Source organism: Citrobacter sp. Igbk 17 (assembly GCF_028069775.1).
GTDB lineage: Bacteria > Pseudomonadota > Gammaproteobacteria > Enterobacterales > Enterobacteriaceae > Citrobacter.
In genome coordinates this window covers 115,343-173,013 of sequence record NZ_JANEWI010000003.1, presented here as the reverse complement: position 1 = coordinate 173,013, position 57,671 = coordinate 115,343, and the positions used below count along the sequence as shown (strand labels likewise).

54 protein-coding genes, 1 tRNA gene and 1 pseudogene (1 of these 56 cut by a window edge) are annotated in these 57,671 nt (G+C 51.4%); 37 read left to right on the top strand and 19 right to left on the bottom strand.

The window, feature by feature from the left end; translation table 11 throughout:
* Positions 1 to 23 precede the first annotated feature (23 nt).
* The 5 genes from ubiI (at position 24) to NNO08_RS03040 (ending at position 7,015) form a co-directional block, all read left to right on the top strand.
* Entirely contained in the window at positions 24 to 1,235 is a 1,212-nt protein-coding gene (gene ubiI / locus NNO08_RS03060) for an FAD-dependent 2-octaprenylphenol hydroxylase (RefSeq protein WP_271456166.1), read from the top strand.
* Between the two features lie 443 nt (positions 1,236 to 1,678).
* Complete coding sequence (gene gcvT, locus NNO08_RS03055) at positions 1,679 to 2,773, top strand: glycine cleavage system aminomethyltransferase GcvT (protein WP_271456165.1); 1,095 nt, start codon at positions 1,679 to 1,681, stop codon at positions 2,771 to 2,773.
* A 25-nt stretch (positions 2,774 to 2,798) separates the two neighbouring features.
* Positions 2,799 to 3,188 (top strand): glycine cleavage system protein GcvH, encoded by a 390-nt coding sequence (gcvH, locus tag NNO08_RS03050; protein WP_137382650.1) that lies wholly within the window; start codon positions 2,799 to 2,801, stop codon positions 3,186 to 3,188.
* Between the two features lie 131 nt (positions 3,189 to 3,319).
* Positions 3,320 to 6,193 (top strand): aminomethyl-transferring glycine dehydrogenase, encoded by a 2,874-nt coding sequence (gene gcvP / locus NNO08_RS03045; RefSeq protein WP_271456164.1) that lies wholly within the window; start codon positions 3,320 to 3,322, stop codon positions 6,191 to 6,193.
* A gap of 78 nt (positions 6,194 to 6,271) precedes the next feature.
* A complete protein-coding gene (locus NNO08_RS03040; RefSeq protein WP_271456163.1) occupies positions 6,272 to 7,015 on the top strand; it encodes an SDR family oxidoreductase in 744 nt (247 codons plus the stop codon).
* Between the two features lie 93 nt (positions 7,016 to 7,108).
* Here the strand turns inward: NNO08_RS03040 and bglA are convergent, their stop codons facing one another.
* A complete protein-coding gene (gene bglA, locus NNO08_RS03035; RefSeq protein WP_271456162.1) occupies positions 7,109 to 8,542 on the bottom strand; it encodes a 6-phospho-beta-glucosidase BglA in 1,434 nt (477 codons plus the stop codon).
* Positions 8,543 to 8,662: 120 nt separating this feature from the next.
* Positions 8,663 to 9,391, bottom strand: a complete 729-nt coding sequence (locus NNO08_RS03030; protein ID WP_271449909.1) for a MurR/RpiR family transcriptional regulator — start codon at positions 9,389 to 9,391, stop codon at positions 8,663 to 8,665.
* 52 nt (positions 9,392 to 9,443) lie between these two features.
* Between NNO08_RS03030 and yqfB the strand changes: the two genes are divergently transcribed.
* Together yqfB and trhA are read left to right on the top strand one after the other, a co-directional pair.
* Positions 9,444 to 9,755, top strand: coding sequence for a N(4)-acetylcytidine aminohydrolase (gene yqfB / locus NNO08_RS03025; protein ID WP_202037821.1), 312 nt, complete (start codon positions 9,444 to 9,446; stop codon positions 9,753 to 9,755).
* Positions 9,756 to 9,918: 163 nt separating this feature from the next.
* On the top strand, positions 9,919 to 10,572 hold the full coding sequence (gene trhA, locus NNO08_RS03020) for a PAQR family membrane homeostasis protein TrhA (RefSeq protein WP_271442484.1): 654 nt from the start codon (positions 9,919 to 9,921) through the stop codon (positions 10,570 to 10,572).
* A gap of 140 nt (positions 10,573 to 10,712) precedes the next feature.
* Here the strand turns inward: trhA and ygfZ are convergent, their stop codons facing one another.
* Positions 10,713 to 11,696: a tRNA-modifying protein YgfZ gene (gene ygfZ, locus NNO08_RS03015; protein WP_271456161.1), complete on the bottom strand. Its 984-nt coding sequence runs from the start codon at positions 11,694 to 11,696 to the stop codon at positions 10,713 to 10,715.
* A gap of 256 nt (positions 11,697 to 11,952) precedes the next feature.
* Here ygfZ and sdhE point away from each other — a divergent pair, with 256 nt between their 5' ends.
* The gene (sdhE, locus tag NNO08_RS03010; RefSeq protein WP_005123351.1) at positions 11,953 to 12,219 is read left to right on the top strand and encodes an FAD assembly factor SdhE; all 267 of its coding nucleotides are present in this window, start codon (positions 11,953 to 11,955) and stop codon (positions 12,217 to 12,219) included.
* On the top strand, positions 12,200 to 12,607 hold the full coding sequence (locus NNO08_RS03005; RefSeq protein WP_137382657.1) for a protein YgfX: 408 nt from the start codon (positions 12,200 to 12,202) through the stop codon (positions 12,605 to 12,607). Before sdhE ends, NNO08_RS03005 begins: the two co-directional genes overlap by 20 nt.
* Positions 12,608 to 12,698: 91 nt before the next feature.
* Here the strand turns inward: NNO08_RS03005 and fldB are convergent, their stop codons facing one another.
* Positions 12,699 to 13,220: a flavodoxin FldB gene (gene fldB, locus NNO08_RS03000; protein WP_271442487.1), complete on the bottom strand. Its 522-nt coding sequence runs from the start codon at positions 13,218 to 13,220 to the stop codon at positions 12,699 to 12,701.
* 113 nt (positions 13,221 to 13,333) lie between these two features.
* Between fldB and xerD the strand changes: the two genes are divergently transcribed.
* The 5 genes from xerD to lysS all read left to right on the top strand — a co-directional run bounded on the left by xerD (position 13,334) and on the right by lysS (position 19,422).
* Complete coding sequence (xerD, locus tag NNO08_RS02995; protein ID WP_005123354.1) at positions 13,334 to 14,230, top strand: site-specific tyrosine recombinase XerD; 897 nt, start codon at positions 13,334 to 13,336, stop codon at positions 14,228 to 14,230.
* A 23-nt stretch (positions 14,231 to 14,253) separates the two neighbouring features.
* Positions 14,254 to 14,967 (top strand): bifunctional protein-disulfide isomerase/oxidoreductase DsbC, encoded by a 714-nt coding sequence (gene dsbC / locus NNO08_RS02990; RefSeq protein WP_271456160.1) that lies wholly within the window; start codon positions 14,254 to 14,256, stop codon positions 14,965 to 14,967.
* Between the two features lie 5 nt (positions 14,968 to 14,972).
* Positions 14,973 to 16,706: a single-stranded-DNA-specific exonuclease RecJ gene (gene recJ / locus NNO08_RS02985; protein ID WP_271454683.1), complete on the top strand. Its 1,734-nt coding sequence runs from the start codon at positions 14,973 to 14,975 to the stop codon at positions 16,704 to 16,706.
* A 90-nt stretch (positions 16,707 to 16,796) separates the two neighbouring features.
* A protein-coding gene (prfB, locus tag NNO08_RS02980; RefSeq protein ID WP_096878465.1) for a peptide chain release factor 2 occupies positions 16,797 to 17,895 on the top strand; the annotation gives its coding sequence in 2 pieces (ribosomal slippage) (positions 16,797 to 16,871 and positions 16,873 to 17,895; 1,098 coding nt in all).
* A 9-nt stretch (positions 17,896 to 17,904) separates the two neighbouring features.
* Entirely contained in the window at positions 17,905 to 19,422 is a 1,518-nt protein-coding gene (gene lysS / locus NNO08_RS02975; protein ID WP_137382661.1) for a lysine--tRNA ligase, read from the top strand.
* Between the two features lie 95 nt (positions 19,423 to 19,517).
* Here lysS and idi read toward each other — a convergent pair whose 3' ends face one another.
* From idi to NNO08_RS02955, 4 genes are read right to left on the bottom strand one after another with little or no spacing between them, the layout of a single operon-like run.
* Positions 19,518 to 20,066 (bottom strand): isopentenyl-diphosphate Delta-isomerase, encoded by a 549-nt coding sequence (idi, locus tag NNO08_RS02970; protein WP_271456159.1) that lies wholly within the window; start codon positions 20,064 to 20,066, stop codon positions 19,518 to 19,520.
* A gap of 53 nt (positions 20,067 to 20,119) precedes the next feature.
* Positions 20,120 to 20,836: a DUF554 domain-containing protein gene (locus NNO08_RS02965; RefSeq protein ID WP_271456158.1), complete on the bottom strand. Its 717-nt coding sequence runs from the start codon at positions 20,834 to 20,836 to the stop codon at positions 20,120 to 20,122.
* A 14-nt stretch (positions 20,837 to 20,850) separates the two neighbouring features.
* Entirely contained in the window at positions 20,851 to 21,429 is a 579-nt protein-coding gene (locus tag NNO08_RS02960) for a UbiX family flavin prenyltransferase (protein ID WP_271449890.1), read from the bottom strand.
* Between the two features lie 11 nt (positions 21,430 to 21,440).
* On the bottom strand, positions 21,441 to 22,934 hold the full coding sequence (locus NNO08_RS02955; RefSeq protein ID WP_271449891.1) for a UbiD family decarboxylase: 1,494 nt from the start codon (positions 22,932 to 22,934) through the stop codon (positions 21,441 to 21,443).
* Positions 22,935 to 23,149: 215 nt separating this feature from the next.
* Between NNO08_RS02955 and NNO08_RS02950 the strand changes: the two genes are divergently transcribed.
* The 3 genes from NNO08_RS02950 to NNO08_RS02940 all read left to right on the top strand — a co-directional run bounded on the left by NNO08_RS02950 (position 23,150) and on the right by NNO08_RS02940 (position 25,012).
* Positions 23,150 to 24,046, top strand: a complete 897-nt coding sequence (locus NNO08_RS02950) for a LysR family transcriptional regulator (RefSeq protein WP_271456192.1) — start codon at positions 23,150 to 23,152, stop codon at positions 24,044 to 24,046.
* 89 nt (positions 24,047 to 24,135) lie between these two features.
* On the top strand, positions 24,136 to 24,858 hold the full coding sequence (gene actS, locus NNO08_RS02945; protein ID WP_271442494.1) for an amidase activator ActS: 723 nt from the start codon (positions 24,136 to 24,138) through the stop codon (positions 24,856 to 24,858).
* Positions 24,859 to 24,938: 80 nt separating this feature from the next.
* Positions 24,939 to 25,012, top strand: a tRNA-Gly gene (locus NNO08_RS02940).
* A gap of 812 nt (positions 25,013 to 25,824) precedes the next feature.
* Here NNO08_RS02940 and NNO08_RS02935 read toward each other — a convergent pair.
* The 5 genes from NNO08_RS02935 to NNO08_RS02915 all read right to left on the bottom strand — a co-directional run bounded on the left by NNO08_RS02935 (position 25,825) and on the right by NNO08_RS02915 (position 29,651).
* Complete coding sequence (locus NNO08_RS02935) at positions 25,825 to 26,952, bottom strand: PAAR domain-containing protein (protein WP_271456157.1); 1,128 nt, start codon at positions 26,950 to 26,952, stop codon at positions 25,825 to 25,827.
* Positions 26,953 to 26,964: 12 nt separating this feature from the next.
* Positions 26,965 to 27,426, bottom strand: coding sequence for a hypothetical protein (locus NNO08_RS02930; RefSeq protein ID WP_271456156.1), 462 nt, complete (start codon positions 27,424 to 27,426; stop codon positions 26,965 to 26,967).
* A gap of 210 nt (positions 27,427 to 27,636) precedes the next feature.
* Positions 27,637 to 27,768, bottom strand: a complete 132-nt coding sequence (locus NNO08_RS02925; protein ID WP_271456155.1) for a hypothetical protein — start codon at positions 27,766 to 27,768, stop codon at positions 27,637 to 27,639.
* 100 nt (positions 27,769 to 27,868) lie between these two features.
* Positions 27,869 to 29,071 carry a lactate oxidase gene (locus tag NNO08_RS02920; protein ID WP_271449895.1) on the bottom strand — a complete coding sequence of 401 codons (1,203 nt, stop codon included), beginning with the start codon at positions 29,069 to 29,071 and terminating at the stop codon, positions 27,869 to 27,871.
* 13 nt (positions 29,072 to 29,084) lie between these two features.
* On the bottom strand, positions 29,085 to 29,651 hold the full coding sequence (locus tag NNO08_RS02915; protein ID WP_271456154.1) for a YceI family protein: 567 nt from the start codon (positions 29,649 to 29,651) through the stop codon (positions 29,085 to 29,087).
* Between the two features lie 295 nt (positions 29,652 to 29,946).
* Between NNO08_RS02915 and NNO08_RS02910 the strand changes: the two are divergent.
* Positions 29,947 to 30,009, top strand: a pseudogene (locus tag NNO08_RS02910) (arsenate reductase); the annotation flags it as partial.
* Positions 30,010 to 30,076: 67 nt separating this feature from the next.
* Here NNO08_RS02910 and NNO08_RS02905 read toward each other — a convergent pair.
* Positions 30,077 to 30,613, bottom strand: a complete 537-nt coding sequence (locus tag NNO08_RS02905) for a GNAT family N-acetyltransferase (RefSeq protein ID WP_271456153.1) — start codon at positions 30,611 to 30,613, stop codon at positions 30,077 to 30,079.
* A gap of 841 nt (positions 30,614 to 31,454) precedes the next feature.
* On the opposite strand from NNO08_RS02905, the gene pgaA reads away from it, so the two are divergent.
* From pgaA to NNO08_RS02875, 6 genes are all read left to right on the top strand, one after another.
* A complete protein-coding gene (pgaA, locus tag NNO08_RS02900) occupies positions 31,455 to 33,917 on the top strand; it encodes a poly-beta-1,6 N-acetyl-D-glucosamine export porin PgaA (protein WP_271456152.1) in 2,463 nt (820 codons plus the stop codon).
* A 9-nt stretch (positions 33,918 to 33,926) separates the two neighbouring features.
* Positions 33,927 to 35,948 carry a poly-beta-1,6-N-acetyl-D-glucosamine N-deacetylase PgaB gene (gene pgaB / locus NNO08_RS02895; protein WP_137382670.1) on the top strand — a complete coding sequence of 674 codons (2,022 nt, stop codon included), beginning with the start codon at positions 33,927 to 33,929 and terminating at the stop codon, positions 35,946 to 35,948.
* Entirely contained in the window at positions 35,945 to 37,279 is a 1,335-nt protein-coding gene (pgaC, locus tag NNO08_RS02890; RefSeq protein ID WP_040232145.1) for a poly-beta-1,6-N-acetyl-D-glucosamine synthase, read from the top strand. The genes pgaB and pgaC overlap by 4 nt, the downstream gene beginning before the upstream one ends.
* The gene (gene pgaD / locus NNO08_RS02885; RefSeq protein WP_271456151.1) at positions 37,276 to 37,782 is read left to right on the top strand and encodes a poly-beta-1,6-N-acetyl-D-glucosamine biosynthesis protein PgaD; all 507 of its coding nucleotides are present in this window, start codon (positions 37,276 to 37,278) and stop codon (positions 37,780 to 37,782) included. Before pgaC ends, pgaD begins: the two co-directional genes overlap by 4 nt.
* Before the next feature lie 82 nt (positions 37,783 to 37,864).
* On the top strand, positions 37,865 to 38,095 hold the full coding sequence (gene yjdI, locus NNO08_RS02880) for a 4Fe-4S mono-cluster protein YjdI (protein WP_005123368.1): 231 nt from the start codon (positions 37,865 to 37,867) through the stop codon (positions 38,093 to 38,095).
* An 11-nt stretch (positions 38,096 to 38,106) separates the two neighbouring features.
* On the top strand, positions 38,107 to 38,379 hold the full coding sequence (locus NNO08_RS02875) for a GNAT family N-acetyltransferase (RefSeq protein ID WP_271456150.1): 273 nt from the start codon (positions 38,107 to 38,109) through the stop codon (positions 38,377 to 38,379).
* Positions 38,380 to 38,414: 35 nt separating this feature from the next.
* On the opposite strand, the gene NNO08_RS02870 is transcribed toward NNO08_RS02875, so the two are convergent.
* Entirely contained in the window at positions 38,415 to 39,344 is a 930-nt protein-coding gene (locus NNO08_RS02870; protein ID WP_005123372.1) for a LysR substrate-binding domain-containing protein, read from the bottom strand.
* Between the two features lie 392 nt (positions 39,345 to 39,736).
* On the opposite strand from NNO08_RS02870, the gene NNO08_RS02865 reads away from it, so the two are divergent.
* The 7 genes from NNO08_RS02865 to NNO08_RS02835 all read left to right on the top strand — a co-directional run bounded on the left by NNO08_RS02865 (position 39,737) and on the right by NNO08_RS02835 (position 48,240).
* Positions 39,737 to 40,342, top strand: coding sequence for an ankyrin repeat domain-containing protein (locus NNO08_RS02865; protein WP_005123373.1), 606 nt, complete (start codon positions 39,737 to 39,739; stop codon positions 40,340 to 40,342).
* A 117-nt stretch (positions 40,343 to 40,459) separates the two neighbouring features.
* Entirely contained in the window at positions 40,460 to 41,257 is a 798-nt protein-coding gene (locus tag NNO08_RS02860) for a DUF2877 domain-containing protein (protein WP_271456149.1), read from the top strand.
* A complete protein-coding gene (gene fdrA / locus NNO08_RS02855) occupies positions 41,235 to 42,782 on the top strand; it encodes an acyl-CoA synthetase FdrA (RefSeq protein ID WP_271456148.1) in 1,548 nt (515 codons plus the stop codon). Before NNO08_RS02860 ends, fdrA begins: the two co-directional genes overlap by 23 nt.
* Positions 42,782 to 44,200, top strand: a complete 1,419-nt coding sequence (locus NNO08_RS02850; protein ID WP_137382676.1) for a DUF1116 domain-containing protein — start codon at positions 42,782 to 42,784, stop codon at positions 44,198 to 44,200. The genes fdrA and NNO08_RS02850 overlap by 1 nt, the downstream gene beginning before the upstream one ends.
* A 117-nt stretch (positions 44,201 to 44,317) precedes the next feature.
* Entirely contained in the window at positions 44,318 to 45,868 is a 1,551-nt protein-coding gene (locus NNO08_RS02845) for a xanthine permease (protein WP_137382677.1), read from the top strand.
* A 26-nt stretch (positions 45,869 to 45,894) separates the two neighbouring features.
* Positions 45,895 to 46,845 carry a carbamate kinase family protein gene (locus NNO08_RS02840; protein WP_271456147.1) on the top strand — a complete coding sequence of 317 codons (951 nt, stop codon included), beginning with the start codon at positions 45,895 to 45,897 and terminating at the stop codon, positions 46,843 to 46,845.
* Positions 46,846 to 46,857: 12 nt separating this feature from the next.
* Positions 46,858 to 48,240: an amidohydrolase family protein gene (locus NNO08_RS02835; RefSeq protein ID WP_271456146.1), complete on the top strand. Its 1,383-nt coding sequence runs from the start codon at positions 46,858 to 46,860 to the stop codon at positions 48,238 to 48,240.
* A gap of 53 nt (positions 48,241 to 48,293) precedes the next feature.
* Here NNO08_RS02835 and NNO08_RS02830 read toward each other — a convergent pair whose 3' ends face one another.
* On the bottom strand, positions 48,294 to 49,190 hold the full coding sequence (locus NNO08_RS02830) for a nickel/cobalt efflux protein RcnA (protein ID WP_271456145.1): 897 nt from the start codon (positions 49,188 to 49,190) through the stop codon (positions 48,294 to 48,296).
* 121 nt (positions 49,191 to 49,311) lie between these two features.
* Between NNO08_RS02830 and rcnR the strand changes: the two genes are divergently transcribed.
* Positions 49,312 to 49,584, top strand: a complete 273-nt coding sequence (gene rcnR / locus NNO08_RS02825) for a Ni(II)/Co(II)-binding transcriptional repressor RcnR (protein WP_005123385.1) — start codon at positions 49,312 to 49,314, stop codon at positions 49,582 to 49,584.
* Positions 49,585 to 49,636: 52 nt separating this feature from the next.
* Here rcnR and NNO08_RS02820 read toward each other — a convergent pair whose 3' ends face one another.
* Together NNO08_RS02820 and NNO08_RS02815 are read right to left on the bottom strand one after the other, a co-directional pair.
* Entirely contained in the window at positions 49,637 to 50,866 is a 1,230-nt protein-coding gene (locus tag NNO08_RS02820; protein ID WP_137382681.1) for an amino acid permease, read from the bottom strand.
* A gap of 142 nt (positions 50,867 to 51,008) precedes the next feature.
* Complete coding sequence (locus NNO08_RS02815) at positions 51,009 to 51,464, bottom strand: multidrug/biocide efflux PACE transporter (protein ID WP_271449907.1); 456 nt, start codon at positions 51,462 to 51,464, stop codon at positions 51,009 to 51,011.
* A gap of 102 nt (positions 51,465 to 51,566) precedes the next feature.
* Here NNO08_RS02815 and NNO08_RS02810 point away from each other — a divergent pair, with 102 nt between their 5' ends.
* From NNO08_RS02810 to araE, 5 genes are all read left to right on the top strand, one after another.
* A complete protein-coding gene (locus tag NNO08_RS02810) occupies positions 51,567 to 52,451 on the top strand; it encodes a LysR family transcriptional regulator (RefSeq protein WP_271456144.1) in 885 nt (294 codons plus the stop codon).
* Between the two features lie 102 nt (positions 52,452 to 52,553).
* Entirely contained in the window at positions 52,554 to 53,732 is a 1,179-nt protein-coding gene (locus tag NNO08_RS02805; protein WP_271442356.1) for an acetyl-CoA C-acetyltransferase, read from the top strand.
* Between the two features lie 491 nt (positions 53,733 to 54,223).
* A complete protein-coding gene (gene kduI, locus NNO08_RS02800) occupies positions 54,224 to 55,060 on the top strand; it encodes a 5-dehydro-4-deoxy-D-glucuronate isomerase (protein WP_005123391.1) in 837 nt (278 codons plus the stop codon).
* Between the two features lie 57 nt (positions 55,061 to 55,117).
* Positions 55,118 to 55,879: a 2-dehydro-3-deoxy-D-gluconate 5-dehydrogenase KduD gene (gene kduD, locus NNO08_RS02795; RefSeq protein ID WP_005123393.1), complete on the top strand. Its 762-nt coding sequence runs from the start codon at positions 55,118 to 55,120 to the stop codon at positions 55,877 to 55,879.
* 316 nt (positions 55,880 to 56,195) lie between these two features.
* Entirely contained in the window at positions 56,196 to 57,614 is a 1,419-nt protein-coding gene (gene araE / locus NNO08_RS02790) for an arabinose-proton symporter AraE (RefSeq protein WP_202037846.1), read from the top strand.
* Between the two features lie 55 nt (positions 57,615 to 57,669).
* Here the strand turns inward: araE and NNO08_RS02785 are convergent, their stop codons facing one another.
* A protein-coding gene (locus tag NNO08_RS02785) for an Rpn family recombination-promoting nuclease/putative transposase (protein WP_271456143.1) crosses the window boundary here: on the bottom strand, positions 57,670 to 57,671 show a 2-nt sliver of it. It continues 886 nt past the right edge of the window; only 2 of the gene's 888 nt are visible here; its start codon lies beyond the right edge, outside the window; the stop codon is cut by the window's right edge — 2 of its three bases fall inside, at positions 57,670 to 57,671.

Below are 57,671 nucleotides of genomic sequence, written 5' to 3'. Positions count from 1 at the left end.
TGTCCTATTTTCAGGAGCAAACAGTGCAAAGTGTTGATGTAGCAATTGTTGGTGGCGGCATGGTGGGACTGGCGGTTGCCTGCGGCCTGCAGGGCAGCGGATTACGCGTTGCTGTGTTAGAACAACATGTTCCACAGCCTTTGGCGGCGGATGCACCCCCTCAGCTTCGCGTGTCGGCAATTAACGCGGCCAGTGAAAAACTGCTGACGCGCCTTGGCGTATGGTCGGATATTGTTGCCCGTCGCGCTTGCTGCTACCACGGCATGGAAGTCTGGGATAAAGACAGCTTTGGACGCATTGAATTTGATGACCAGAGTATGGGTTACAGCCATTTGGGGCATATCGTTGAAAACTCGGTGATTCACTACGCACTGTGGCAAAAAGCACAGCGTTCAGCAGATATCTCGCTGATGGCACCGGCTGAGTTACAGCAGGTGGCCTGGGGAGAAAACGAGGCGTTCCTGACGCTGAAAGATGGCTCCATGCTGACCGCCCGTCTGGTGATTGGTGCTGACGGTGCAAACTCGTGGCTGCGCAACAAAGCGGATATTCCGCTGACGTTCTGGGATTACCGTCATCATGCGCTGGTGGCGACGATCCGCACGCAAGAAGCCCATGGTGCGGTTGCGCGTCAGGCGTTTCATGGCGAAGGTATCCTGGCGTTCCTGCCGCTTAGCGACCCACATTTGTGCTCTATTGTCTGGTCTCTCTCGCCGCAGGACGCTGAACGTATGCAGCAGGCAAGCGCAGAGGATTTCAATCAGGCTCTGAATATCGCTTTCGATAATCGTCTGGGGTTATGCCAGCTTGAAAGCGAACGCCAGACGTTTCCGCTGACGGGACGCTATGCCCGCCAGTTTGCCGCCCATCGTATGGCCCTGGTAGGGGATGCGGCGCATACCATCCATCCGCTGGCAGGGCAGGGGGTGAACCTCGGTTTTATGGATGCAGCGGAGTTGATTGATGAACTTAAGCGCCTGCAACGTCAGGGGAAAGACATCGGCCAGTACCTCTATCTGCGCCGTTATGAGCGTAGCCGCAAGCACAGTGCTGCGCTGATGCTGGCTGGAATGCAGGGGTTCCGTGAACTGTTTGCCGGGGAAAATCCGGCGAAGAAATTACTGCGTGATATTGGTCTGAAACTGGCCGATACCCTCCCAGGCGTAAAACCACAACTCATCCGCCAGGCGATGGGTCTGAACGATCTTCCTGAGTGGCTACGCGAGTGTCCGTAAGGACAATCTTAAGAGTTTGAAACCCGTCACACTTTCCTCTCCCGGCGTACGCGCCGGGATGACTCTCTCATTTGAAATAATCTAATTCCACGCCTTTTTTCGCATTAGTTTTTTTAATATTACGTTTTTTTCATAACGCCATTTTTGACATTTTTTCCACATTTAATATGGATTGATGCGGCTCAACTTCACTTATCTTCGCCTGTTGTTCTGACATAATGGCATTTAACTGGTTTTTTATGCTGTCGGCGATCTGACTATTTTTAGTCATAAGCTAATGTGATGGTTAATTTTGCCTTATGGTTTAGCGCCTGTTTCGGTGGTAAGTTCAGGACAAAGAGAACGTTTGCGTCGCAGCCCCTGGAGCGGCTGTGGTGCTGGGTTTCGTGGCGAAGATTTCACCACGAAAGAGTTGATAGCCCCGCTTATTCAACGAGGAAAAGATGGCTCAACAGACTCCTTTGTACGAACAACACACGCTATGTGGCGCGCGCATGGTTGATTTCCATGGCTGGATGATGCCACTGCATTACGGTTCTCAGCTCGATGAGCACCATGCTGTCCGCACCGATGCCGGTATGTTTGATGTGTCGCACATGACCATCGTCGACCTGCGCGGCAGCCGCACCCGGGAGTTCTTGCGCTATCTGCTGGCAAACGACGTCGCGAAGCTAACGAAGACAGGTAAAGCCCTTTACTCCGGTATGCTCAATGCTTCGGGCGGCGTGATAGATGACCTGATTGTCTACTACTTCACTGAAGATTTCTTCCGCCTCGTTGTAAACTCCGCCACCCGCGAAAAAGACCTCTCCTGGATTACCCAACACGCTGAACCTTACGCCATCGACATCACTGTTCGCGATGACCTGTCGCTGATCGCGGTGCAGGGACCAAACGCGCAGGCAAAAGCTGCCACGTTGTTTACTGACGAACAACGCCATGCTGTTGAAGGTATGAAACCGTTCTTCGGCGCGCAGGCGGGTGATTTGTTTATCGCGACCACGGGTTATACCGGTGAAGCGGGATATGAAATTGCCATGCCGAATGAAAAGGCTGCGGATTTCTGGCGTGCGCTGGTCGAAGCCGGTGTTCAGCCTTGCGGTCTGGGCGCGCGTGATACGCTTCGTTTAGAAGCCGGTATGAACCTGTATGGTCAGGAGATGGATGAAGGTATCTCCCCGCTGGCAGCCAATATGGGCTGGACTATCGCGTGGGAACCGACCGATCGCGACTTTATTGGTCGTGAAGCGCTGGAAATGCAGCGCGAAAAAGGCCACGAGCAACTGGTCGGCCTGGTCATGACGGACAAAGGTGTGCTGCGCAATGAACTGCCAGTGCGTTTTACTGATGCGTCGGGCAACCAGCATGAAGGCATCATCACCAGCGGAACCTTCTCCCCAACGTTGGGCTACAGCATCGCGCTGGCACGCGTTCCGGCGGGTATCGGCGAAACGGCGATTGTGCAAATTCGTAACCGCGAAATGCCAGTTAAAGTCACTAAACCTATTTTTGTGCGTAACGGCAAAGCCGTCGCGTAATTCATCCTTTTTTGGAGATTGATTGATGAGCAACGTACCTGCAGAACTGAAATACAGCAAAGAACACGAATGGTTGCGCAAAGAAGCTGACGGTTCTTACACCGTTGGTATCACCGAACACGCTCAGGAGCTGCTGGGCGACATGGTTTTCGTTGATCTGCCTGACGTTGGCACGACCGTAAGCGCGGGTGATGACTGCGCCGTTGCGGAATCCGTAAAAGCGGCATCTGATATTTATGCGCCAGTCGGCGGTGAGATTGTTGCGGTTAATGATGCACTCAGCGATTCTCCGGAGCTGGTTAACAGCGAGCCGTATGCCGGTGGCTGGATCTTCAAAATCAAAGCCAGCGATGAAAGTGAGATTGAATCACTGCTGGATGCGACCGCATATGAAGCTTTGTTAGAAGACGAGTAAATACGCTTTTGCCGGATGGCGCTGCGCTTATCCGGCCTACAAAGCATGCGTAGGCCCGGTAAGCGCTAGCGCCACCGGGCACGTAGACAGAGACAATCACGATTCACTGCACGTTTCAGGAACCATCGCCCATGACACAGACGTTAAGCCAGCTTGAAAACAGCGGCGCTTTCATTGAACGCCACATCGGACCGGACGCCGCGCAGCAACAAGAGATGCTGAATGCGGTTGGCGCCGAGTCGTTAAACGCGCTGATCGGCCAGATTGTGCCGAAAGACATTCAGCTCGCAACCCCGCCGCAGGTGGGCGAGGCGGCGACCGAATACGCTGCGCTGGCTGAATTAAAAGCCATCGCCGGGCGTAACAAGCGCTTCACGTCCTACATTGGCATGGGCTACACCGCCGTGCAGTTGCCGCCGGTTATCCTGCGCAACATGCTGGAAAACCCGGGCTGGTACACCGCGTACACGCCGTATCAGCCAGAAGTTTCTCAGGGCCGTCTGGAAGCGCTGCTGAACTTCCAGCAGGTGACGCTGGACCTGACGGGGCTGGACATGGCATCCGCATCTCTGCTGGATGAAGCCACCGCTGCAGCTGAAGCTATGGCGATGGCAAAACGCATCAGTAAGCTGAAAAACGCCAACCGTTTCTTTGTCGCTGCTGATGTTCATCCGCAAACTCTGGATGTCGTGCGTACCCGTGCACAAACCTTCGGTTTTGACGTTATCGTCGATGATGCGGAAAAAGCACTGGATCACCAGGATGTGTTCGGCGTGCTGTTACAGCAGGTTGGTACTACCGGTGAAGTGCACGACTACAGCAAACTGATTGCTGATTTGAAATCCCGTAAGGTCGTGGTCAGCGTTGCTGCCGATTTTATGGCGCTGGTTCTGCTGACCGCCCCGGGTAAACAGGGCGCAGACATTGTGTTCGGCTCTGCACAGCGTTTCGGCGTACCGATGGGATACGGTGGTCCGCACGCAGCGTTCTTTGCTGCTAAAGATGAATTCAAACGCTCTATGCCTGGCCGTATTATCGGCGTATCGAAAGATGCGGCGGGCAATACCGCACTGCGTATGGCGATGCAGACTCGTGAGCAGCATATCCGTCGCGAGAAAGCGAACTCCAACATTTGTACCTCGCAGGTACTGCTGGCCAACATCGCCAGCTTGTATGCCGTTTATCATGGTCCGGTAGGCCTGAAACGCATCGCAAACCGCATCCACCGCCTGGCCGATATTCTGGCGGCAGGTCTGCAACAGAAAGGGCTGAAGCTGCGACATGCGCATTACTTCGACACCTTGTGTGTAGAAGTGGCTGATAAAGCGGCCGTACTGGCGCGTGCTGAAGCGGCTGAAATCAACTTGCGCAGCGATATTCATAACGCAGTAGGTATCACCCTCGATGAAACCACCACTCGCGAAAATGTTGTGCAATTGTTCAACGTCCTGCTGGGCGACAGCCACGGCCTGAACATCGACGCGCTGGATAAAGATGTAGCGCTCGACAGCCGTTCTATTCAGGACAGCATGCTGCGTGATGACGCAATCCTCAGCCATCCGGTATTTAATCGCTACCATAGTGAAACCGAAATGATGCGCTACATGCACTCGCTGGAGCGTAAAGATTTGGCGCTGAACCAGGCGATGATTCCGCTGGGTTCCTGCACCATGAAGCTAAATGCGGCAGCTGAGATGATTCCAATCACCTGGCCGGAATTTGCCGAACTGCACCCGTTCTGTCCGCCAGAACAGGCAGAAGGTTATCACCAGATGATAGGTCAACTGTCTGACTGGCTGGTTAAACTGACCGGTTATGACGCCGTTTGCATGCAGCCGAACTCCGGCGCACAGGGTGAATATGCTGGCCTGCTGGCAATTCGTCATTATCACGAAAGCCGTAATGAAGGTCATCGTGATATCTGCCTGATCCCGGCTTCTGCGCATGGTACCAACCCGGCCTCTGCTCAAATGGCAGGTATGCAGGTCGTCGTTGTTGCGTGTGATAAGAACGGTAACATCGATCTTGGCGATCTGCGCGAAAAAGCGGCACAGGCGGGTGAAAACCTCTCTTGCATCATGGTCACCTATCCGTCTACGCACGGCGTATATGAAGAAACCATCCGTGAAGTATGTGAAATTGTGCATCAGTTTGGCGGTCAGGTTTACCTTGATGGTGCGAACATGAACGCCCAGGTTGGTATCACTTCGCCAGGCTTTATCGGCGCAGATGTATCGCACCTCAACCTGCATAAAACGTTCTGCATTCCGCACGGCGGCGGTGGCCCAGGTATGGGGCCGATCGGCGTTAAATCGCATCTGGCACCGTTCGTGCCGGGCCACAGTGTGGTACAGATTGAAGGGATGCTCACCCGTCAGGGCGCAGTTTCTGCTGCGCCGTTCGGTAGCGCATCTATTCTGCCAATCAGTTGGATGTACATCCGCATGATGGGGGCAGAAGGACTGAAGCAGGCAAGCCAGGTGGCTATTCTTAATGCCAACTACATTGCCAGCCGTCTGAAGGATGCATATCCGGTGCTGTATACTGGTCGTGATGGCCGTGTGGCACATGAATGTATTCTCGACATTCGCCCACTGAAAGAAGAGACCGGTATCAGCGAACTGGATATTGCCAAGCGTCTGATCGATTATGGTTTCCATGCGCCGACCATGTCATTCCCGGTTGCGGGTACGCTGATGGTCGAACCAACGGAATCCGAAAGCAAAGTAGAATTGGATCGCTTTATCAATGCGATGCTGGCTATCCGCGCTGAGATCGAGCGCGTGAAAGTCGGTGAGTGGCCGCTGGAAGATAATCCGCTGGTTAACTCTCCGCATACCCAGAATGAACTGGTGTCTGAGTGGACTCACGGTTATAGCCGCGAAATCGCTGTTTTCCCGGCGGGTGTCGCGAACAAATACTGGCCGACCGTGAAGCGTCTCGATGACGTTTACGGTGACCGTAACCTGTTCTGCTCTTGCGTACCGATGAGTGAATATCAGTAACTTTTTCGCGTAGTAAAGCCGTTTCCTGGCCGGGTAAGGCGAAGCCGCCTCCCGGCCTTTTCATATCTGGAGGAAAGCATGGGAATCGCACTGGTTACTGGCGGCAGTCGTGGTATTGGACGGGCAACAGCGTTGCAGTTGGCAGAAGAGGGCTACACGGTTGCGGTTAACTTTCATCATAATATTCGCGCAGCAACGGAGGTGGTCAATCGCATCATCGCTGCTGGAGGGCGCGCGTTTATTCTGCGTGCGGATATCAGTGATGAGAGTCAGGTGGTGGCGATGTTCGATGCTATTGACCGCGAAGGCGAACCATTGGCTGCACTGGTCAATAATGCTGGGATCTTGTTTGAGCAGAGCACAGTGGAGAACCTAACGGCTGAGCGAATCAATCGTGTCCTGGCAACCAATGTGACTGGCTATTTTCTGTGTTGTCGGGAAGCGGTAAAACGGATGTCGTTAAAACACGGTGGTCAGGGTGGGGCGATTGTGAATGTTTCTTCAGCAGCATCAAGACTTGGCGCGCCTTTCGAATATGTTGATTATGCCGCATCGAAAGGCGCTGTGGATTCGTTAACGACCGGACTGGCGCTGGAAGTGGCGGCACAGGGGATTCGTGTAAACTGCGTACGGCCGGGCCTGATCTACACTGAGATGCATGCGTCAGGTGGAGAGCCAGGAAGGGTTGATCGCGTGAAATCCATATTGCCGATGCAGCGAGGTGGACAGCCGGAAGAGGTCGCGCAGGCGATAGTTTGGTTGTTGAGCGAAAAGGCCTCTTACGTGACGGGCAGTTTTCTGGAGCTGGCGGGCGGGAAGTAGGCATTTAATTGCCGGATGGCGCTGCGCTTATCCGGTCTACGGGAGCATAACCTGTAGGCCGGATAAGATGCTTACGCCGCCATCCGGCAAAAATCAACGTTTTTCGCCGTTGCTGGCGATCACTTCTTTGTACCAGTTAAAACTTTTCTTGCGCGAACGCGACATATCGCCGGTGCCATCGTCGTGTTTATTCACATAGATAAAGCCATATCGTTTGCTGTACTGGCCGGTGGTGAATGATACGCAGTCGATGCAGCCCCACGGTGTGTAGCCCATCAGATCCACGCCATCATACGTTACTGCTTTCATCATCTCTTCGACATGAGCACGCAGATAGTCGATACGATAGTCATCGTTGATGCTACCGTCTTCTTCTACTTTATCGTAGGCGCCAAAACCGTTTTCGACGATAAACAGCGGTTTCTGATAACGCTCGTACAGTTCGCATAACGCATAGCGCAGCCCAACTGGATCTACCTGCCAGCCCCAGTCGGAGGCCTTTACGTGTGGGTTTGGCACACTGCCTTCAAAACCCGAGATTGCATCGCCGCTGCCACCTTCTGCTTTTACTGCGTTAGTCATGTAATAGCTAAAGCCGAGATAATCGCAGGTCCCTTCACGCAGGATTTGCTCATCTCCTGCTTCCATCCTGATGTTGAATTCGCGGCGTTCCCATTCGTTCAGTACATATGATGGATAGTAGCCGCGCAGTTGAACGTCGGTGAAAACATAGCGCTCACGCATAGATTCCTGCGCGAACATGACATCCTCAGGCTTACAGGAGAACGGATACAGCGGTACCATCGCCAGCATGCAACCGACTTTCATTTCAGGGTTGATGCGGCGTGCGGCTTTCACTGCCAACGCACTGGCAATAAACTGGTGATGCAGCACCTGGTACATGGTTTCTTCCGGGTTTTCATGTTCGGTATACACTACACCGGAACAGCAATAACCAAACAGCGGTGCACGCCAGTTGCGCTGGTTGTTGATCTCATTGAAGGTCATCCAATATTTGACCTTGTGCTTGTAGCGCTCAAAGACAACTTCAGCAAAACGAACAAAGAAATCGACGACTTTGCGATTGGTCCAGCTTCCGTACTGTTGAACCAGATGCAGCGGCATTTCGAAGTGGGAAAGCGTGATAACCGGCTCGATGTTGTATTTGAGCAATTCATCGAACATATCATCGTAGAACTTCAGACCTTCTTCGTTCGGTTGTGATTCGTCACCTTGCGGGAAGATACGAGTCCATGCGATAGAGGTACGGAAGCACTTGAAGCCCATTTCAGCAAACAGCTTGATGTCTTCTTTGTAATGACTGTAAAAATCGACAGCTTCATGGTTGGGATAGTACTTGCCGGGCACAATGTCTTGAGTGATCTCACGGGGAACACCATGTGCGCCACCGGTCAGTACGTCGCAAATGCTGGGACCTTTGCCACCTTTGTTCCAGCCGCCTTCAACCTGATGCGCCGCTACTGCGCCGCCCCATAAAAAATCTTTTGGTAAGGTAAGTTTTTTCATCTGCGCTCAGTCTCAAATTAATACAATCTGATTTTGAGTCTAACAAAGGAAAGATAAATGTCACGATATAACAAAATAGCGGAAATGTGATTTGTTACATCAAAAAAACATATTGTTTTTTTACGCTAATCTTTTCGCCAGCTTGCGGCCGAGTGATTCCAGAATATAAATCACAGGAATTTGCGTGGTAATATCATAGACCCCCGCAATGCGGGTTTGCGGTACGTGCCAGGAGAGGTTAAAGTCGGCGAGTTTTGCCAGTCGTGAGTGCTCATGGCAGGTAATCGACAGGACTTTACAGTTATGTAGGCTGAATTGGCTGGCGAAACGCAGGATTTCCTCTGTTTCGCCAGAGACGGACAGGACAATCGCCAGCGCGTTTCTGGCCATATCATTGGTTACCGGAAAATAAGGATCGTCGATATGGTTACTGAATTTACCCACATTGGAGAAAAAACGTGCGCCATATTTTGCAAGCGCCCCTGATGTTCCCGCACCGACGAATATGATACGCTCGGAAGATAATATAATATCAACAGCCTGTTCGAGCAGTTTATCAAACTCGTCATTGTTTACGCCTTTAAAAAAGCTAATTATCTCGCTGGCGCCAAAATTAGCCTGTTGCGGTTCATTCTGCTCTAAATATAATTTAAAGCGTACGCGAAATTCTGAGTAGCCCTCACACTTAAGCTTGCGGCAAAAGCGCAACACGGTAGTTGTGGATACGCCCACGGCATCGGCCAGTTCGCGAATGGTCATGTACATGACTTTGTCACGGTTTTTGATGACATAGTTATAGACCAGCATCTCAAGATTGTTGAGACTGGCGATGGCAGCGTGGGAGAACATACTCACAATGGCAAAACTCACTCATCAGACTTCATCTACAGGGAATAATAACATGCAGCCAAATGACATCACTTTTTTTCAACGCTTCCAGGATGACATTCTGGCCGGACGTAAGACCATCACCATTCGTGATGAGTCTGAATCACACTTCAAAGCCGGCGATATTCTGCGCGTTGGGCGCTTCGAGGATGATGGCTACTTCTGCACGATTGAAGTTGTCGGCACTTCAACCGTTACACTGGATACGCTAACGGAAAAACATGCCCAGCAGGAAAACATGACGCTTGAAGAACTTAAACAGGTGATTGCCGAGATTTACCCGGATCAAACGCAATTTTATGTGATTGATTTTAAATGTCTTTAAATTAACCAGTACAGTTGTTAGCTGAAATATAAAATATAATTATATGATTTTTATTGATTATTTATTATTTGATAAATATTTTAGCTAACAGGTGTTCACTGGAACCATTCTCAGTTACGCTAGAGACGCAATCACGAAAGTGTTCGTTTTACCGGAGTAACGTATGGTTCAGAAGCCATTAATCGCGCAGGGATATTCGCTGGCTGAGGAAATAGCCAATAGCATCAGTCACGGTATCGGGCTGGTGTTTGGGATTGTCGGACTGGTGCTGTTGCTGGTTCAGGCAGTGGATACCAATGCCAGTGCTATGGCGATTACCAGCTATAGCCTGTATGGCGGCAGCATGATCCTGCTATTCCTTGCTTCAACCTTGTATCACGCCATCCCTCATCAGAAAGCGAAAATCTGGCTGAAAAAATTCGACCACTGCGCTATTTATCTGCTGATTGCCGGGACTTACACGCCGTTTCTGTTGGTGGGACTGGATTCGCCACTGGCGCGTGGATTGATGATCGTTATCTGGAGTCTGGCGCTGCTTGGTATTTTATTCAAACTGACTATTGCTCACCGCTTTAAGGTTTTGTCGCTGGTGACTTATCTGACGATGGGGTGGTTATCGTTGATTGTGGTGTATCAACTGGCGATTAAACTGGCCGCAGGCGGTGTGACGTTATTGGCTGTGGGGGGCGTTGTGTATTCGCTGGGCGTGATTTTCTACGTCTGCAAACGTATTCCTTACAACCATGCTATCTGGCATGGGTTTGTGCTGGGTGGCAGTGTTTGTCACTTTCTGGCGATTTATTTGTATGTTGGGTAACACGCATAGATCCAGTGCAACCCCAGGGGCGGCGTAAACGCCTCGCCCTGGATATGTTTTGTAGGCCGGATAAGGCAACGCCGCCATCCGGCGGCATGCCCTGAATTGCCTGATGGCGCTGCGCTTATCAGGCCTACTAATTACTCTTCGTTTAACGAATACGGCAGCGGCACAATATGCAGCGTTTTCGCATCATCACGCACGCGGAACACGCTGTCTGCTTCCATATCGTTATTCATCACGACCTGTACTAACACCTGACCATCGGCCAGTTGCACGGCAGCAAGAACGGTACCGGTACGACGCCAGTTCTCACCCATTTTTAGCTCCAGATCTTCACCCGCTTCTGGTACCCGGCTGGCAGTACCCGCCAGGGTCCACATTGCGCGCTTATTGGCGCCGCGGAATTTTGCGCGGGCAACCATTTCCTGGCCGGTGTAACAGCCTTTTTTGAAGCTAATACCACCCAGAGCCTGAAGGTTAGTGGCCTGTGGAATAAACTGACCGCTGTTGGCTGTGTCGATCACCGGGATACCCGCTTCGATATCCAGCGCCAGCCATTGCTGGCTGTTATTCAATTCTGCTTCGCCGCGCAGTTTCTCTGCAATAATCTCAGCGGTTGCGACATCAACGATCAGCAGGAAGCGTTCAGACGGATGCTCGAACCACAGCAGGGTGGAAGCGCCGTGGGTAACGACCTGCTTATCGCTGGTTGGCAGTTCGCTAAAGAGATTGGCCAGCGCTGCACGCGCCTGGAAGCCCGCTACGCCCAGCAGGACGCGCTCATCATCCGGGGCAATCACGACCTTCGAGAAGACGGCGTATTTTTTCAGTTCGGTTAATTGGGCATCACGCAGGCTACGGCGTTCAAGCCAGGCAAAGCCATCAGCCTGACGGAAGAGACGCAGGTTGCTCCACATTTTACCTTTGGCGTCGCAGTGAGCTGCCAGCAGGTGTTGCTGTTCGGTCATCTGGCTGACATCTGCGGTGACCTGACCCTGGATGTATTTTTCACTGTCGACACCGGTAATGGTGGCGAGAGCCCAATCGTCGAGCGTCATTAGCGTCAGAGGCAAACGTGCCGACGCAAACGGCTGGCGAGGAGGAAACGATGTAAAAGCCATAATAATGTCCTGATTTGCTTAACGCGGTAATAATGACTAATGGTAAAAGAGCTATGGGCTATTGCAAGCGGTTTAAACATCCTGTTTGTGCCTTATATTAAGCTTTGCGAGGAGACATCCAAAAAAAGTGAACCCTTTGACTTAATGTGGTTTTATTTAGCGATCGCGCTTCCGTTTACTGATATTCCCGTAAAAGAGCGTGAAAAACACGTTACAATAGCCGGATACTTCGTTTTCGCGAGACAGGGAAAAGAACATGGATATTAACAACAAAGCACGTATTCATTGGGCATGCCGCCGCGGTATGCGTGAACTGGACATCTCTATCATGCCGTTTTTCGAACATGAGTATGACAACTTAAGTGACGAAGAAAAACGCATCTTTATCCGTCTGCTGGAATGCGATGATCCAGACTTATTTAACTGGTTGATGAATCATGGGAAACCGGCTGATGAGCAGCTAGAGCAGATGGTGCGACTCATCCAGACACGGAATCGGGAACGTGGTCCAGTGGCAATCTGATTTACGCGTTTCATGGCGCGCACAGTGGCTCTCTCTGCTCATTCATGGGCTGGTTGCGGTATTCATTTTATTGATGCCCTGGCCTTTGAGTTACACCCCATTATGGTTGGTTCTGCTCTCTCTGGTGGTGTTTGATAGCGTACGCAGTCAGCGTCGCATTAACGCTTGTCAGGGAGAGATTAGACTGTTAATGGACGGTCGCCTGCGCTGGCAGGGGCAGGAGTGGTCTATCGTTTGTGCACCCTGGATGATTAAAACGGGCATGATGCTGCGTTTGCGTTCAGATGCAGGAAAACGTCAGCATTTGTGGCTGGCAGCGGACAGCATGGATGACGCAGAGTGGCGGGATTTGCGACGGTTAATGCTGCAACAGGCGAAGCAGGGTTAACGCCGGCGAATGACCGATGGCGAGCAGCTACAGTTTAGTGCGCTATGTAGGCCGGAGAAGGCATTCACGCCGTCATCCGGCAACACGGTTATCAGGACCAGTGTTCGGCCATTTCACCGAGAATTTGCTCACACCAGGTCTGGATACGTTCATCGCTGAGGTCGTATTGGTTAGTTTCATCCAGAGCTAAACCGACAAACAGCTGCCCATCGGCAATCACGGGTTTATCGCTGGTGAATTCATAACCTTCTGTTGGCCAGTAACCGACAAACTTAACACCTTTGGTGACCAGTTTATCATGCAGCATACCCAGAGCATCAAGGAACCACTCACCGTACCCCAGTTGATCACCCATGCCGTAAAGCGCGACAATCTTGCCTTCCAGGTTGAGGTTGTCCAGTTGCTCCCAGACCGCTTCCCAGTCTTCCTGAATTTCACCGAAATCCCAGGTTGGAATACCCAAAATGAGCACGTCATACTGCTCCATTAGGGCGGGGGAATCATCCTTGAGATTGTGCAGTGTCACCAGTTCGGGACCAAGGATATCGCGGATTTTTTCTGCTGCCATTTCGGTGTAGCACGTGCTGGAACCGTAAAAAAGACCCATGTTCATGACGTAAACATCTCAATTCTGCTGTAGCGTTGCGGCTAGTGTAACAGAATCGCCGCAATCTCGGCACAATGAGGCATAATGCATCAAAAATGAGAGTGAATTAAGGGGCGCGAGTGGAACAAGATCTGGCACGCATTGAGCAATTTCTTGATGCCCTGTGGCTGGAGCGAAATCTGGCGGAGAACACGTTAAGTGCGTATCGTCGCGATCTGACAATGCTTGTTGAATGGTTGCACCATCGTGGCATTTCACTGGCGACCGCGCAGAGCGATGATTTGCAGGCATTGCTGGCTGAGCGAATGGATGGCGGGTATAAAGCCACCAGTTCAGCACGTTTGCTCAGTGCCATGCGGCGTTTTTTTCAGCATCTTTATGGCGAAAAATTTCGCGAAGACGATCCAAGCGCCTCGCTTGCTTCACCTAAACTTCCGCAGCGTTTGCCAAAAGATCTTAGCGAAGCGCAGGTAGAACGGCTGCTACAGGCCCCGCTTATCGACCAACCGCTTGAGCTACGCGACAAAGCGATGCTGGAGGTTTTGTACGCCACGGGGCTGCGCGTATCAGAGTTGGTGGGGCTGACGATGAGCGATATTAGTCTGCGGCAGGGCGTTGTGCGGGTGATTGGTAAAGGCAACAAAGAGCGGCTTGTGCCGCTGGGCGAAGAAGCCGTGTACTGGCTGGAAACATACCTGGAACACGGTCGTCCGTGGTTGCTCAACGGCGTATCGATTGACGTACTGTTTCCCAGCCAGCGTGCGCAGCAGATGACCCGTCAGACTTTCTGGCATCGTATTAAACACTATGCTGTGTTAGCAGGGATCGACAGCGAGAAACTGTCGCCGCACGTATTGCGGCACGCTTTTGCCACGCATCTGCTCAATCACGGCGCTGACCTGCGCGTGGTGCAGATGCTGCTGGGGCATAGCGATCTCTCGACTACACAGATTTATACACATGTCGCAACGGAGCGCTTGCGTCAACTACATCAACAGCATCACCCACGAGCGTGAGTGCTGACAGTAAAGGATAGGTTATGAAGAAACGTTTTATGATGCTCACCCTGCTGGCTACTGCGTTTTCAGGCATGGTGCATGCAGACGATGCGGCTATTCGCCAGTCATTAGCGAAGCTGGGCGTGCAGAGCACCGAAATTCAACCTGCTCCGGTTGCGGGCATGAAAACCGTACTGACCAATAGCGGTGTGTTGTACGTTACTGAAGACGGCAAGCATATTATTCAGGGGCCGATGTATGACGTAAGTGGCGCAAGCCCGGTGAATGTCACTAACCAACTGCTGATGAAGCATCTGAATGCGCTGGAAAAAGAGATGACCGTCTACAAGGCGCCGCAAGAAAAACATGTCATCACCGTTTTCACCGACATCACTTGTGGCTACTGCCACAAGTTGCATGAAGAAATGAAAGACTACAACGCGCTGGGCATCACAGTCCGTTATCTGGCTTTCCCTCGACAGGGGCTGGAAAGCCAGGCCGAGAAGGACATGAAGTCAATCTGGTGTGCAAAAGATAAAAACAAAGCCTTTGACGATGCAATGGCGGGTAAGGGCGTGAAAGCGGCGACCTGTGATGTGGATATCGCGAATCATTACGCGCTGGGCGTGCAGTTTGGCGTCAGTGGTACACCGGCGATTGTCCTGAGCAACGGCTATGTTGTTCCGGGCTATCAGGGGCCGAAAGAGATGAAAGAATTCCTCGACGCACACGAAAAACAGACCAGCGGTAAATAATTCGCGTGAAACAACAGATACAACTCCGTCGGCGTGAGGCCGACGAGACTGCCGAACTGCCTGCGGATTTACCTCCCTTGTTGCGTCGTTTGTACGCCAGTCGTGGCGTGCGTAGTGCGCAGGAGCTTGAACGTAGCGTGAAAGGGATGTTGCCGTGGCAGCATTTGAGTGGCGTCGAAAAAGCGGTTGAGATCCTCTATAACGCCTTTCGCGAAGGAACCCGCATCATTGTGGTGGGGGATTTCGATGCCGATGGTGCGACCAGCACGGCACTGAGCATCCTGGCGATGCGTGCGTTGGGCTGTAGTAATGTTGACTACCTGGTGCCCAACCGTTTTGAAGACGGATATGGCTTAAGCCCGGAAGTCGTGGATCAGGCGCATGCCCGGGGCGCTCAACTGATCGTTACTGTGGATAACGGCATCTCTTCTCATGCGGGGGTTGAGCATGCCAGAACGCTGAATATTCCGGTGGTGGTGACGGATCACCACCTACCCGGTGATACGCTGCCGGGCGCGGAAGCAATCATCAATCCTAACCTGCACGACTGTGAATTCCCGTCGAAATCGCTGGCAGGCGTGGGGGTAGCCTTCTACCTGATGTTGGCGCTGCGCACCTTCCTGCGTGACAAAGGCTGGTTTGATGAACGTGGTATCGCACCGCCTAATCTGGCCGATTTGCTTGATCTGGTTGCTTTGGGCACAGTAGCGGACGTGGTGCCGCTGGATGCCAATAACCGTATCCTGACGTGGCAAGGTTTAAGCCGAATTCGTGCGGGAAAGTGCCGCCCTGGCATTAAGGCGCTACTGGAGATTTCCAATCGCGACCCGCTTAAACTGGCCGCCAGTGATTTAGGTTTTGCGCTTGGCCCTCGGCTGAACGCGGCAGGTCGTCTGGATGATATGTCCGTCGGCGTTGCGCTGTTGCTGTGCGATAACATTGGTGAGGCGCGTATGCTGGCCAATGAGCTGGATGCACTCAACCAGACGCGAAAAGAGATTGAACAGGGGATGCAGGCAGAAGCTCTGACCCTGTGTGAAAAACTGGAGCGCAGTAGTGACACTCTCCCGGGGGGCCTGGCGATGTATCATCCCGAATGGCACCAGGGGGTGGTCGGCATTCTGGCATCGCGTATTAAAGAGCGTTTCCACCGTCCAGTAATCGCTTTTGCTCCTGCGGGGGATGGCACCTTAAAAGGTTCCGGACGTTCGATCCAGGGACTGCATATGCGTGATGTGCTGGAGCGTCTGGATACGCTTTATCCCGGCATGATCATCAAGTTTGGTGGACATGCGATGGCAGCAGGCCTGTCGCTGGAAGAAGCGCAGTTCGAGCATTTCCAGCAGCGTTTTGGCGAGCTGGTAACAGAATGGCTAGACCCTGCTTTATTACAGGGTGAGGTAGTCTCTGATGGTCCGCTGAGTGCGGCAGAGATGACCATGGAAGTCGCGCAAATGCTGCGTGATGCCGGTCCGTGGGGGCAAATGTTCCCGGAGCCGCTGTTTGATGGACATTTTCGCCTGCTCCAGCAACGCCTGGTTGGTGAGCGTCACCTGAAAGTGATGGTGGAACCGGTTGGCGGCGGGCCGCTGCTGGACGGTATTGCGTTTAACGTCGACACCCGTTGCTGGCCGGATAACGGTGTTCGCGAAGTTCAGCTTGCCTACAAACTGGATATTAATGAGTTTCGCGGCAACCGCTCATTGCAAATTATTATCGATAATATCTGGCCACTTTAGCGTCACTATATCTATAAAAAAGAGCGTGAATTGGTTACAATCCCGCTCTTATAACCGCATTTTGACTCGTTCAATAAAAGAAATCAGACCATGTTTGAAATTAATCCGGTAAATAACCGCATTCAGGACCTCACGGAACGCTCTGACGTTCTTAGGGGGTATCTTTGACTATGATGCTAAGAAAGAGCGTCTGGAAGAAGTAAACGCCGAGCTGGAACAGCCTGACGTCTGGAACGAACCCGAACGCGCACAGGCGCTGGGTAAAGAACGATCTTCCCTTGAGGCTATTGTCGACACGCTCGACCAGATGAGCCAGGGCCTGGAAGATGTTTCCGGCCTGCTGGAACTGGCTGTAGAAGCCGACGACGAAGAAACCTTTAACGAAGCCGTAGCAGAACTCGATACGCTGGAAGATAAACTGGCACAGCTGGAATTCCGTCGTATGTTCTCCGGTGAATATGACAGCGCAGATTGCTATCTTGATATTCAGGCCGGCTCCGGCGGTACCGAAGCGCAGGATTGGGCCAGCATGCTGATGCGTATGTATCTGCGTTGGGCTGAAGCTCGCGGCTTTAAGACGGAAATTATTGAAGAGTCTGAAGGCGAAGTGGCGGGTATTAAATCCGTGACCATCAGAATCGCTGGAGAATATGCTTACGGTTGGCTGCGCACGGAAACCGGTGTACATCGTCTGGTGCGTAAGAGCCCGTTCGATTCCGGCGGCCGCCGCCATACGTCGTTTAGTTCTGCGTTTGTTTATCCGGAAGTTGACGATGATATCGATATCGATATCAACCCAGCAGACCTGCGTATCGACGTTTACCGCGCCTCGGGTGCGGGCGGTCAGCACGTTAACCGTACGGAATCTGCGGTACGTATCACTCATATCCCGACCGGGATTGTAACGCAGTGCCAGAACGACCGTTCCCAGCACAAGAACAAAGACCAGGCCATGAAGCAGATGAAAGCGAAGCTTTATGAACTGGAAATGCAGAAGAAGAATGCCGAGAAACAGGCGATGGAAGACACCAAGTCCGACATCGGCTGGGGTAGCCAGATTCGTTCTTATGTCCTTGATGACTCCCGCATTAAAGATCTGCGTACCGGGGTTGAAACCCGCAACACGCAGGCAGTGCTGGATGGCAGCCTGGATCAATTTATCGAAGCAAGTTTGAAAGCAGGGTTATGAGGAACCAACATGTCTGAACAACACGCACAGGGCGCTGACGCGGTAGCCGACCTTAACAATGAACTGAAAACGCGTCGTGAGAAGCTGGCTAGCCTGCGTGAGCAGGGGATCCCGTTCCCGAACGATTTCCGTCGCGATCATACCTCAGACCAACTGCACGCTGACTTCGACGCGAAAGAAAACGAAGAGCTGGAAGCGCTGAACATTGAGGTATCCGTTGCTGGCCGCATGATGACCCGTCGTATTATGGGTAAAGCATCATTCGTTACGCTGCAGGATGTTGGCGGCCGTATTCAGCTGTACGTTGCGCGCGACGATCTGCCGGAAGGCGTCTACAACGAGCAGTTCAAAAAATGGGATCTGGGCGATATCCTCGGCGCGAAAGGTAAGTTGTTTAAGACCAAAACCGGCGAACTGTCCATCCATTGCACCGAGCTGCGTCTGCTGACCAAAGCCCTGCGTCCACTGCCGGATAAATTCCATGGTCTGCAGGATCAGGAAGCGCGTTACCGCCAGCGTTACCTGGATCTCATCTCTAACGATGAATCCCGCAACACCTTTAAAGTGCGTTCACAGATCATGGCGGGTATTCGTCAGTTCATGGTGGGCCGCGGCTTTATGGAAGTTGAAACCCCAATGATGCAGGTGATCCCCGGCGGTGCGGCAGCACGTCCGTTCATCACCCACCATAACGCGCTGGATCTGGACATGTACCTGCGTATTGCGCCGGAACTGTACCTCAAGCGTCTGGTGGTTGGTGGTTTCGAACGCGTATTCGAAATTAACCGTAACTTCCGTAATGAAGGCATCTCTGTTCGCCATAACCCTGAGTTCACCATGATGGAACTCTACATGGCTTATGCGGACTACAAAGATCTGATCGAACTGACCGAATCGTTGTTCCGTACTCTGGCACAGAACGTTCTTGGAACGACCGAAGTGCCCTACGGTGAAGAAGTCTTCGACTTTGGCAAGCCGTTCGAAAAACTGACCATGCGCGAAGCGATTCAGAAATACCGTCCGGAAACCAATATGACGGATCTGGACAACTTCGACTCAGCGAAAGCGATTGCTGAATCTATCGGCATCAAAGTTGAGAAGAGCTGGGGTCTGGGCCGTATCGTGACGGAGATCTTTGAAGAAGTGGCGGAAGCGCACCTGATTCAGCCGACCTTCATCACCGAATATCCGGCAGAGGTTTCTCCGTTGGCGCGTCGTAATGATGAAAACCCGGAAATCACCGATCGCTTTGAATTCTTCATTGGCGGTCGCGAAATCGGTAACGGTTTCAGCGAGCTGAACGATGCTGAAGATCAGGCACAGCGTTTCCAGGATCAGGTTAACGCTAAAGATGCAGGCGATGACGAAGCGATGTTCTACGACGAAGACTACGTCACCGCTCTGGAACATGGTCTGCCGCCGACTGCTGGTCTGGGTATTGGTATCGACCGTATGGTTATGCTGTTCACTAACAGTCACACCATCCGCGACGTGATCCTGTTCCCGGCAATGCGTCCGGTTAAGTAAGATGTGAACTGCCGGATGGTGGCTGATGCCTTATCCGGCCTACGCGGAGACGATTCGTAGGCCGGATAAAACGCTTTTGCGTTGTTATCCGGCAATTAATGACCGTTGGAAAATGCACGCAATAATTTTCGCGCCTTATCGTCTGAAACCTGCATTACCATCCACGGGCTGAAGGCCCACGGTGTAGCGTCAATCCCGCATAACACATCCTCAAGATTGCTCCACCGATAATCCATCACTTCCTCTGCATTAGGCTGTAGCGTGCTGATTAGCTGTGCGGCATATACCGGGCAAACTTCATTTTCCACAATCCCACTGGGATCTGCGGCACAATAGCGAAAATCAGCGTAGACAGGCGTGAGTGCGCGAATGTCAGCTCCCAACTCGAAGCGGGCGCGACGGATAATGGCGTCTTCAGTTGTTTCCCCTGATTGTGGATGACCGCACACCGAATTTGTCCAGACACCCGGCCAGGCTTTTTTGTGCAGTGAACGACGGGTAACTAACAGTTGTCCCTGGTCGTTAAAAACCCAACAGGAAAACGCGAGATGTAGAGGGGTATTGTGGGTGTGGGCGGCATACTTCTCGAGTATACCTGAAGGTATATCTTGCTCATCCAGCAAAACGACATGTTCCCCGGCCATGACAACTCCTGAAAAGAAAAAATAACCCGGCACAAACCCGCCGGGTCATGTACTCAGGCCACTAGGGTAGCCCATAAATGGGACAAAGGCATTACCAAAACAAGCCCTGGCAGCATGTTGGCGACCGGAAATAGTTTAATGTTGCAGATGCGCAATCCGGTCGCGACCATTAGCAATCCGCCAGCACAGGAAAAATCCGCCATCATGTCCGGGGTGATCATCGGCAGAATAACCACTGCCAGCATCGCCAGCGCGACCTGGATAATGATTTGTGGGATAGCAATGGTCATCACCGCGTAACCTAACAGCGTCGCGAAGATCCCAGCGGTAAATAGATCCAGAATCGTTTTGATGTACAGAATCGACGGATCGCCACTCATACCTTCGGTCATCGCACCGAAAATGCCGGTGCCACTGGCGCAAAAGAGCACCAGAATCGCGACGAATTTCTCGGTGAATTCATCATGGCCAAGCCCGTTGACCGGCGGCAGAACTTTATTGATCAATCCACGCGTGGAGCCAGCGGCTTTGCCAATGCCCTTTTCCAGATGCAGTAGCTCACCAAGAATTGCACCAATCACCATGGCGAGGACCACGGCGGGCATATATTTTACTTTTAGCACCAGGGTGATGCCTAAACCAACGGAGCACAGACCGAAGGTCATTGGCAGCGCTGTTTTGACGCGATCGGGGAGTTTACCGCCCGCCATTGCGCCAACTAGTCCACCAATTATGACGGCGGAGCCATTTACATATGGGCCGATTAGCATTGCAGAATATCCTGTTAATTAAAACGTAGTTCGCCTTCACCCCAGCGAGGGATGTTGTTGATCTCAAGGTCAAACAAATCGAGCGCGCGATTAACGCTGTGAGTAATGATGTCGTCTGCCGTTTGCGGGCGCTGGTAAAGCGCCGGCACTGGCGGAAAGATAATTCCACCCATCTCGGTGACGGCGGCCATATTGCGAATATGACCGAGGTTCAGCGGCGTTTCTCTGGCTAGCAGCACCAGACGACGCCGCTCTTTCAGTACCACGTCCGCTGCCCGGGTGAGCAAGTTGTCCGTCAGGCTGTGGGCGATTGCGCCCAGTGAGCGCATTGAACAAGGCGCAATCAGCATACCCAGCGTTTTAAATGAACCGCTGGAGATAGCTGCCCCAAGATTAGCGATGGGATGCACCACGTCAGCCAGTGCCATAACTTCATCCAGGCGGTAATCCGTCTCCAGTTCGCAGGTTTTTTCTGCGCCTTTCGAGACAACCAGATGGACCTCAACGGGAAGCGGGCGAAGCAGCTCCAGCGCTTTTACACCGTACTGAAATCCGGATGCTCCGCTGATACCTATGATGATGCGTGCTGTCATGGTGCGATCCTTTATTCGAAATCCGGCAGGAAGCGCTTCACATCCACATCTTTAAATGCAGAACGCTGGAAGTTGTGCTTTAGGTGGAATGGCACCGTACAGTCGAAAATCGTTTTACAGGACATCCCTTGTTGCAGAATGCTCGGGCTGTATTCTGGTACTTGTGACGGATCGAGAGGGTGGCAGCGGACACCGGGGATCGTAATCGTATCGACATCGCCCTGATAGCGGGTCTGCATAGCCCATAGCACGTCGTCGCTGTCGAAAATATCAACATCTTCATCTACCAGGATGACATGTTTCAGTTCCGGGAACGCAGAGAAAGCCAGCAAAGCCGCCTGACGTTGACGGCCTTCATCCGCCGGGGATGATTTTTTAAACTGCAGAACTGCCAGCAGCTTACCGCCGCCTGCAGAGTGGGCGAAAACGTTGAGCAGTTTTCCCGGCATGGCACGTTCAACCATATCCAGAATGCTGGCTTCGGTAGGGATCCCGGCCATATTGACGTGTTCTTCGCCTGGACCTACGGTGGTGCGCCAGATAGGGTTGATGCGGTGTGTCACGGCTTTCACTTTGATGACTGGGATAGACTCTTTGGCTTCGCCGGTATAGCCGGGAAACTCGGGCATAGCACGACCGGTATTGGTGTTCTGGTCTTCCCGTACACGTGCGTTTGGCAGCAGCTCGCCTTCAATCACGATCTCGGCATGCGCGATGGCTTTTTCGTTGATGGTTTTACACTGAACCATCTCAACCGCCTTCCCGCGCAGTGCGCCTGCGATGCTCAGTTCGTTAAAGCCCAGTGGGGTAGTGGGGGGTTCAAAACAGGCGGCAATTTCAATCGCGGGGTCCACCCCGATGCTGATAGAGATCGGTAGTGGCCGTCCGGCAGCCTCTGCTTTCATACGAAACGCATCAATATGGCGGCCCGGTGTCAGCCACATCGAGAGCTCGTCACGGCTCTGTACGCACAGACGGTGAATGGTGATGTCGGATTCGTGGGTTTCCGGGTCCGAGGCATAGCACAGGCCCATAGTGATATAGGGACCAGCGTCCTCTTCGGTATTAGTTGGTGCAGGCAGTAATTTACGCAGGTCAAAATCGGCATCGCTCGCCAGATGCACGACGTCCTGGCATACGGCACTCCCCTGGGCTATTACCGGTGCGATTGCGTTTTCCACAGAATCCTTCAGCAGATGCCCCAGTTTTTCAGGTTCACACTGAAGAAAATGACTGACGCGTTGACGTGAGCCGTTCAGGCCAATTGCTACGCTGATATCTGCAAATCCTTTGATTTTATTGAAGACCATTACTGGACCGTTCTTGCGTGTTGGACGCTGGCAGGTGCCGCCTGCGCCAACATAGCGATAAACACCGGAGAGTTCAGCGTGTGGGTCAACTTCGGTATTGGTCTCAACGTATTCGCCGGGCAGTGTTTTAAGAAGTTCGAGTGCAGAGCGTAAATCATGCACCGTTGAGGGTGTTTTGTAATCAGCATTTGCCATGGGATGTTCCTTTGGAAAAGAAGTTTCGCTGCCGGCACAATATTTCCCATGGCGCTTTTAAACAAATACCGTTTACCGGATGGTCAGTAGATCAAAAAAGTTTATTTTAATGACGTGTTAAATAGTGATTAACCAATATGATGTGTAATGGGCTGGCTTTTTATTTTCCCAGGTAAGTGTGATACTGGAGATAAATGAAACTACAGGTGATCATGATGGATTTGAAGCGCTTACGGTATTTTTGTCGGGTGGTGGAGCAAGGTTCCGTCAGCCAGGCGGCGAAATCGCTGAACATGGCGCAACCGCCACTCAGTAAACGAATTCAGGAACTGGAGGAAGAACTTCAGGTATCGCTTTTTATGCGCCGCGGAAACCGTATTGAACCCACGGAAGCCGGATTTTTCCTCTATCGAAAAGGCTGTGAAATATTACGTCAGGTTGAGGACACGGCTCGCGAAACGGCAGACATTGCGCAGAAAAACCGAACTGAATTAAGAATTGGATTAACGCATCTCTATCAGAATTATTTTAAAGCGTTATTGATGGAGGTTCATCGACGTAATCCAGAAACCACGATAAATATTTCAGTTACTGACTCTAGCCATCTTGAAACGTTATTAACGGAAGGTGGAATTGACCTGGCGCTAATACAACGGCCCTATCGTAGTGAAGGTTTTGATTATGTTTCTTTTGACCCGATTAAGCTGGTGGCGGTTATCAATAAAAAATGTCTGTCGGGTCCACCATCGAATCCCTATAACTACACATCACTGGCGGCACTGCCGTTGGTGTTGTTGCACAGAGCGAAGGATTCAGGGACTTACGAAATGCTCATGGATTTGTTTCGTAAATCTGGTGTGAACGCCAGGGTGATCATGCATATCACACAGCCGGGAGTGATCCTCGACTGGCTGGAGTCCGGCCTTGAAGCCGCGACATTGCTACCCTCTTCAGAAGTCGACGCGGAGAAACTCAGCCAGTGCTACGTGGTGGATGTATTCCCCTCGCCACAAATATTTTATCCGGCGCTGGTGAAATTACCGTCCATGCCTTACTTGCCCGCGCTGATGGATATTATTGCACAGGGATATCCGTTTAATACATCAGGTTGAGCCGAAGCGATTGGGGATCGTCCGGCTGGCTGGTATGATAATTACCTCTGGTTTGGAGGTGAACGTTCGTGTTTAGTGCAGAATGTCTGATGAGTAAACGCTTTTATATCTTGATAATGTTGGTAGGCAGCCTGATCGTTGCAGGATGTTCCAGTTCATCTGATTCCGGCTCTACGTATACCGTGAAGCGTGGCGATACGCTGTACGCGATTTCGCGCTCTACCGGTACCAGCGTCAGGGATCTCGCCCGTCTCAACAACATATCTCCTCCCTATACCATCGAAGTAGGGCAAAGGCTGAAGCTTAGCGGTAGCACGAAAACCAGCCCGACTACCGGCAAGAGCACCACAAAATCTTCTACAAAAACAGCGGCAGTCAGACCGTCGTCCTCCGTACCGCAGTCATCCTGGCCGCCGGTGGGACAACGCTGCTGGCTGTGGCCAGCCAGCGGAAAAGTGATCCTGCCTTATTCAACGGCGGATGGCGGCAACAAGGGTATTGATATCTCAGCTGCGCGCGGCACACCGGTTTATGCGGCGGGGGCAGGGAAGGTAGTTTATGTCGGCAACCAGCTGCGGGGCTATGGCAACCTCATCATGATTAAACACAGTGAGGATTACATTACCGCTTATGCGCATAATGATACGCTACTGGTGAACAACGGGCAGAGCGTGAAGGCCGGGCAGAAAATTGCCACCATGGGTAGCACTGATGCGGCATCTGTACGCCTGCATTTCCAGATTCGCTATCGCGCAACGGCGATTGATCCACTGCGTTATTTACCGCCGCAGGGGAGTAAACCTAAGTGCTAACAGGCTATTTTATCAGCAGTTAGCATAGTTTGGGCTTGTCAGAGGGTGCGTAAGGTCTATAATGGCCCACGCACCTCTTCGCGGGCGTAGTTCAATGGTAGAACGAGAGCTTCCCAAGCTCTATACGAGGGTTCGATTCCCTTCGCCCGCTCCAGATCTCTCCCCTTGTTGCAAAACACCGCCAGCTACTGGCTTAATGTGTTTCGCTATCAACAACTTACTTAACATAAGTTGTCTGTGATCGTTCTACCATTGAACGACGAAGTACCAACGGGGATTACACTGTTAGTTGTCACGGATAGTTACTATGGAAATGAGAGTATAACTATTCGGCGGCGGCAGTTCCAACCTCACACCGCGATAGCACAACGTGAAGGCAAAGCCTGATCCGGGCATTGATTCTCATAACCTTACAGTGAAGCGCATTTTTTGCCGATGCTCCCACATGCTACACGTCGCGATGACGTTGCAGGGAATAAACAGGTTTTATGGTGGTCACGGTACTTGCACACCACATGCAAGCTCTGCCAGCGGTTCGGCCTCGCTCCTTCGGGTACATGGTCATCCTGATAAACTTCACTGTCTGACATACCCTGATGTTGTCGCCTGACGGCTCCGCGCGTTGTCTTACCACCAACGGGCATTAGGCTTGTATTGTCTAAAATCAGGGAGAAGGGGAAAGGCTGGATTTCTCCAGCCTTTGACGGTCATCTCACTTTCTTGAAGATGATCAGGATCAACACGGTAGAAATGATGTAACCGAAGAGAGAAACATCAATCAGTCTGTCGTAATACTGTTCAAAATCAGCCACCACAGCATTACAGGCTTCAATAGTGATCGTTTTTTCATTGAGTATGTCAGTGTATTTTCTCGTTATCCCATAATCTAATACATTGACCAAAATGGATGCTATGTAGAGGAAAGAGATCGTGATTATGCTCCCCCATCGGATGAAACATTTTGTTCTACTCGTCAAGGTCATATGAACCACCCAAGAATCCACCAACCGTACCGCCAGAATAACCAGAAGCCGAACCTAATGTAGAGGCTCCCGCAGCAAGGTTTTTCTCCATAGCATTTTCTTCACCAAGAGTGTAATTATCTATGTTTGGATACTGCTCTTTAAATTCATTGGTAACTTCAGTTACTTGCATTGAGTTTAGGCTGCTGCTCTTGCGCATAAGATAATTTTGCAGAGATAAAGGCACTGCAAAATCTTCCACGCCTTCAATCGGTAATTGCGTTGTAGTCGATGTGTAGCTTGTTTCGAAAATGTTTGAGCCAGATTTACGAATTACCTGAACAGTGTGAGTTGTACAGTTGCTACCAGTAAGATCATAGACGTCAATTACTCTTCCCCTGCGTTTGGCTCTTTCACCCATTTTCTCAGTAGGGATTGGCTTTGCTCCTGAGTTCCAAAGGTTTTCAAACAATGAACGTGTCTCCACTATGGATGCATCATCAATTTTGAATACCCGAGCATTAACTTTGTAAAGTTCTTCACGGTAGTAGCTACGAGCATCGTCACCGGTAAAGAAGTTAAGTATTCCATCGCCTGTAAAGTTAGCTGGTCCTCTTCGACCAAAGCGCCCGTAGGTGTAAACGTAGATCGAGTTATTTTCATGCACCGAAACGAAAGCGTGTCCTGCATCGGTGATTTCTGTCCAGATGTAAACGCCGTTCAATAGCTGGTTATCTTCTGGCTTGCAGGTGTCAGCAAAGCTGTTTTGTTTCTTCGCTGCCTGTGCATGTTGCACTGGCTCTACAGGTGCTGTCGCCCAAGAAGGGGTATTCACCTCAACGGTGCCAGGCGCGATAAGAAAATTAGTACCCTGTGGACAACCGCAGTGTATTTCTGAACCGTCCACTGCGACAGCAGCACCATTTGAGTGTCGGTGATCGCCGGTAATAATCACCCCCACTTTCCCACATTTTGGGCAGGGGGTGGTCTTATCGCCAATGTAGAGTTTCAACTTACCCATAACAGACATACCGGGGCGGGCGGCAATGCATTGTGCGCCTGTAGAGGTTTTATCTCCGTGCAAACCAACATTCTTACCGTGAACAGTGCAGCCTCTGTTTACCGATGCCATAGCTGAATCTCCTTATTTCAGAAAGTTAGCTGGCAACGATTCCCCGGCTCGGACTACTCTTCGTACACTTCCCTGAGGCCTACTGATAATTTCGTCGCCGTTGTCGAGTAAGCTTCCAACAAGTGCAGCGGAGTCTCCAGAAGTTTTCCCTACCCCAGTGCTAATCTTCGCCGTGGTTCCATCTGGGTAACGAACTTCATCACCCACACGTGAAACATTTATCCGTTTGCCGCACTCGGTTTCGATCTGCTGCCCGCTGTATTCACTAAAAACCGTTCCCCCATCGCGGGTTAAACTGCCCTCTGTCGCAATCAGATAAGCTGCTGTAACTGGATGAGTGAGATTAAAGGTGTTTTGCTTTTCGATGAGGGAGCGGGCTTCATCATTCATTCCGGCGAGCTGTTCTGCTGTGAATGGTGACTGGTCAAATGCTGCCAGCATTTCGGCGGTAAGTTCATTGGTGTATTGCTTCATAGGTCCCTCTACTTGCTATGGAAATAATTTAATTGGCTATTTTACAAACAATAACCGCATGAGCAACAAGTATTAGACTTAAGTAAAACTACATTTCGTATCAGCCAGTAAAGGGGGCAACTCCTCTTCAAATGTTGCACTGTTCGGACGGTCTGATCGTGACGGTTTTGGTGTAATTGGCGTTGTTGTAGATGCAGAATGTGTACCTTCTTAAAAGGCCATCTCATTGACCTCCTGGCTAACGGCTTGCTCGTCTAAATCCAGATAGCGTCTGGTGTCGGTGATGTTGCTGCGATTTAGCACTGTCATAGTTATCTGGCGAATAAATAAAATACCGGCCATAGTGGCCGGTATTCAGCATTATTATCTATTCTTTAATAATGGCTCTGGTGAGTGGAATAGAGGGGGCTAATATTTCATGCCGTTAACCCAAAGTATGCTCTTATTCTTCCAGATCACGTAAGGTCAACAATTTGGTTTTTTTCACCTGTTCGATATCTTTGGTTCCACCGAGCATCATATTGATGACTAATTCTTTGTTGAGTTGCTCGACAACAGAAGCAACACCTTGAGCTCCGCCGAGGTTTAGACCGTACAGGACAGGACGTCCAATAGCCACGATATCAGCGCCGCTAGCGATAGCTTTAAATACATGTGAACCACGACGTACACCACTATCAAAAATAATTGGCACGCGTTTATTTACAACTTTTGCGATAGAGGGCAGTACATCAAATGAGGATGGCCCACTATCGAGTTGTCTTCCCCCGTGGTTAGAAACCCAGATAGCTGCAGCTCCGGCCTTAATAGCAACCTCTGCATCTTCCGGCGACTGAATTCCTTTCACAATGACTGGCAGACCGGAGATTTGGTGAACGTATTTAATATCTTCCGGAGTGAAGGCTTGTTTGGCTTGTGCGTAAATTTCGCTGATACCAGAACCTTTGCCTGTTTTTGAACCGTCATCACTCTGCTTCGCAAACATCTCAAGATTTGCGAAGCCGAGAGGGAACTGGAAATTATTCTTTATATCGTCTTCGCGATATCCACCAACAGGTGAATCGACTGTCAGAATGATCGCTTTTGCACCATGTTTAACCGCTTCATTTAATATAAATTCGTTAAATTTATTATTTTTACTCATATAGAGCTGGAAGAAGAACGGATTTCCCCCTGATGCTCTGGAAACGTCCTCAATGGTTTTATTTCCGTAGGTGCTTAAAGAGAAAATTGAACCAACCTGGGCCATCCCTCTGGCTGTGGCGAGTTCACCGGTTTCGTGCGCCAGACCCTGGGCTGCCATTGGCGCCTGGATAATTGGTGTTTTTAGCGGAATGCCCAGCAAGCTGGTTGAAAGATTGATATTTTTTAATTCAATACCTTGCAATACTCGTGGAACGATAAATTTCTTATCAAAGCTCTCGGTATTGCTGCGCAGATTATTTTCATCTTCCGCGCCTCCACGAATATAACCAAATGCTCCCTTTTCCATTCTGGCTTTTACTTGATTTTCAAGAGAGTCAATGTTAACCATTTTAATGGGGTGCTCTTCGGTGCTGGCTTTATATGCTTCGGCCTGCGCCAGACCCGATGACATCATCATAGCCACAGAGGCTATGGCCAGAACTGTTTTATTCACTTTCATTCTTACTTCCTTGTTATTGGCGTATTGCTTCAGCCTGAATGTTAATATCAACTGTTTTGCTCATTCCTATGTTGACGAGATAATCAACCCCCCATTGGGTACGATCAATTTTTGCAGAGAAATCACCACCGCAGACCTGAGCGTTGAAAACCGGACTCATATAGCAGCCGAATTTTGTCGTCGTTAACGTGACAGGTTTAGTAACCCCCTTCATCGTCAACATCCCTTCAATGGAGGTAGGTTTGCCCTCAGAGAAGTTCCATTTTGTTGATTTGAATACAATATCTGGATATTTTTCTGCATCGAGTATATCGCTGCTACGGATATGCTTGTCAAATGCTTCCAGACCGGTATTTAGAGACTTTACAGGAATGGTTACCTGCAGTTCACCTTGCTGTTTCTCTGGAAGATATTTCACATCTCCGCTGATGGAGTAAAAGCCACCATGGTTGGTTGATGTCTGAAAATGGTCGATATTAAATGTCGCATTCGTATGCGTACTATCTAATTTATATACTTCGGCATGTGCAATATTCACAAAACCTAATGCGCATACTGCGATCAATATGTTCTTGTTCATGGTGTAACCTCAGAGATAGAAAACAGATGCATTTATAATTCATGTGTTATAACCCGTCCAGATTGAAAAGTGGGAAGCAGTGTCCCATTTATAGAACGATAGGGGGCAGGGGGATTATTCGCTATTGAATAATCCCCCTGCATCACTTTAGAATTATAAGAGTATATTAGATTTAATATTAACCACTCAATCTCTGATAACGCTTATAAAAATAAATTTACCTGCGATAACTGGTTATCCTTGAATGAGATATTCTTTATGTTCCAAAACGCCCCGCAGATGCGGTGAGCCTGATGAGGTGCTGGAAATCCTCCCGGATGCGCAAAAAGGTGCTTTCGCAAAGGAAGATGGCGAGTAGCTGGTAGGTAAAGCAGGCAAACGGCCTTAATTAGTATTAAGGGGGTCTTCCCCCCCTCCGTTTTCCCTCAGAGTATCACGCCAGCATCGGGCGGCAGTGTGCTGTTACCTTCACCCAGATTACGTTGTAGCAATACGGTATCGAGCCAGCGACCATGCTTGAGGCCAATATTCTTTAACGTGCCGACCTCGGTAAATCCGACCTGTTGGTGGACTTTCAGCGATCCCTGATTATTGCTGTCGCCGACGATGGCAATCATCTGTCGGTAGCCGTGTGTTTCTGCCCATGTAATGACATGGTGTAGTAGCGCTTTGCCCGCACCCTGACGTTGTGCTGTCGGATCAATATAAATCGAATCTTCGAGCGTATAACGGTAGGCATAGCGTTCACGGTAGCGGGTGAGATAACAGTAACCGATGACTTTTTCGTCCTGCAGGGCCACAACCCACGGCAACCCCAGCTCGCGGATCTTAGTCAGGCGAACAAGCATTTCGCGGGTATCTGGCGGATCAGTCTCAAAGCTGGCAGTTCCGTGAAGAACATGATGTGCGTAGATAGTATGGATAGCGGGGATATGCTTTTCTTCTGCGTTAACGATTTTCATTGACCAGCTCCCGTTGGCGTCTTTTGCCAGATTACCTGAAAGAATGCGCAAAGGGTAAGCGCAAACGCTTATGGCTCAATGGACATCATTCAATAGCATTAGGCTTGTATTTTGTAAGGGTAAAAATTGATTGTCGTTGATATCGCCAATAATTTAACAAATAGATAAGTACAGTTTTGTGGAATGATAAATACACTTGGGCATAGTGAAATTAACAATTACCTGCGGTGGTTCATTGGGGGATTCCACAATGCCATTTTTGGTAGGGGATAAATTCACTGTTCATAAAATCCTTTAATTTCATTTTGTTATATCTTTATCTAATTCTTTTTACCTGGTTTTGTGTTGCTCGTTTCACCCTGAAACTTAGCCGTTTAAAATTAACTGATGTTATTTATAGTGTTATCAGTTACTGTTAATTATCAGGTTTTTCCTGTCAATTCTCAAAATGCTTATCAGGCAAACAGTTACCTGGTGTTTCTATATTTGCTGATAATAGTTATCATCGTTACGTGGTTTCGTCACGGAAACTTAATCTAAATCCAGTATTCGATCCCAAGAGTATTAGGATAATTTGGTTTAAAATACTTTTTTTGCCTAAGAGTTTTCTTATAACATAGCAAGACCCCACACTGAGTGATAAAATTCCTGAGCTTTCGCCTGCCTCTCAACGACGAGTGGATGAGTCATAGAGAGTCAATAAGACGAAAGAATTAAATGATTTCTAGTCATATTACGAAATAAGCGGCAGTGCACTTTACATGGTCGGCAACCGTCAGGGAATGACTATAACTTATTGAAAACGCTTATTTTTACTGTGATGTAAGATATAAGGGCAGATATGTTCAGTATGCGTCGACATGCCAACTTTATTAAACGCTTTAAGTCAGTAACCTGTTTATTTACGGCAAGCGTTCTTTTCCCAATGCAAGCCTCTGCAGCAGTATCAGATTATGATGCGTTGATTATTGAAGCGCGAGGTGGTAATAGCACACCGTTATTGCGCTACCTTGAGGAGCAGGGAAAGAAAAGTGCGTTAACGCCAAATCAGGTGGCTGACTGGCTGCAAGTATCTGGTTGGGTTGATAACAACGATAAAGCAACCATTGATATCTGGCAGCGGTATCGTGGGCAGATGGATGTGCCTGCACGCGGTAAAGTGGCCGCTGCGCGTGCGTATCGTAACCAGAAGAGCTGGAATGAATCATTAGCGCTCTGGGAGAGCGTTGTACAGGAAGAACCTGAGAACGCCGATGTACGTACCGGCTGGATCATGACGCTGGCGGATGCACGTTACAATCAGCAGGCCCTGACTGAAGCAAATAAATGGGCACGCGCGCATCCGGGGGCTGACTCTGATGCACTGCTTGCCTATGTGTATCATTCACAGGGGAAAAACTGGGATGCGCTGTTAGTCGCCAGCCAGGCGGATGAAGTCGATCCGGGTAACAAAAATGCGAAATCCACGCTGTTGTCAGCGCTGTCAGCCAACCGTGTCGCTGAACCTGCGTTGGAACTGACGGAAGAGGTTCCGACATCTGACCCCGTTAAGCGGCGTCTGGCGCTTGATGCTGCAGCCGAAAAGGTGCGCGCTTCTTATACCTCTGCACGAAATGAAGATGAGCGTTTTCTCGTGGCGGATAAAGCGCTTGCCCGCTATGACCAGTTGCTGGCAGCCTGGAAAGATGATCCCGCAGCCCAGGGCGATGTGCGCCGGGCGAGAATTGATCGCATGGGCGCCCTGCTGGTGCGTAAGCGTACTGCCGACGTGATTCAGGAATACGAATCTCTCTCCGCGGACGGTGAAGTGCCCAACTATGCCAAACGTTGGGTGGCTTCGGCGTGGCTCAGCGAACGTCAGCCGGAAAAGACCGAAGCAATGCTGGCGAGCATCTATTATCCGAACGGACCTATCCCTGTGACGCCGCTCAGTCCTGAAGATCAACAGGATCTGTTCTATGCGCATATTGATAATGAAAACTTTGCTGCCGCTAAAAAACAAGTCGATGACTTGATCAAAGAGAGCCCGTATCTGCGTCGTATCTATGGCTCGCCAACGCCACAGCCTAACGATAACTGGCTGCTCGGGCAGACGCTGCTGACGCAATATCATCTTGCTGCCAATGAACTGCCAGAGGCAGAAAAACTCTCAGAACATCTGGCACGAACGGGTTCTGGTAACCAGGGGCTGCGCATAACCTATGCCTCCGTTTTGGAAGCCCGTGGATTGCCACATGCGGCGGAAAAAGAGCTAAAGCTTGCGGAAGTGATCGAGCCCAGCAACCTGGAGCTGGAGCGTCAGCAGGCCTATGTGGCGCTGGATCTTCAGGAGTGGAAACAGGCCGACGAGCTGACCGATGATGTCATCGCCCGTAGCCCGGATGACGAAGCGACGCTGCGCCTGGCACGGATCCGTGATGTGCATAAAATGTCGGAAGTGCGTATCAGCGGTACGCAGGGGATCTCCTCCGATAGTCCGGTCAGCGGTAAGAATGACTTCAACATCAATACTGCGATTTACAGCCCGCCGATTAATGACAACTGGCGACTGTTTACCGGTTTCAACTTTGCCACCGGCGAGTTTGAAGAAGGAAAAGGCATCAGCCGCGATCTGGCGGCCGGTGCTGAATGGACTTCACGTGATTACTGGGCCGAAATGGAACTGTCTGGCCGTAATTATGGCGACGGGCAGAAACTGGGGGGCCGTCTTTCAGCCTGGCATGACTTCAATGATAACTGGCGTGTGGGTGGGTCAGCAGAGCGTCTTTCCCGCAATACGCCACTGCGTGCGCTGCGTAGCGGCGTATATGCCAACGGCGGCGATATGTATGTCCGCTGGTACCAAAACGAGCGGCGCGAGTATCAATTGTCGTTTGCCGCTTCACATTTCTCGGATGGTAACGATCGTATCGAATACGGGCTTAGCGGAAAGGAGCGTATGTGGACAACACCGCGTTTCACGCTGGATTTTACTCCGGGTATCGGCGGTAGCACCAACACCAAAGAGAATGTGCCGTATTACAACCCCAAAAGTGATTTCTCTGTGGTACCCGGCTTGACCGCGGAGCAGGTGCTTTACCGACACTATGACACCGTGTGGACACAGCAGGGAGTGGCTGGCGTGGGCGGCTACTGGCAACAAGGTGAAGACGCGGGGGCTATCGTCCAGTTGGGTTACGGTCAACGGCTTAAATGGAACAACGTCGTAGATGGCGGGGTGATGCTGGTGTGGGATAAACGCCCCTACGACGGTAAACGTGAGCGGAATATCTCCCTCGCTTTCGATTTGAATGTCAGGTTTTAAGGATTGTTCATGCTGAAAAGATGCCTATGGCTTAGCGCACTCATCGCTGGCTGGTTGATGATTACCGCGTGCAGCAGTGCGCACAATACGACGCCTCGCTACGTTCCTCCTGATGAGAGAACGCCGCTGACGGCCGATCACCCGTGGCCGAAAAATAGTTTTTTGGTTCTCGGCTATCACGATGTAGAGGATGATGCAGCCGATCAGCGTTACCTCTCTGTGCGTACCAGCGCGCTGAGCGATCAAATAGCCTGGCTGCGTGATAATGGTTATAACCCGATCAGCGTCCAGCAAATTCTGGATGCTCATGACGGTAAAATCGTGCTGCCGGAAAAAGCAGTTCTGCTCACCTTTGATGACGGGTATAGCAGTTTCTATACCCGCGTCTGGCCGCTGCTGAAAGCTTACAACTGGCCAGCTCTTTGGGCACCGGTTGGAAGCTGGGTGGATGCCCCTGCGGACAAAAAAGTCGATTTTGGTGGCCTGATGACGGCGCGCGATAAATTCGCCACCTGGAAGATGGTCGAGGAAATGGGCAAATCGCCGTTGGTGGAAATCGGCGCGCATACCTGGAACTCGCATTTCGGTGCTGAGGCGAACCCGCAGGGAAGTAAAGAACCTGCTGTGGCAAACCGTCTTTACGATAAGAAAACCGGCACTTACGAAACGGACGAGCAATACTATCGCCGTATTAATACCGATATCTCTTTGATCACCAATAAAATTAAAGCGGTAACGGGGAAATCGCCACGTGCCTGGGTCTGGCCTTACGGTGCCGCCAGCGGGACGACTTTAAACCTGGCCAAAGAGCAAGGTTATAAGATGGCGTTTACGCTCAATGAAGGGCTGGCGAATGCGGCATTCCTTGATGATATCCCGCGCGTACTGATTTCTGATAACCCATCGCTCAAGCGTTTTGCCAGCCAGGTTGCTCAGGTGCGTGAACCGCAGACGATGCGCGTGATGCATGTCGACCTGGATTACGTCTATGACAAAGATCCCGCCCAGCAGAAGAGAAACATCGATAAGCTGATTCAGCGTGTTTATGACATGCGAATCTCTCATGTCTTCCTGCAGGCATATGCCGATCCGCAGGGCGACGGGAATATTCGCGAGGTCTATTTCCCTAACCGCTGGCTGCCGATGCGCGCCGATCTGTTTAACTATATCTCCTGGCAGTTACAAACCCGTGCTGGGGTTACCGTGTACGCCTGGATGCCGGTACTGGCTTTCGATCTGGATGCCTCAATTCCGCGTGTAACGGCATGGGATCCAAAAACCGGACGTACGGCTATCGATCGTGAACAGTATGTGCGTCTTTCTCCGTGGGATAGCGAAGCGCGTAAACGCATTACCGAGATCTATGAAGACCTGGCGAAGCACGCCAGCTTCAAAGGTATCTTGTTCCATGATGATGCCTTCCTGACGGATTTTGAAGATGCGTCGCCGGAGGCGTTAGCCGCCTACCGTGCCGCAGGACTTCCGGGAAGCATCGAGCAAATCCGTAATAACCCTCAGGCGTTTGAGCGCTGGACTCGCCTGAAAAGTAAGATGCTGATCGACTTCACTAAGCAGTTGACGCAATCGGTACGCAATATTCGCGGTCCGCAGGTGCAAACCGCCCGTAATATCTATGCTATGCCGGTACTGGAACCTGAAAGTGAGGCCTGGTTTGCGCAAAACCTGAATGATTTCCTGAATACCTATGACTGGACAGCGCCGATGGCGATGCCATTCATGGAGAAAATCCCGGCCAATGATGCTAACGCCTGGCTTGATCGACTGGTGAATGCTGTTGCACAGACGCCCGGCGCGCTGGATAAAACCGTGTTTGAACTGCAGGCACGCGACTGGCGTAAATCCGGGGAACAGGCCGAAATCAGTGGTAAACAACTCGCCGAATGGATGCGTCAGCTTAAGTTAAGCGGCGCAGGCAACTACGGCTATTACCCGGATGATTTCATCAGCGATAAACCTGAGATGTCAGAGATTCGTTCGACGTTCTCCTCATACTGGTACCCGCAAAAATGACCGATCGCATAATTGCTTTCCTGATACTTTGCCTGATGTTCAGCCTGCCGTTTGGCGTGGCTGTCGTCTTCACGGGTGAAGTGATGTTGAACTTTGTCTTCTTCTGGCCCTTGTTCATGTCTGCATTGTGGATAAGCGGCGGGGTCTATTTCTGGTTTTACCGTGAGCGTCACTGGAAATGGGGAGATGAAACGCCACCGCCTACTTTGGAGGGAAATCCGCTGGTCTCGATTTTGATCCCGTGTTTTAACGAAGGGATCAATGCGCGTGAGACGATCGAGGCTGCACTGGCTCAGCGATATAAGAATATTGAAGTTATTGCCATCAATGATGGTTCGACAGATGACACGCACGATGTACTGGAACAGCTGGCAACAGAGTACCCAAGCCTGCGAGTGATTCACTTAGCGGAAAACCAGGGGAAAGCCCTGGCGCTTAAGACCGGTGCAGCAGCAGCGCGCAGTGATTACCTGGTCTGCATCGATGGGGATGCGTTACTGGATCGTGATGCGGTCGCCTATATCGTGGCTCCGCTTATCCAGTTCCCGCGCGTTGGTGCGGTGACCGGTAACCCGCGTATTCGTACCCGCTCGACGTTAATTGGCCGCGTACAGGTCGGCGAGTTCTCGTCGATTATCGGCTTAATCAAGCGTACCCAGCGAGTCTACGGGCAGATATTTACTGTTTCAGGTGTCGTTGCCGCGTTTCGTCGCCGGGCGTTGGCTGAAGTTGGTTACTGGAGCCCGGACATGATCACCGAAGATATCGACATCAGTTGGAAGCTGCAATTGCGCCACTGGTCGGTATTCTTTGAGCCACGCGCACTGTGCTGGATCCTGATGCCTGAAACATTGAAAGGACTGTGGAAGCAGCGCCTGCGCTGGGCACAAGGTGGTGCGGAGGTGTTTATCGTTAACATGCGCCGCCTGTGGTCGTGGGAATTCCGCCGTATGTGGCCACTGTTCCTTGAGTTCTGTTTCTCTACCGCCTGGGCATTTGCTTATGCGGTTAGTATCGTGCTGTTCCTGTTAGGGCTGCTATTCCCGATGCCAGACACGCTGTATGTTCAGCATCTGTTCCCGCCAGCCTTCACTGGACTTATCCTCGGCGTGGTCTGCCTGTTGCAGTTCGCGGTGAGTCTGATGATTGAACGGCGCTATGAAAAAGGGATTGGGGCCTCGTTGTTCTGGATCATCTGGTTCCCGGTGGTGTACTGGATGCTGAGTCTGTTCACCACGCTGGTGGCGTTCCCCAAAGTGATGCTCAAACGCAAACGCGGCAGGGCGCGCTGGGTCAGTCCTGACCGCGGTATCGGGAGGATTGAATCATGAACCAACCGCTGATTTTTACCGAACGGCGTCTGCTGCCGCGCCTCATCGACGTCGTGTTGACGCTTATTGCCTGGGTTGGGTTCTTATACCTGATTTATAAAGGGCTGATCGTCGCACTGGCGCATTCACCGTATATGGGAGTTCGTCCCTTTTTCACGACCCTCGATACGGTGACGTTTTACATTCTTATCGCGCTGGTCAACGGGCTGGTGCTAATAGGCTGGGCGAAGTACAACCAGTATCGTTTCCGGGTGGAGCGACGCAGTCGCAGGCCGGGTCTGGAAGACCATGAGCTGGCCGAAAGTTTACGCATTACCCGCGAGTTGGTTACAGAACTGAACAAAGCGAGGGTGCTGACGGTTCACCATCATGAGAATGGCGAGATCAGCCATATCGATGTGGACAGAGATATTGCCGATAATCGCCTGCCGCCGCCAACACCGGCGATGCTGGAGTATTTGCCGATGGAGCCGCAGCCGTCGTTGCACACAAGGGCCGAGTGATATTTCTGCTTTCAGCCGCTTCCTTCAGCCTCGCATGGGTCTATGATTAGACCCAGACAATAAAAAAATGCGAGGCAATGTCGTGGATAAGGAACTACTGGATGCAGGTTACCGGGCCTATACCGGCGAGAAGATCGATGTCTATTTCAACACGGGGATGTGCCAACATTCGGGCAATTGCGTTCGGGGAAGCGCAAAACTTTTCAACCTGAAGCGTAAACCGTGGATCATCCCGGATGAAGTCGATGTTGCGACGGTTATCAGGGTTATTGATACCTGTCCGAGTGGTGCGCTGAAGTATCGCCAGAAATAAGTGAGGGAACCATGGAAATTCTTGCAGGCCATAACAAGTTTTATGTCAACGATGCTGAAGGCAAGCAGGTCGCCGAGATTGTTTTTGTGCCGACAGGCGAGCATCTGAGCATCATTGAGCATACCGATGTTGACCCCAGTCTGAAAGGTCAGGGCGTGGGTAAACGGCTGGTGGCGAAGGTGGTGGAGAAAATGCGCGCCGAAAACCGCAAAGTGATCCCGCTGTGTCCGTTTGCCAAACATGAGTTTGATAAAACGCGCGAGTACGACGATATTCGCGCCTGAAGACTGATTTCCGCCGGATAGTCTTATCCGGCACATCACTGCCGATGCAGCAGATCCTGATATATCCCCGTCAGTACTCCTTGTGGGCCAAACTCTTTTTTAATCCACTGCGTTACGCGACCGGTTGCCGCGTGCTGGGTTGCCAACAGCATGCGTGAATCCTGACGAGGGTTATGGATCTGTCGCGTGACCAGCAGCGACTTTTCCATCGCTTCGCGTACCATATAGTCCGGTAAAAAACCGATGCCTTCACCCAGAATCTGGCACTGACACTTGGTATTAAAATCAGGAACCAGAATCGACTCCTGCCCGTGCAGCAACCAGCCGACCTTCTTGTTGATGGTGTGCGCGGTGTCCTCCACCATAATGTTTGGGTACAGACGCAACTGACTTTCTGAAATTGGCTCAGGCATAAACGCCAGTGGGTGATCCGGTGCGATAGCAAACGACCAGCGGATCGCGCCGATTTCGGTGTAATCAATCCCACCGCCGTCCAGCAGGGTATCGGGCGCGCCAATAGCGATATTGGCCAGGTTATTGATGATCGAGTCCCAGACGCCGTTATAGACCTCGGTGGTCACGGTTATCTGGCAGGTCGGAAACTGCTTTTTGAGCACCTGTAACAGCCGGGCAGTGTGCTGTGGGGTATACAACAGCTGGTTAATGCAAATGCGCACCCTGGCTTCAATCCCCTGGGCGATGGTATCGATGCTGCGCTTGATAGCGTGGAAGTCATTCAGCAGGTCGGTTGCTTTGCGAAAGAAGTAGCGACCGGACTCAGTGAGCTCAATGCTGCGGGTACTGCGGGTAAACAGCACCACATCGAGTCCCATCTCCATGCGTTTGATGGTGTAGCTGATGGCCGACGTTGTTAAGCCAAGCTCCTCAGCGGCCTTGCTGAAACTGCTATAGCGTGCTGCCATCGTAAAGGCCAGCAGGTTTTCCTCGGTAAAAATTGAATTCATCCGTTCTCCCCTCAGGCCATGCGGCGATGTCCACGATACGATGATTGTTGAATGTATTTGTAATCCTTATCGAGAGCAATCAGTTTTGAACAGAATTTAACACTAGAGTTACATTTGATTTGAAGGCAATCACACTTCTGTATTTTAGTTGCGACCCGCTATTCGTGCTGCATACCGCCTGATTTCCCCAGGCTCTGATTCGCCGCTAAAACGGCTTCAGTCATAAGGGAAAGATTGCACTACAGCACGTTTTACTCTCATTGTTAAATTTGATTCAACAATCGACACGCTTACGATGAATGAAATTTAAGCGGATGTTATTCTCTAAACTCTGTTGCTATTCTCAGGTTATCGGAAATATGAAGAGTCTAAAAAACTGCAGGAGAGTGATTATGTCAGAGAAAGAACTTATTACTGAATTTCTGCTGGCGGCAGAACAGGGTAACGCCGAAGGATTAAAATCCTGTCTGGAAAAAAATGTGGATATTAATGCCACCAACCGCCAGGGCCGTACTGCCATTATTATTGCCAGCCTGAATAAACATTATGACTGCGTTTCTTTATTGATTGCTGCCGGTGCTGATATTAATAAACAAGATCAAACCTGTTTTAATCCATTTCTGATTAGCTGCCTGACAAATGATTTAACACTGCTGCGCACGGTATTACCGGCTAACCCGGATCTTGAGCGCCTGAGTCGTTTTGGCGGTGTCGGCATTACGCCTGCCAGTGAGAAAGGTCATGTTGAGATCGTGCGCGAGCTGCTGCTGCGTACCGATATTAACGTCAACCACACTAATTTCGTTGGCTGGACGCCGCTGCTGGAAGCTATCGTACTTAATGACGGTGGTGCGAAGCAGCAGGAAATCGTCAAGCTGCTGCTCGACCATGGCGCGAACCCGCACATGACGGATAAATACGGTAAAACCCCGCTAGAGCTGGCGAGGGAAAAGGGGTATCACGAAATTGCCGAGCTGCTGATTGCCGCCGGAGCCTGACAGAGGAGCGCCGCTATCGCCACGCCATCACGGCGATGCGTTCGGGCGCTAACCGCAGACGGCGCGTTTCTTTCATTCCGGGGAACCGGGCGAGTAGAACAGGTATTTTCCCGCGCGGTGAATCTGTTCATACCCGAGCAGCAGCGATTATTGACGTTACTGAGTGAAGGCTGTGATAACGCGCCCAATAGCTGTCGGCTGGCGCTGACGCATTGTGAAGACCTGTTTCATCCCGGTGAGCCGGTCAGTTTTACCGAATCAGGGATTGTCGTTGGTAAGGATAAGTGGATAGAGACTTCCGGGTGCCTGCCGTGGCGAATGCCACAGTGGACGCCAGATGCAACCGCGTTCTCAGTTATTCGGTGGCAGCGCTGGGAAGAGGATATCCGCCAACAGCTTAAAAACGACGACACCTTATTTCTGTACCAGGGTGACAACCCGTTTTATCAGGAAATCACCCGTGAACTACTACAGCGTCGCCAGACATTAATGACGGCGCTGAAAACAGGAGCAAATATCTCTGCTGCCGTCAGCCGTTTAATTGGTCTGGGTATTGGGCTGACGCCATCATCCGATGATTATTTAGTGGGTCTAAGTACCATCTTATTTATTCCAGGGCACCCGCTGGAAAAATATCGGAGAGAGTTTTCAGCCGCCTTACAGCGTGACGGAAATAATACGACATTACTCAGTAAAATTACGCTGGAGGAGGCTTTTCATCAGCGCTATCGGGAAAGTGTCGCACGACTGCTGAACCATATTATTAATGAGCAACAACACGTTTCTACGCAATATATAACTGATATTAAAAATATCGGCTCAAGTTCTGGCTGCGACATGCTATACGGCATGGCGGATGCCTGCGCCCTGAGCCACAGGTCCGGAGGGAATTATGTCGATCAGGATAGTTGTTAAAAAGAATACGTATTTTGATTCTGTCTCACTGATGTCTATTTCAACACGCGCAAATAAGCTCGATGGTGTGGAGCAGGCGTTCGTGGCAATGGCGACAGAAATGAACAAGGGCGTGCTGAAGAATCTTGGCTTGCTTACGCCTGAGCTGGAAGACGCGAAGAGTGGCGATCTGATGATTGTCATTAAAGGCGCGAGTGAAGCGGCGAACGAGCAGACGCTGGTGGCGATTGAGGATCTGTTCACGCATAAAGAGCAGGGCGGTCAGCATGAAGCGCGCTACGCCACGCTCGCCAGTGCTAAAAAACACGTACCTGACAGCAACCTGGCGGTTATCTCGGTTAACGGTCTGTTTGCCGCACGTGAGGCACGTCAGGCACTGCAAAATAACCTCAATGTGATGCTGTTCTCAGACAACGTTTCTCTTGAGGACGAACTGGCACTTAAGCAGCTGGCACACGAAAAAGGGCTGTTGATGATGGGGCCAGACTGCGGGACCGCCATTATTAACGGCGCGGCGCTGTGTTTTGGTAATGCGGTACGTCGCGGCAACATTGGCATTGTGGGGGCATCCGGTACCGGTAGCCAGGAACTGAGCGTGCGTATTCATGAGTTTGGCGGCGGTATTTCCCAACTGATCGGCACGGGTGGACGCGATCTAAGCGAGAAAATTGGTGGTCTGATGATGCTTGACGCGATGGGCATGTTGGAAGCCGATCCGCAAACCGAAATCATTGCACTGATCTCCAAACCGCCTGCGCCTGCGGTGGCCCGCAAGGTACTGGAACGCGCACGTGCCTGCCGCAAACCGGTCGTGGTCTGTTTCCTCGGACGTGATGCCGCTCCTGCGGATGAAGCGGGGCTGCAGTTCGCACGTGGCACAAAAGAAGCTGCGCTGAAAGCGGTACTGCTGACGGGTGTGAAAAAGGAGACTCTGGACCTGCATCCGCTGAACTGGCCGCTGATTGAAGAGGTCCGCGCCTGTCTGACGCCACAGCAAAAGTACATTCGTGGGCTGTTCTGTGGCGGCACGCTGTGCGATGAAGCGATGTTTGCCGCAATGGAAAAACATGCCGAAGTATACAGCAACATTCATCCGGACCCGGCATTCCGTCTACAGGATCTCAACCGCAGTATCGCACATACCTTCCTCGATTTCGGTGATGATGATTTCACCAACGGTAAACCGCATCCGATGATCGATCCAACCAACCGTATTAGTCGCCTGTTGCAGGAAGCGCGCGATCCTGAAGTTGGCGTGATCGTGATGGATTTCGTCCTCGGCTTTGGATCGCACGAAGATCCGGTTGGCGTAATGCTCGAGGCGATCGTTGAAGCCAAAGCGATCGCCGCGGCAGAGGGGCGTCCGCTTGAAATTCTCGGCTATGTGCTGGGAACCGATCAGGATACACCGTCACTGGAAAAACAGTGCCAGATGCTGACCGATGCCGGGGTTATCTGGGCGAGCAGTAGCACCAACACCGGATTGCTGGCGCGTGAATTTATCTGTAAAGGGGAGGAAGCCTGATGAGCCAGACACTGTTTAACCAGCCGCTGAATGTGATTAACGTTGGCATCGCGATGTTCAGCGATGACCTGAAAAAGCAGAACGTACCTGTGACCCAACTCGACTGGACTCCGCCAGGGCAGGGCAACATGCAGGTGGTCGCGGCGCTGGATCAGATTGCCGATTCTCCGCTGGCAGACAAAATTGCTGCCGCTAATCAGCTGGCGCTGGAACGCATTATCCAGTCACATCCGGTGCTGGTGGGGTATGACCAGGCCATTAACGTGGTGCCGGGCATGACCCGTAACACCATCCTGCACGCCGGGCCGCCAATCCGTTGGGAAAAAATGTGCGGTGCGATGAAAGGGGCGGTCACCGGGGCGCTGGTATTTGAAGGGCTGGCAAAAGATCTGGATGAAGCCGCCGAACTGGCGGCTTCTGGAGAAATTATCTTCTCCCCATGCCACGAACATGACTGTGTGGGATCGATGGCGGGCGTCACCTCTGCCTCAATGTTCATGCACATCGTTGAGAACAAAACCTACGGCAACCGCGCATATACCAATATGAGCGAGCAGATGGCGAAGATCCTGCGTATGGGGGCGAACGATCAGAGCGTTATCGATCGTCTGAACTGGATGCGCGATGTGATGGGCCCAATGCTGCGTGATGCCATGAAGCTGGCGGGTGAAATCGATCTGCGTCTGATGTTGGCGCAGGCGCTGCACATGGGGGATGAATGTCATAACCGCAACAATGCCGGTACCGCACTGCTGATTCAGGCGCTGACGCCGTGGATCATTCAGACCGGCTATCCGGTTGAGCAACAGCGGGAAGTGTTCGAGTTTGTCCTCAGCAGCGATTACTTCTCCGGCCCGACCTGGATGGCGATGTGTAAAGCGGCGATGGACGCTGCACACGGTATCGAATACAGCACCGTGGTGACGACGATGGCGCGTAACGGTGTTGAGTTCGGTTTGCGCATCAGTGGTTTACCGGGTCAATGGTTTACCGGTCCGGCGCAGCAGGTGATTGGTCCGATGTTTGCGGGCTATAAGCCGGAAGATTCCGGGCGCGATATCGGCGATAGCGCGATTACCGAAACCTACGGGATTGGTGGTTTCGCGATGGCGACGGCACCGGCCATCGTGGCGCTGGTGGGCGGTACGGTTGAAGAAGCCGTCGACTTCTCTCGCCAGATGCGTGAAATCACGTTGGGTGAAAACCCGAACGTCACCATTCCGTTGCTCGGTTTTATGGGGGTACCAACGGCTATCGATATTACGCGCGTAGGTAGTACCGGTATTCTGCCGGTGATCAATACTGCGATTGCGCACAAAGATGCCGGGATCGGCATGATCGGTGCCGGAATTGTACACCCGCCGTTCGCCTGTTTTGAAAAGGCGATCCTCAACTGGCGTGACCGCTACTGCTCATAACAATAACCGGGGCTAACACCGTTAGCCCCACGGTAGCGAAGCGAAAAACGTTGCTTACCTGCAGGGCTGGGCGATCTCCGTGATCGCAAACGATGCTTAACCTGTAAAGGATATTCCATGAACAGCATAAAACTAGAATGGAAACGTGGTGACTGGGCGGCTTACTTCGGGCTAATGACCAACAACCTGACTAACCTGCTGACAATGATGGGGCTGCTCATTTTTGTTGTCGGCATCCCGACTGAAATAGTTTACGGCCGCATTGCGCCCGCCTTTGGTCTGGCGGTGCTGGTGGCCAGTATCTGCTACGCATGGTTTGGTTTGCAGATGGCAAAACACACCGGCCGTAATGATGTAACGGCGTTGCCGTCCGGTCCCAGCGCACCGTCAATCTTTACCGTGACGTTCCTGGTGCTGATGCCGGTTTATCAGCAAACCAAAGATGCTAACTTCGCCATCCAGATAGCACTGGTATGGTGCTTTGTGGAAGCGTTGATCCTGGTGGGCGGCTCCTTCCTGGGCGAGACCATCCGCAAGATGATCCCGCGTACGGTACTGCTCTCCTGTTTATCCGGTCTGGGTCTGCTGCTGTTGGCGATGAACCCCATGCTGCAGGCGTTTGAAGCGCCAACCGTTTCTTTCATCGTCCTGTTGCTGATTTTCATCAACTGGTTCGGTAAGAAACCGATTTTTGCCCGCATTCCGACCGGTTTGCTGCTGCTGATTGCCGGTACGGCCCTGGCATGGATCTCCGGTCTGCAAAGCCCGGAAGCGATTAAAGCCTCGATGTCGTCTTTTGGCTTTAACCCGCCAGAAATCCATGTCGACAGCTTCCTGCAAGGATTACCGCATGCGCTGCCGTATCTGGCTTCTGCAGTTCCGCTGGGTCTGGCGAACTATATTTTTGACCTCGAGAACATTGAAAGTGCGCACGCCGCGGGCGATGAGTACAACACCCGTAAAGTTATGATGGCGAACGGTTTTGCCTCCATGCTTGGCTGCATGTTGGGTAACCCGTTCCCGGTGACTGTGTATGTTGGGCACGCGGGCTGGAAAGCAATGGGTGCCAGCATCGGTTATACCCTGGCATCTGGTATCACCATGTTCCTGGTACCGCTGTTTGGGCTGGGCGCGTTTATGCTCGCCATTATTCCGATGACTGCGATAGTGCCGATTCTGGTGTTTATCGGCGTGGTAACCGCCAACCAGGTGGTACGAGAAACCCCCAAAGTCGAGGTTCCCGTCATCTTCATTTGTCTGTTCCCGTGGATTGCCAACTGGGCGTTGACCATCGTTAACAGCGTAATGGGGGCCGCCGGAACCTCTGCGGGGAAACTGGGCAGTGACCTGCTGCACAGTAAAGGCGTGTACTACGACGGGCTGGTGCATCTGGGAAGCGGTGCGCCGCTGGCCAGTATGCTGTGGGGCTGTGTCGCTATCTTCGCCATTATGAACAAGCCGTTACGTGGGGCGATTGCCGCCGCCTTCGGTGCACTGCTGTCGCTGTTTGGTGTGATTCACTCCCCGGCAGTGGGTTTTGCCGAAGGCAGCTCGATGATGTTTGTTGTGGCCTACCTGATGATGAGCGGCATGTTCGTCGTCAAACATATTCTCGACAGTCGTGAAGCGGCTACTGCGCCTGAGCAGGAACCGACGAAAACAACCTGAATCGCCTGCAAGCGGAAGAAAATACGATGAAAGAACTTGTGGTCGTTGCCATTGGCGGCAACAGCATTATCAAAGATAACGCCAGCCAGTCTATTGAGCACCAGGCTGAAGCGGTGAAAGCGGTGGCGGACACGGTGCTGGAGATGTTGGCATCGGACTACAACATTGTGCTGACACACGGTAACGGGCCGCAGGTGGGGCTGGATCTACGGCGTGCTGAAATCGCGCACGAACGCGAAGGCTTGCCGCTCACTCCGCTGGCAAACTGCGTCGCTGATACTCAGGGCGGTATTGGCTACCTGATCCAACAGGCGCTGAATAACCGTCTGGCGCGACGCGGTGAGCAGAAAGCGGTGACGGTGGTTACGCAGGTAGAAGTCGACAAGAACGATCCTGGGTTTGCGAATCCAACCAAGCCTATCGGCGCATTCTTCAGTGAAGCTCAGCGTGACGAGCTGCTGCGGGTTAATCCGGGTTGGCGGTTTGTAGAGGATTCCGGGCGCGGTTACCGGCGGGTTGTGGCTTCCCCTGAACCCAAACGTATTGTTGAAGCAGAGGCTATCAAAACGCTGACTCAGCAAGGTTTTGTGGTGATTGGCGCAGGCGGCGGCGGGATCCCGGTAGTCCGTAGTGAGCAAGGGGATTATCACAGCGTGGACGCAGTGATTGATAAAGATCTCTCTACTGCGCTGCTGGCGCAGGAGATCCGCGCCGACATTCTGGTGATCACCACTGGCGTAGAGAAAGTGTGTATTCACTTTGGCAATCCCAACCAGCAGGCGCTGGACACAGTGGATATCGCGGCAATGACCCGTTACATGCAGGAAGGTCACTTCCCGCCAGGCAGCATGCTACCCAAAATTATCGCCAGCCTGACGTTCCTGGCTCGTGGCGGTAAGCGGGTGATCATCACCACGCCGGAATGCCTGCCTGCCGCACTGCGCGGTGAAACGGGTACCCACATTGTCCATTCCTGAGAGGAGATGCGAATGAAGGAAAGTAACAGCCGCCGCGAATTTTTAAGTCAGAGCGGAAAAATGGTCACTGCTGCTGCGCTGTTTGGCGCAGTAGCACCAGTCGCGTATGCTGCTAATCCTGTCGGGACAGCCTACGGGGCGAAGAACACCATGACGATTAACGATAAACACTACTACCTTGATAACGTTCTGCTGGAAGCGGGATTTGATTACGAAAATGCCGTGGTGGTACATACCCGTACTGCACTGCAAACCGTTGAAATTCAGGACGGGAAGATTGTTGCGCTGCACGAGAATAAGCAGCATTCGGATGCGGCTCTGCCGCATTACGATGCGGGCGGAAAGCTCATGCTACCCGCGATGCGCGATATGCACATTCATCTGGATAAAACCTTTTACGGTGGCCCGTGGCGCTCATTGAACCGTCCGGCGGGCACCACCATTCAGGATATGATCCGCCTGGAACAAAAGCTGCTACCTGAACTGCAGCCTTATACTCAGGAGCGAGCGGAAAAGCTTATCGATCTACTGCAATCAAAAGGGACATCGATTGCCCGCAGCCACTGTAATATTGAGCCAGTTTCTGGGTTGAAAAATCTGGAGAACTTGCAGGCGGTACTGGCGCGTCGTCAGCCCGGTTTCGCTTGTGAAATCGTGGCGTTTCCCCAGCATGGTCTGCTGTTATCGAAGTCTGAACCGCTGATGCGTGAAGCAATGCAGGCGGGGGCACAGTACGTGGGCGGTCTGGACCCGACCAGCGTTGATGGGGCCATGGAAAAATCCCTCGACACCATGTTCCAGATTGCGCTCGATTACAATAAAGGTGTGGATATCCATTTGCATGAAACCAGCCCGGCAGGTGTGGCGGCGGTAAATTACATGGTGGAGACGGTGGAGAAAACGCCACAGCTGAAGGGCAAACTGACCATCAGCCATGCTTTCGCATTGGCAACGCTGAACGAACAGCAGGTTGATGCGTTGGCAACCCGTATGGCGGCGCAGCAGATTACCATTGCCTCGACGGTACCTATCGGCACCTTGCACATGCCGCTGAAACAGCTGCGTGATAAAGGCGTGGAGGTGATTACCGGCACCGACAGCGTGATTGACCACTGGTCGCCGTATGGGCAGGGGGATATGCTGGAGAAAGCCAATCTGTATGCTCAGCTGTATATTCGCCCGAACGAACTCAACCTGTCGCGCGCGCTATTCCTCGCCACAGGTGATGTACTGCCGCTGAACGATAAAGGCGAACGTGTGTGGCCGAAAGCACAGGATGATGCAAGTTTTGTGCTGGTCGATGCGTCCTGCTCTGCGGAAGCGGTTGCGAGGATTTCCCCTCGTACCGCGACCTTCCACAAAGGGCAGTTAGTGTGGGGAAGCGTCGCAAGCTAGTCCTGCTACACGCGCAGCGGCACAGGTTGCTGCGCGTTTCCCTCTGTTGGCTGTTAACCGACGATCCCCAGATAGCCGTGAATCCCCATGTAGAGTCCGACCATGCCGATGAGTGCGCTGGAAAAATAGGGCGCTTTACGCGCCAGTGTGTTAAATCCGCTCCAGCGCTTCGCCGCCTGTTGTACGCTGATAGCCGCGCCAACCCCTACCGTTACCAGCGTTATCGCCAGTCCGAGGCTAAAGCACAGCACCATCGTTGCCCCCAGCGTAAAGGCTTTGAGCTGGATACAAATCAGTAAGACGGTAATAGCCGCAGGACACGGGATCAGGCCACCGGTCAGACCAAACAGTAAAATTTGCCCGTTGGTCACCTCTTTACCCTGAAAACGGCGCTGGATATCGTTGGCATGCGCGCGTTCGTGCGCGTCCTGATACTCTTTCGAACCCTCGCTCAGCCCTGCCAACGCGGCATGGTTATGATCGTGGCCATGTTCGTGATGATGGTGGTGATCGTGATCGTGGTCATGTTCGTGATGATGGTGATGAGCGTGGTCATGGTCATGGTCGTGATCATGATGATGGTCGTGATGTGTTTGAGTCAGCCAGTTCTGCTCGCCTTGCCAGGTCCGCCAGAACATCCAGAATGCAGTGCCCAAAATAATGATCGCAGAGACAAATTGTAGCCAGGGTTCAACGGCCTGGGCCGTGAACGCTTTGCTGATATACATTCCGCCGAGTGCAATCAACCATACTATGGCCGTATGCGACAGGGTAGCCGCCAGCCCCAGCATCACTGCCTGCTTGATAGTCCCCTTTATGGCGATAATAAACGCCGCCATCATTGTCTTTGAATGTCCCGGTTCCAGGCCGTGTAACACCCCCAATAAAATTGCACTGGGAATGAAGAACCAGGCGTTGCCTTGCTGAAGAAGCGTAGAAAATTCACCCATGAGAATGATTCTTAGTTGTCTAATTTCGCTTGATTCTACTCCCCCCCAGTATCAAATACTACCCCCCAGTAGAACGTCGATGGTATTGTCGCTACGGATTTACGTTAATTAAGGTAATGCTATGTCACATACGATCCGCGACAAACAGAAGCTCAAAGCCCGTGCCAGTAAGATTCAGGGCCAGGTAGTGGCGTTGAAAACTATGCTTGATGAACCGCATGAATGCGCGGCTGTGTTACAGCAAATTGCGGCGATCCGCGGTGCGGTAAACGGATTAATGCGTGAGGTGATTAAAGGCCATCTGACCGAGCATATTGTGCATCAGGGCGATGAAATAAAGCGTGAAGAGGATTTGGATGTGGTCCTGAAGGTATTGGATTCTTACATCAAGTAAGGCGGGGTGCGGCTCATCCACGCAATGATGAATGAGCCGTTGATAACGTCATTTAGCCAAAAAACATCACCGATACGCACAACAGACCGACAATCAGGGTGATCAGGTTCCCCACTGAACGATACGGCTTCAGCGCCGGGATCAGATAGGTCGATAAAGTCGGCATGATAAACAAAATCATGGCAATGAGCGGGCCACTGATCGCGTAAATCATTGAAATGGCATTAGGGTTAATGCAGCAGATGATAAACGTGATGGCCGAAACCAACATAATGGACAGGGCGCGGTTAAAGGCCCGGCTTTTCTTCACGCCTACCTGATGCAGCGACGTTTTTACGACTTCTGTCGCCCCTTCAATCACGCCAAAGTAGGTGCCGAGGAACGATTTTGACATCGCCACCACGGCAACGATAATCCCGGAAATCGACAACCATGCCGGTGCGTTGGGCATCATCGACAGCGCCGAAAGGATGGTTACACCCTCATGTTTGGCATCTTCAATGTAGTTTGCCGGGATAGAAAGCAGACAGCTAAAGACGAAAAACAGTACGCTCAGGCAGATGATGACGTAGGCGACCTTCATGATTTTTTTGCATTTACCCATGGCCTGCTCGCCGTATTTCTCGCGTCTGTCGATGGCAAACGTGGAGATAATGGGCGTATGGCTAAAAGCGAAAACCATCACGGGGATCGAGATCCATACCTGATGCAGCGTGTGCTGATCGAAAGACATCTGGCCGGTGAGAAGCGTCGGCTGCCAGCTTCCGGTCAGGTACAGCGAGAGAAACAGAAAGTACGCGATCAGTGGGAATACCAGAAAGCCCATCACCCGGATGGTGGCCTGGCGACCCATCAGGAAAATTAAATTCAGGACCAGCACCACGCCGAGACTTACCAGCATACGAACGCGTAGATCAATCGTGATATGTTTTGCCAACTGTTCGGTGAGTGAATTGGTGATCGCGACAGCGTAGATCAGCACCACCACAAAGAAGGCGATAAAATAAAGCGTCGTGATCAGGCTGCCTATCTTCTTGCCATAGTAGTGGGTGACTGCACCGGTGATCCCTTCACCTGCAGAGGTTTTTGATGACAGGATAAACTGGCACAGCGCCTTGTGTGGCCAGTAGGTTAAAGGCCAGGCGACGAGTGCGGTGATAAAAAGTACCACCGCGCCTGCAGAACCCAGCTGTATGGGGAGGAAGAGGGTTCCTGCGCCGACGGCAGTCCCATATAGTGCGAAGCTCCAGAGAGTCTCTTCTTTTGACCAAAATTTCGACATTATTTGAACGTATCAACTATAAAATAAACAAAAAGAAGCGCAATTTACCACAAATGAGAGGGGCTGGGGGAGGTGTGAACAAGTGGGCTGGTGAATGGATGAATAGCCGGAATTGAGAAAATTCCGACTATTCTTTGAATTATCAGGCAGTAACGCGCTGCTGACGACGCTTCATTACGCGCTCGCGTAATGTGTCATAAGCCCAGTTATAGAACATGGTGTATGGCAGGAAGAACAGGAAGAAACCTATTTCCAGCGTGAATGCCTGAAGCAGGCTAACGTTCAGTACATACGCCACGATGCTGACCCCGATGACGATAAAACCACTCTCGAAGCCTAAGGCGTGAAATGCGCGGACTTTCGCCGTACGTTTGACCTGATGCGACGGCCAAAAGCGGTCAAACAGGGCGTTATAAATGATATTCCAGATCATTGCTGTTGTTGCCAGCAGAATGGTCAGCCCGCCCATTTCCAGTACCGAGCGCTGCATCAACCATGCGGTGGTTGGTGCAAGAATCGCGGTAGCAATGCCCTCAAAACAGACAGCATGAAAAATGCGCTCCACTAACGAGCGGCGTTGGACAGTATCGTGTTGCATAACCTACAAACCTTCTTTGATGCCCGGATAACGGAATGGTGGCAATTTTATCGTTTTATGTGATATCTAAAAGATAGTATCCATCGATAAAGTAGATAGTTCATGCGTTACTCCCCTGAAGCATTAACGGCATTTGTTGAGACGGTGTCCTGCGGTTCATTTTCTGCGGCGGCCCGGCGGCTACGTAAAAGCCAGTCCACCATCAGCACGGCGATTGCACATCTGGAGGCCGATCTTGGCTTTGCGTTGTTTGACCGTTCGTCACGTCAGCCAACGCTTACCGAACAAGGCAAGCGGGTGCTTGGCTACGTACAGGCGATTTTGTCAGCCAGCGAGCGTCTGGATGAAGCGGCGATTTCGCTGTCGGGTGATACCGAAGCGCGTCTGACCTTTGTGCTTTCGGACACGCTGCATCCGGATGTGCTGGAAGAATTAATGGTGCAGTTTGACCGCAAGTTCCCCCACACAGAATTTGAATGTCTGATTGGTGAAGATGACGATGTGATCGATCTGCTGCAAAAAGGACGCGCGCAGGTTGGGCTGATCGAAGCGCGAGAAAATTATCCGACAGATATGGGCGTCACGCGTTTGCCGATGCAAACCTGGATGGGACTGTACGTTGCGGCCCCGCATCCACTGGCGACGCAAAAAAATCTGCAATGGGAGCAGCTCCACACCTGGCGCGAACTGCGTCTGAATACTTATCTGGAAAGCGGGACCAACGTCGCACGTGGTCCTGTCTGGTCTGCTCCCAACTATCTGTTGTTGCTGAGTATGGCGGTACAGGGATTTGGCTGGTGCGCACTACCTTGCGCGCTGGTGGAAGAGTTTGCGGCAGAAAAACCACTGGTTCAGTTGAAGATACCGGGTTGGCCAAAAGCTATCTCAATCGATCTGTTATGGAATAAGAAATCCCCTCCGGGGGTAGCGGGAAGCTGGTTACGTGACCATTTGCAGCAAAGTGGCGTCGCGATGACGAATAAATGATACCTATTTCCTTTGTGATAAAAATCACCATTTTTAAACAACTACGATAACTATCTTTAACAATCATCTACTATTGCGATGTTATTTTGCGCTGAGGTGGTGATGAAAGAGGTTGTGATAGTGGGGGCGTTAAGGACACCGATTGGCTGCTTCCAGGGAACGCTGGCGCGCCACTCTGCCGTTGAACTCGGCAGCATGGTGGTCAGGGCATTACTGGAACGCACTGGCGTGGATGTTCACGCCGTTGATGAGGTGATCCTTGGTCAGGTCCTCACTGCGGGGGCCGGACAGAACCCGGCGCGCCAGTCTGCTATCAATGGTGGATTACCCAATACCGTTTCCGCTATTACCATTAATGATGTGTGTGGTTCAGGTTTGAAAGCGCTGCACCTGGCGACTCAGGCTATCCAGTGTGGTGAAGCTGATATCGTGATAGCCGGCGGGCAAGAAAACATGAGTCGCGCACCGCACGTCCTCACCGACAGCCGCACTGGCGCGCAACTGGGTAACAGTCAACTTGTCGACAGCCTGGTTCATGATGGACTGTGGGATGCTTTCAACGACTATCATATGGGCGTTACCGCTGAAAATCTGGCACGGGAATATGGTATCAGCCGCGAATTACAGGACGCCTACGCGCTGAGTTCTCAGCACAAAGCGCGTATGGCGATTGATGCAGGACGTTTTAAAGATGAAATCGTGCCGGTGGTGACCCAGCGTAATGGGCAATCCTTTGTGGTGGATACCGATGAGCAACCGCGCACCGATGCCAGCGCCGAAGGGTTGGCGCGTCTGGACCCCACTTTTGACAGGCTCGGTTCGGTAACGGCGGGTAATGCGTCATCGATAAACGATGGTGCTGCCGCCGTGATGATGATGAGCGAGTCCAAAGCGCAGGCGTTGAATTTACCGGTACTGGCCCGTATTCGCGCTTTTGCCAGTGTCGGCGTTGACCCCGCACTCATGGGGATTGCGCCAGTGTACGCGACGCGTCGCTGCCTTGAGCGCGTCGGCTGGCAACTGGCGGACGTCGATTTGATTGAAGCCAATGAAGCATTCGCTGCGCAGGCATTATCCGTTGGGAAAATGCTGGAATGGGACGAGCGTCGGGTAAATGTGAACGGTGGGGCCATTGCGCTCGGCCACCCAATTGGTGCCTCTGGTTGCCGTATTCTGGTGTCGTTGGTCCACGAGATGGTTAAACGCCGGGCGCATAAAGGGCTGGCAACGTTATGTATTGGTGGTGGCCAGGGCGTTGCACTTGCCATCGAACGTGATTAAGTCTTTAAAATCCCCTATCAGATACACCACCATCGCGCAGTTCCGGTTCATGTAAAAAAGCCCTCCACAAGGAGGGCAAGGCCAGTTACAGAAACATCCACTCTAAAACAACGTTAACTTATCAAAACGGCGTTTCATTTCGTGTGATTCACAACGCACTTTGTAAGAAAAGGTGTGTGAATTCCTCTTCAGCAGGGCTGTTTTTTCACAACGCTACTTGTCCCTCTTATTACCTACTCTTTGTTGTATCTTTATAACTAACTGTTTTGTTTGTGTTTTATTTGTTTTCTTTGGTGCTGCTTTCGTAGTTTACCCAGGCTAGCGTGATCGCAATTACACTTTTGATAATAAGATGCGGAAAAAGTGAAACATCGTTTTAGTTATAATTGAAAACCCGTTCGGGGAGGGATATCATGAACGCATTAGGTAAAACGGAACGGCGTTTTGCTATCGCTCAAGAATTCACGGTCAATTTATCACTGGAGGTAAATGTGGACGTAAGACAAAGCATCCATAGTGCGCATGCTAAAACCCTGGATACCCAGGCGCTGCGTAATGAGTTTTTGGTAGAAGAAGTGTTTGTTGCTGACGAATACACCATGGTCTACAGCCACATTGACCGCATTATTGTTGGCGGCATTATGCCAGTGGGAAAAACCGTATCCGTGGGTGGCGAAGTGGGTAAGCAACTGGGCGTAACCTACTTCCTGGAGCGTCGTGAGTTAGGCGTGATCAACATCGGTGGGCCGGGCACGATTACTGTTGACGGCCAGTGCTATGAAATTGGTCATCGCGATGCGCTGTATGTCGGTAAAGGGGCAAAAGAAGTTGTTTTTGCCAGCATTGACCCTGCAAAACCCGCCAAGTTCTATTATAACTGCGCGCCGGCACACATGACTTATCCAACCAAAAAAGTGACTCCAGCCGACGTTGCGCCAGTGACGTTGGGTGATGATCTCACGAGTAACCGCCGTACCATCAACAAGTATTTTGTGCCGGACGTACTGGAAACCTGCCAACTGAGCATGGGCCTGACCGAACTGGCGCCAGGCAACCTGTGGAACACCATGCCGTGCCATACCCATGAACGCCGTATGGAAGTCTATTTCTACTTCAATATGGAAGAAGACACCTGTGTCTTCCACATGATGGGGCAACCTCAGGAAACGCGTCATATCGTGATGCACAATGAGCAGGCGGTAATTTCCCCTAGCTGGTCTATCCATTCTGGCGTGGGTACGAAAGCCTATACCTTCATCTGGGGTATGGTTGGCGAAAATCAGGTCTTTGATGATATGGACCACGTTGCAGTCAAAGATCTGCGCTAGTCGCGGGCGGCTACTCAGCCTGTCTGTGACGGGCATTATAAAAAATAAGGATTTACAATGATTTTGAATGCATTCTCTCTTGAAGGTAAAGTCGCCGTTGTGACGGGTTGTGACACCGGTTTGGGTCAGGGGATGGCGCTGGGTCTGGCGGAAGCGGGTTGTGATATCGTGGGTATCAACATTGTTGAGCCGACTGAAACCATCGAACGTGTTACCGCACTGGGCCGCCGTTTTTTAAGCCTGACCGCCGATCTGCGTCAGATTGATGGTATTCCGGCACTGCTGGAGCGTGCGGTTGCAGAATTCGGTCATATCGACATTCTGGTGAACAACGCCGGTCTTATCCGTCGTGAAGATGCTATCGACTTCAGCGAAAAAGACTGGGACGACGTGATGAACCTGAACATTAAGAGCGTGTTCTTTATGTCTCAGGCGGCGGCGAAGCACTTCATTGCCCAGGGTAACGGCGGTAAAATTATTAATATCGCCTCTATGCTCTCCTTCCAGGGCGGCATTCGTGTTCCGTCTTATACCGCGTCAAAAAGCGGCGTAATGGGCGTAACGCGTCTGATGGCCAACGAGTGGGCAAAACATAACATCAACGTGAATGCGATCGCACCGGGTTACATGGCGACCAATAACACGCAGCAGCTGCGTGCTGATGAGCAGCGTAGCGCCGAAATTCTCGATCGTATCCCAGCGGGTCGTTGGGGTCTGCCAAGCGATCTTATGGGGCCTGTTGTGTTCCTGGCCTCCAGCGCATCTGACTACATTAACGGTTATACCGTTGCGGTCGACGGTGGCTGGCTGGCGCGTTAATTTATCGTCCAGCATCAAAAAACCCTGCCAATGGCAGGGTTTTTTTTGGTTTTAAGTTATTTTAATCCATATTCTGTTTATAAATTAATCCATACATAATTACATATGTATGGATTGGTAATAATTAATACTCTTTAATATCAGTGTATTAAATTTAATTGAGTAATTAGCGGTAAATTTTAAAATTGGAATATCCATCACATAACGATGTGGTGCAGCAATTTCATCCATGTTTTTGCCGTTTCCCGCCTGACGCTTCCTGCAAGGGATCCCTTACTTTCATCGACATGGCTTACTCTGTATCTGGCAGGAAAAAATGGTCTCAATTAATCATGAAGCTGCTTTAACACCACGTACGCAGCGCGATACGCGACGTATGAACTTGTTTGTCTCTATTTCTGCGGCTGTCGCAGGGTTGTTATTTGGTCTCGATATCGGCGTAATTGCCGGCGCGTTGCCTTTTATCACCGATCACTTTGTATTGACCAGCCGTCTGCAGGAGTGGGTGGTGAGCAGTATGATGCTGGGTGCGGCAATTGGTGCGCTGTTTAATGGCTGGTTGTCATTCCGACTGGGGCGCAAATACAGCCTGATGGCCGGGGCGATCCTGTTTGTCGTGGGTTCCCTGGGGTCGGCATTGGCTTCCAGCGTGGAAATGCTCATTGTTGCCCGCGTGGTACTGGGCGTTGCCGTAGGTATCGCCTCCTACACTGCGCCACTCTACTTGTCTGAAATGGCCAGTGAGAATGTGCGTGGTAAGATGATCAGTATGTATCAACTGATGGTTACGTTGGGCATTGTGCTGGCCTTTTTATCCGATACCGCGTTTAGCTACAGCGGTAACTGGCGCGCTATGCTGGGTGTATTGGCGCTCCCGGCGGTGTTGCTGATTGTTCTGGTCGTTTTCCTGCCTAACAGCCCGCGCTGGCTGGCAGAGAAAGGTCGCCATATTGAAGCAGAAGAAGTATTACGCATGTTGCGTGATACGTCAGAAAAGGCCCGTGATGAGCTGAACGAAATTCGTGAAAGTCTGAAGCTGAAGCAGGGCGGTTGGGCACTGTTTAAAATTAACCGAAACGTACGGCGTGCGGTTTTCCTCGGGATGTTGTTGCAGGCAATGCAGCAGTTCACCGGGATGAACATCATTATGTACTACGCGCCGCGCATTTTTAAAATGGCCGGTTTTACCACCACTGAACAGCAGATGATTGCGACATTAGTCGTTGGCTTAACCTTTATGTTCGCGACTTTTATTGCTGTTTTTACAGTAGATAAAGCCGGACGCAAACCGGCACTGAAAATTGGTTTCAGCGTGATGGCCATTGGGACCCTGGTCCTCGGCTATTGCCTGATGCAGTTTGATAACGGCACCGCATCCAGTGGACTTTCCTGGCTGTCAGTCGGCATGACCATGATGTGTATCGCCGGTTATGCAATGAGCGCCGCACCGGTGGTGTGGATCCTGTGTTCTGAGATTCAGCCGCTGAAATGTCGCGATTTTGGCATCACCTGTTCCACCACCACGAACTGGGTGTCGAACATGATTATCGGCGCAACCTTCCTGACGTTGCTCGACAGTATTGGCGCCGCGGGTACGTTCTGGCTTTATACCGCACTGAACGTCGTATTTATTGGTATTACTTTCTGGCTTATTCCTGAAACCAAAAACGTTACGCTGGAACACATCGAACGTAAGCTGATGGCTGGCGAGAAGTTAAGAGATATTGGGGTGTAAGTGAGCAGGAAGCCCGATAGATCAATTGATTATCGGGCTTCCATTGCTACCTATTTC

What these genes read in the sequence shown, in the direction of transcription:
- gcvT (WP_271456165.1), top strand. Translation starts at nt 1,679, where the DNA reads ATGGCTCAACAGACTCCTTTGTACGAACAACACACGCTATGTGGCGCG.
- gcvH (WP_137382650.1), top strand. Translation starts at nt 2,799, where the DNA reads ATGAGCAACGTACCTGCAGAACTGAAATACAGCAAAGAACACGAATGG.
- gcvP (WP_271456164.1), top strand. Translation starts at nt 3,320, where the DNA reads ATGACACAGACGTTAAGCCAGCTTGAAAACAGCGGCGCTTTCATTGAA.
- NNO08_RS03040 (WP_271456163.1), top strand. Translation starts at nt 6,272, where the DNA reads ATGGGAATCGCACTGGTTACTGGCGGCAGTCGTGGTATTGGACGGGCA.
- bglA (WP_271456162.1), bottom strand. Translation starts at nt 8,542, where the DNA reads ATGAAAAAACTTACCTTACCAAAAGATTTTTTATGGGGCGGCGCAGTA.
- NNO08_RS03030 (WP_271449909.1), bottom strand. Translation starts at nt 9,391, where the DNA reads ATGTTCTCCCACGCTGCCATCGCCAGTCTCAACAATCTTGAGATGCTG.
- yqfB (WP_202037821.1), top strand. Translation starts at nt 9,444, where the DNA reads ATGCAGCCAAATGACATCACTTTTTTTCAACGCTTCCAGGATGACATT.
- trhA (WP_271442484.1), top strand. Translation starts at nt 9,919, where the DNA reads ATGGTTCAGAAGCCATTAATCGCGCAGGGATATTCGCTGGCTGAGGAA.
- ygfZ (WP_271456161.1), bottom strand. Translation starts at nt 11,696, where the DNA reads ATGGCTTTTACATCGTTTCCTCCTCGCCAGCCGTTTGCGTCGGCACGT.
- sdhE (WP_005123351.1), top strand. Translation starts at nt 11,953, where the DNA reads ATGGATATTAACAACAAAGCACGTATTCATTGGGCATGCCGCCGCGGT.
- fldB (WP_271442487.1), bottom strand. Translation starts at nt 13,220, where the DNA reads ATGAACATGGGTCTTTTTTACGGTTCCAGCACGTGCTACACCGAAATG.
- dsbC (WP_271456160.1), top strand. Translation starts at nt 14,254, where the DNA reads ATGAAGAAACGTTTTATGATGCTCACCCTGCTGGCTACTGCGTTTTCA.
- lysS (WP_137382661.1), top strand. Translation starts at nt 17,905, where the DNA reads ATGTCTGAACAACACGCACAGGGCGCTGACGCGGTAGCCGACCTTAAC.
- idi (WP_271456159.1), bottom strand. Translation starts at nt 20,066, where the DNA reads ATGGCCGGGGAACATGTCGTTTTGCTGGATGAGCAAGATATACCTTCA.
- NNO08_RS02965 (WP_271456158.1), bottom strand. Translation starts at nt 20,836, where the DNA reads ATGCTAATCGGCCCATATGTAAATGGCTCCGCCGTCATAATTGGTGGA.
- NNO08_RS02960 (WP_271449890.1), bottom strand. Translation starts at nt 21,429, where the DNA reads ATGACAGCACGCATCATCATAGGTATCAGCGGAGCATCCGGATTTCAG.
- NNO08_RS02955 (WP_271449891.1), bottom strand. Translation starts at nt 22,934, where the DNA reads ATGGCAAATGCTGATTACAAAACACCCTCAACGGTGCATGATTTACGC.
- NNO08_RS02950 (WP_271456192.1), top strand. Translation starts at nt 23,150, where the DNA reads ATGGATTTGAAGCGCTTACGGTATTTTTGTCGGGTGGTGGAGCAAGGT.
- actS (WP_271442494.1), top strand. Translation starts at nt 24,136, where the DNA reads ATGAGTAAACGCTTTTATATCTTGATAATGTTGGTAGGCAGCCTGATC.
- NNO08_RS02935 (WP_271456157.1), bottom strand. Translation starts at nt 26,952, where the DNA reads ATGGCATCGGTAAACAGAGGCTGCACTGTTCACGGTAAGAATGTTGGT.
- NNO08_RS02930 (WP_271456156.1), bottom strand. Translation starts at nt 27,426, where the DNA reads ATGAAGCAATACACCAATGAACTTACCGCCGAAATGCTGGCAGCATTT.
- NNO08_RS02925 (WP_271456155.1), bottom strand. Translation starts at nt 27,768, where the DNA reads ATGGCCGGTATTTTATTTATTCGCCAGATAACTATGACAGTGCTAAAT.
- NNO08_RS02920 (WP_271449895.1), bottom strand. Translation starts at nt 29,071, where the DNA reads ATGAAAGTGAATAAAACAGTTCTGGCCATAGCCTCTGTGGCTATGATG.
- NNO08_RS02915 (WP_271456154.1), bottom strand. Translation starts at nt 29,651, where the DNA reads ATGAACAAGAACATATTGATCGCAGTATGCGCATTAGGTTTTGTGAAT.
- NNO08_RS02905 (WP_271456153.1), bottom strand. Translation starts at nt 30,613, where the DNA reads ATGAAAATCGTTAACGCAGAAGAAAAGCATATCCCCGCTATCCATACT.
- pgaA (WP_271456152.1), top strand. Translation starts at nt 31,455, where the DNA reads ATGTTCAGTATGCGTCGACATGCCAACTTTATTAAACGCTTTAAGTCA.
- pgaB (WP_137382670.1), top strand. Translation starts at nt 33,927, where the DNA reads ATGCTGAAAAGATGCCTATGGCTTAGCGCACTCATCGCTGGCTGGTTG.
- pgaC (WP_040232145.1), top strand. Translation starts at nt 35,945, where the DNA reads ATGACCGATCGCATAATTGCTTTCCTGATACTTTGCCTGATGTTCAGC.
- pgaD (WP_271456151.1), top strand. Translation starts at nt 37,276, where the DNA reads ATGAACCAACCGCTGATTTTTACCGAACGGCGTCTGCTGCCGCGCCTC.
- NNO08_RS02875 (WP_271456150.1), top strand. Translation starts at nt 38,107, where the DNA reads ATGGAAATTCTTGCAGGCCATAACAAGTTTTATGTCAACGATGCTGAA.
- NNO08_RS02870 (WP_005123372.1), bottom strand. Translation starts at nt 39,344, where the DNA reads ATGAATTCAATTTTTACCGAGGAAAACCTGCTGGCCTTTACGATGGCA.
- NNO08_RS02865 (WP_005123373.1), top strand. Translation starts at nt 39,737, where the DNA reads ATGTCAGAGAAAGAACTTATTACTGAATTTCTGCTGGCGGCAGAACAG.
- fdrA (WP_271456148.1), top strand. Translation starts at nt 41,235, where the DNA reads ATGTCGATCAGGATAGTTGTTAAAAAGAATACGTATTTTGATTCTGTC.
- NNO08_RS02850 (WP_137382676.1), top strand. Translation starts at nt 42,782, where the DNA reads ATGAGCCAGACACTGTTTAACCAGCCGCTGAATGTGATTAACGTTGGC.
- NNO08_RS02845 (WP_137382677.1), top strand. Translation starts at nt 44,318, where the DNA reads ATGAACAGCATAAAACTAGAATGGAAACGTGGTGACTGGGCGGCTTAC.
- NNO08_RS02840 (WP_271456147.1), top strand. Translation starts at nt 45,895, where the DNA reads ATGAAAGAACTTGTGGTCGTTGCCATTGGCGGCAACAGCATTATCAAA.
- NNO08_RS02835 (WP_271456146.1), top strand. Translation starts at nt 46,858, where the DNA reads ATGAAGGAAAGTAACAGCCGCCGCGAATTTTTAAGTCAGAGCGGAAAA.
- NNO08_RS02830 (WP_271456145.1), bottom strand. Translation starts at nt 49,190, where the DNA reads ATGGGTGAATTTTCTACGCTTCTTCAGCAAGGCAACGCCTGGTTCTTC.
- rcnR (WP_005123385.1), top strand. Translation starts at nt 49,312, where the DNA reads ATGTCACATACGATCCGCGACAAACAGAAGCTCAAAGCCCGTGCCAGT.
- NNO08_RS02820 (WP_137382681.1), bottom strand. Translation starts at nt 50,866, where the DNA reads ATGTCGAAATTTTGGTCAAAAGAAGAGACTCTCTGGAGCTTCGCACTA.
- NNO08_RS02815 (WP_271449907.1), bottom strand. Translation starts at nt 51,464, where the DNA reads ATGCAACACGATACTGTCCAACGCCGCTCGTTAGTGGAGCGCATTTTT.
- NNO08_RS02810 (WP_271456144.1), top strand. Translation starts at nt 51,567, where the DNA reads ATGCGTTACTCCCCTGAAGCATTAACGGCATTTGTTGAGACGGTGTCC.
- NNO08_RS02805 (WP_271442356.1), top strand. Translation starts at nt 52,554, where the DNA reads ATGAAAGAGGTTGTGATAGTGGGGGCGTTAAGGACACCGATTGGCTGC.
- kduD (WP_005123393.1), top strand. Translation starts at nt 55,118, where the DNA reads ATGATTTTGAATGCATTCTCTCTTGAAGGTAAAGTCGCCGTTGTGACG.
- araE (WP_202037846.1), top strand. Translation starts at nt 56,196, where the DNA reads ATGGTCTCAATTAATCATGAAGCTGCTTTAACACCACGTACGCAGCGC.